Source organism: Rhodobacter sp. P2_H5 (assembly GCF_056403335.1).
Genome location: NZ_JBFUFS010000024.1, coordinates 1 through 55820, shown reverse-complemented (window position 1 = coordinate 55820; position 55820 = coordinate 1). Strand labels below are relative to the sequence as shown.

The following is a 55820-nucleotide window of genomic DNA, read 5'->3' as shown; positions in this document are numbered from 1 at the left end:
CCTGATCGAAAGCCGGGACGCCCTGGCCAGCGCCAGCCGCCGTTTGCGATCGGCCCCCGGGATCGGACCTGTACTGGCCGCCGTGATCCTCGCCCGCCTGCCAGAGCTTGGACAGCTCGATCACCGGCGCATCGCGGCCCTGGCCGGGATGGCACCCCACGCCCGCGATTCAGGCACCCTGCGCGGCAAACGCCGCATCTGGGGCGGGCGACCCGCCATCAGACGCAGCCTCTATCTGGCCGGCCTCATCGCCTCRCGCCACGATCCGAACATCAAAGCCTTCRGAGCACGACTCGCCGCCGCCGGAAAACCGACAAAAGTCGCCATCATCGCCTGCGCAAGAAAACTCCTGACAATTCTCAACGCAATGGTCAAAACAGGCAAAGACTACAACCAAACCAAAGCCTGAAAGACAGTTGCTACCGGACAGCGGTGCGCGCAGGGCCGGGGGCGCGGCCCGAGGGTCAGATCGCGGTGAGGTGGGGCTGGGCGGGTTGCGGGGGCGCCGGTCTGACCTTGTTGAAGCTGGAATAGGGCCAAAGCTCGGCTGCGGTGACGAGGCCGTGTTTGACGGGATTGGTCCGGCAATGGTCCAGCGCGCGGCGGAAATCGGCTTCGTCCCGGATCGCGTGTTCATAGAAGCGGCGCTGCCAGATGCCCTTTTCGCGTTTGGCCAGAAGGCTGGGGCGGGGGCTCTCTCCCTGCGGGATGGCATGCGAGAAGAGCGCCTTGATCCGGCGCCAGCGTTCGGAATACCAGACGCCGCCCTCGGGTTCGGTCCAGACCGCGTGGAGGTGATCGGGCAGCACCACCATGGCGTGGCAGGTCACCGGATATTCGCGTGAGCTGCGCGCATAGGCGTAGCGCAGGCTTTCGATATGGTCGGTCAAGAGGGTGCTGCCCCGCGTCTCCAGCCGGACGGTGAAGAAATAGGTGGCACCGGGGATGAGGAGGCGGCGGTATTGGGTCATGCCCGCAGTCTCGGGCAGATTGGTTAAGAATGGGTTGATGGCGCCCATCGTGGCGGACCCCGGTGGGATATTTCGGTCAAGGTGAACCCGGCGGCCCTGTCAGCTGCGGCGGATGAAGTCGTATTTCAGGAGCCACATCAGCACGCGTTCGACGAAGATGTCGCGCAGGCCGGTGGCGGTGCAGATCAGCGCGACGGTGGCCTTGCCGGATTGCACGGCGGCATAGACCTGGGCGATCTGCGCCGGCTCGGCGAAGATCCGGTTCAGGCCCTGGTAATTGCGCAGGGCCAGGACCTCGTCCAGGGGCGCGAGACCCTTGCGGTCGGGGGCGTGGAAGCTTTGGGTCAGGGGGCTGGTCGTCTCGGTCGGATAGCCGCCGAACAGGAGCGTGGGCGAAGGCGCCACGGGCAGCGAGAAGCCGCGGATCCGGAAGGCCCGGGCGCTGGCAGCCTTCTTGCGGGCGGCCTGTTCGGCCCAGAGCGCCTGCATCTGCGGGATGACCGCCTTCCAGTCGTAGAGGTTTTTCACCCTGTGCAGGGCCGCAGCCCCCATCCGGGCCCTGAGGTCGGGGTTTGTGGCCAGGGCGAGGATCTTGGCCTTCATGTCGCCCATGTCGAGCTCGGTCATCGCCGAGACCGCGGCGCAATACTGGGTGTAGTCGTCGATCCCGCCCTGCAGGCGCAGGCTTTCGTTGGCCAGATGCACCGGGCCCAGCATCCGCGAGGTCACCCGCAGGCCGACATCCGGGGTGATCGTGTCTTTCATCCCGTCCCAATCTGACGCCAGCACCGGCAGGCCGGCCGCCATCCCCTCCAGCGGCGCCAGGCCGAAGGTTTCCTGGATGTTGTCGATCATGAAGAGGAAGACATCGGCGCCCGACAACGTCTCGCGCCGGTCCTCGGCCTTCGCACCATCGAGCAGGAGGAAGCCGACATCGGGCATCAGGCGGGCGGCGCCCTCAGTGAAGACCTTCTTGGCATAGGGCTGGCGGAAGATGCCGCACATCACGACATGCAGCTTGACCCCGGGCGGCAGCTCGGCGGCGGCGGCTTGCATCGCAAGGTAGATCGGGATCGGGTCGAACTTCTCATGCGGCGAGAGGCGGGCGATGGTGGCGAAGACCACATCCTCGGGCCCCGCGCCAAGCCGCGCCCGCAGGGCGGCGCGGGCGGCGTCGTTGCGGGCGAAATCCTCGGTATGGATGCCAAGCGGGATCACCGGGAACATCGGCCGCGCCGGGGGCTGGGTGCCGAAGCGGTGGCGGATGTGGTTGTCGATCAGGTCCATCTGGGTCAGCACCGCGCCCTGCACCGCGCGCGAGGTGCAGATCAGCGCGTCCCATTCCATCACCGGGGCCATGCGCAGATCGAACAGCCCCTGCATGATCCCCGGGGTCGAGGTCGTATGGGTGATGCCGCAGATCCCCCAGGCGCCGGTGCCGTGATCCGCCCGCCGCCAGGCCTCGCCCGAGATATTGGCCGCCGGGTAATACATCACCTCGACGGGCGCCATCATCTGCGGCCGCACCAGGCCCACGGCGCGCAGGGGCTTGTCGGGGCGTATCTCGCGGAGCAGGGCGCCGACTTCGTCCGCCTCGGTCGAGGTTTTGGCGAGGATGACGAATTCCTCCACCGCGCCATGGCGCAGGAAGCCCTTGAGGAAGCTCTCCCCGGCGACGCGGCGGCCGTTGATGCCCTTGTCGCCGGGGCGGTAGCCGTCCGAGGCGTAGAACAGGGCGGCATTGGCCAGGGGCGCGGCGGAAGGCGGGTTGGCGGAAGGCGGGGGGAGGTCTGTCATAGGTGTCGCATCCAGAGCCAGGGCGTGGGAGAGGTCCGCCACTCCCAAAGGGCGATCAGGCGGTCAAGGTCGGAGAGTTCCTCCATCCAGTCGGGCAGGGCGGAGGGGTCCAGCTTGCGGTCGATCCGCCGGATCTGGTGGCTGGCGGCGAAGCGGTCGGTCAGGGTCCGGGTGATGCCGGGCACCAGCCCCTCGTGGCATTCGACGAGGATATCGGCCTGCAACAGGCCGGGGGCGGCCACCGGGTCGAGAAGGGCGGCCTCGGCACCCTCGATGTCGCAGAGGACGAGCGTAGGCTGGGTCAGGGCCAGGTCGAAATCGGCATGGGTGAAGAGGCCGCCGACCGTGACCCTTTCGGCCACTCCATTGCGGGCGGCCAGCGCCTTGCACAGGTCTTGCGCCCGGGCATCGGCATCGCGGGCCAGAACCCGCGTCTGGGGCATCCGCAGGGCGAGGCCCACGGCGTAATAGCCCTCTGCCGCGCCGATATCGATGACCAGCGGATAGGCGCGCGCCACGATCTCTTCGATCACCGGGATCAGCGAGGCCTCATAGCAGCCCAGTAGCCGGGCGCTGCGCGACCCTTCCGACGCGCCGCCGCCGTAATCCATCCCCCGAAACGGCCCCGACAGCACCCGCGTGCCGGAACGTTTGACCAGCGTATTGGCCACCACCTCGGCCCGCCATTTCGCCAGCGTGCGCAGCGCCGAGTTTAGCACCGCCGCATCGGCGGGCATGGCCGCAAGACGGCGCAGCGCTTCGGTGGCCAAGAGGGTGAGACGCGTGGCGGGCAAAGGGTCCATCAATTCCTGCTTTGCCCTATCGTTAGCGACAGGCCCGGCAGCTGTAAATCGACCGTTTGGCTGGGGAAGGATTTCCCCCGCGCGCTTGCTTTTGCGGAAAATCCGCCCGCCGGGCGGGTCGGGGGCGCAAAGAACCGCCTCGGGACCAAAGCACCGCCTTTGCGACCCTTCTGCGACCCCTCGCCCTCTTGCAGCCCCGCGCCTTATGGTTCACAGATGACGAGCAACTTATTTGGGCCGAAAACGATGCTGGATACCGCTGTGAAACCCACCGAAGAAATCTCTGTCCGCGAGGTCTTCGGCATTGACACCGACATGAAGGTCAAGGGCTTTGCCGACCGCACCGACCGCGTGCCGGAAATTGACCCGACCTACAAGTTCGACCCGGACACTACCTTGGCCATTCTGGCGGGCTTTGCCTATAACCGCCGGGTGATGATCCAGGGCTATCACGGCACGGGCAAATCGACCCATATCGAACAAGTTGCGGCGCGGCTGAACTGGCCTTGCGTCCGCATCAACCTCGACAGCCACATCAGCCGGATCGACCTGATCGGCAAGGATGCGATCAAGCTGCGCGACGGCAAGCAGGTGACCGAGTTCCACGAGGGCATCCTGCCCTGGGCCTTGCGCAACAATGTGGCCATCGTGTTCGACGAATACGACGCCGGCCGGGCCGACGTGATGTTCGTCATCCAGCGCGTGCTGGAACATGACGGCAAGCTGACCCTGCTGGACCAGAACGAGATCATCACGCCCAGCCCCTATTTCCGCCTGTTTGCCACCGCCAACACGGTCGGCCTCGGCGACACCACCGGCCTCTACCATGGCACCCAGCAGATCAACCAGGCCCAGATGGACCGCTGGAGCCTTGTGGCCACGCTGAACTATCTGTCCCACGACGCCGAAGCCGCCATCGTCCTGGCGAAAAGCCCGCATTACAATTCCGAAAAGGGCCGCAAGACGATCTCGCAGATGGTGACCGTGGCTGACCTGACCCGGACCGCCTTCATGAACGGCGACCTCTCCACCGTGATGAGCCCGCGCACCGTGCTGAACTGGGCGCAAAACGCCGAGATCTTCCGCAACGTGGGCTATGCCTTCCGCCTGAGCTTCCTGAACAAGTGCGACGAGCTGGAGCGCCAGACCGTGGCCGAATTCTACCAGCGCTGCTTTGGCGAGGAACTGCCGGAGAGCGCCGTCTCGATGGCCATGAAGTGAGATGCCGGCCCGATCGCTGCATATCGGGCTGATCGGCGGCATCGGGCCTGCGGCGACGGTGGTCTATTACCAGCGCCTCTGCGCCGCAATGCGGGCGCGCGGGGCGCGGCTTGAGTTGACCATCGTGCAGGCCGACATTCAGGAATTGATCGCCAACAACCTGGCGGATCGGCGGGACGCGCAGGCGCAGGTCTACGCCGGCCTGATCGACCGGCTGAAGGCCGCAGGCTGCGATTGCGCCGCGATCACCTCGCTCGGCGGCCATTTCTGCTTTGCCGAGACTGCGGCGCTGTCGTCGCTGCCCCTGGTCAGCGCGGTAACCCCGCTCGACGCCCATTTCGCGGCCGAGGGCATCGGTTGCGTCGGATTGCTCGGCACCCGGGTCGTGATGCGGACCCGGCTTTACGGCCAACTGGCGCGGACCCGCGCCCTCGCGCTCGATGACGAGATCGAAGAGCTCGGCCAAACCTACCAGGACATGGCCGTGAGCGGGACCTGCACGGAGGCCACCCGCGAGGCGTTTTTCGCTGCGGGCCGCCGGATGGTCGCGCGCGGGGCCGAGGCGATCGTCCTGGCCGGCACTGACCTCAACCTCGCCTTCGACGGCCATGACCCCGGCTATCGGGTGATCGACGCGCTGGATGTCCATGTCGCGGTCCTGGCCGACCTCGCCTCCGGCGCGACCGCTCCGCCCCAGGCCTGACCGCGCTCTGCGGGCGGGCCCGCGATGCAAGAGAGATGCAGCAGAGCTCGGTTCTTACCCGGCAAAGGCGACCCCAGATTCTGGACCCCAGACTCTGGACCCCAGACTTTGGACCCCAGACTTTGGACCCCAGACTTTGGACCGCAGAGCCTTTGCCCCAGAACCAGGACAGGGCACGCTCCTAGCCGCCATTCGGCCCATGCCGCGCTCCTGCCATCAAGAAAGCTCGCACCGCCCCGGGACCGCCGCATCCGCATGGCGCTTTGCCCTGATTTTCTCCTCACCCAAGCCCTTTGCGCTTTGCGCAAATACTCCACGGGTGGTCCGGAGGGTGTGAAACCCTCCGGGGCCCGCCAAGGGCGGTCGCGCCGGCTATTCCTTGAAGAACCGGCTGTCCTTGATCTGATCCCAGGCCCAGACCACCTGCTGCAACCGCTCCTCGTCAGACCGGTCGCCGCCGTTCATGTCGGGGTGGAGGTCCTTGACCAGGCTCTTGTACTGCTTGCGGATCTCCGTCTTGGTCCAGGTGTCGCGTGCGTCCATGATCTCCAGCGCCTTGCGCTCGGTCGGCGGCAGCTTGCGCGTGGCGTTCGAGGTCGGGGCCGCCTTGTTCTGCGTGCCCTTCTCGCCCAGGATATCCATCGGGTCATTGACGCCCAGCCGCGCCCAGGAGCGGCCATCGTCCTTGCGGCTGAAGGGGGTGGTCTCGCGCTCCCACAGACGGTCCTTTTCGAGGAGTTTCTGGAACTCCTCGTCGGTGGCCGCGCCGAAGAAGTTCCACTTCAGATTATACTCGCGCACATGGTCGCGGCAGAACCAGAAGAACTCGTTCAGATGGTCCGGCGACTTCGGCGCGCGGTAGGCGCCCTTCTCCTTGCAGTCGGGATAATCGCAGGCCCGATTGGCCGCTTCCGAGGCGCCGGTCATGCCGCGACGGCCCGTTTTGCGCTTCGCCTTGTCAGAGGAAACGCGGATATCAAATTCAAACGGGGGACGACTGGACATTCGAGGGCCTTTCCGACTCGGGGCGTCAAGGATAGGGCATCTGTCAGCAGATTGAAGGGGGTACGGTGAAAATGACGATAAAGGATGACATCGAGGCACGGCTGCGCGCGACTTTCCGCGTGACGACGCTGGAGGTGGTGAACGAAAGCCACCGCCACGCCGGGCATTCGGGCGACGATGGCAGCGGCGAAAGCCATTTCGCGGTGATGCTGCGCGCGCCCGAACTGGCCGCGATGCCCCGCGTCGCGCGCCACCGCGCGGTGCAGGCGGCGCTCGGCGATATCCACCAGCGCCTGCATGCCCTGGCGCTCGATCTGGGCTGAGGCCCGATTTTTCGGCGAAAAATCGAAGCCCGGTGTCAGCCCGGCGCGACCTTGGCCGCAGGCGCGATTTTTCGCCGAAAAATCGTGGCCCCTTGGCCTCAGCCGCGCTTCTTCAGCAACCGCCGGGCATGCAGGATCGGTTCGGTATAGCCCGAGGGCTGGACGCGGCCCTGGAAGATCAGGTCATGCGCCGCCATGAAGGCGAGGCCGTCGCAAGCGGGCGCCATCGGCGTATAGGCGGGGTCGCCGGCGTTCTGGCGGTCCACGACCTCGGCCATCTTGCGCAGGGCGCCTTCGACCTGCGCGGCGCTCACCACGCCATGATGCAGCCAGTTCGCGATATGCTGGGCAGAGATGCGGCAGGTGGCGCGGTCCTCCATCAGGCCCACGTCGTTGATGTCGGGCACCTTGGAGCAGCCCACCCCCTGGTCGATCCAGCGTACGACATAGCCGAGGATGCCCTGCGCGTTGTTCTCGACCTCGCGCAGGATCTGGCCGCCGCCCCAACGCCGGTAGCTGGCCAGCGGGATCTCGAGCAGCGTCTCGACATAGGCGCGCCGCCCGCCCGCCGCGAGCCGCTTCTGCACGGCAAAGACATCGACCTTGTGGTAATGCAGCGCATGGAGGATCGCCGCGGTGGGCGAGGGGACCCAGGCGCAGTTCGCCCCGGCCTTGGGATGTTCGATCTTCTGTTCCAGCATCGCGGCCATCAGGTCGGGCGCCGCCCACATGCCCTTGCCGATCTGCGCCCGGCCCGACAACCCGCATTCCAGCCCGATATCGACATTCTGGTTCTCGTAAGCCCCGATCCAGGACTTGCGCTTGATGAAATCCTTGCGGCTGAAGGGCCCGGCCTCCATCGAGGTGTGGATCTCGTCCCCGGTGCGGTCGAGAAAGCCGGTGTTGATGAAGGCCAGCCGGTGGCGCGCCGCCCGGATGCATTCCTTGAGGTTGGCCGAGGTCCGCCGCTCCTCGTCCATCACGCCGAGCTTCACCGTGTTGGGCGGCAGGCCGAGGAATTCCTCGACCTGCGAGAAGGTCGCGTCGGCAAAAGCTACTTCCTGCGGCCCGTGCATCTTGGGTTTGACGATATAGACCGAACCGTGATGCGAATTGCGCGGGCCGGCCACGCGGGCAAGGTCGTGCTTGGCGATCAGCACCGTGATGGCGGCATCCATCAGGCCCTCGAACACCTCGTTGCCCTCGCGGTCGAGGATGGCCGGGTTGGTCATCAGATGGCCGACATTGCGGATCCACATCAGGGCCCGGCCCTTCAGCGTCAGGGTGCCGCCATCCGGCGCCGTGAAGTTGCGGTCCTCGTTCAGGTGGCGGTGGACGGTCTGGCCGCCCTTGCTGAAATCGGCCGAAAGATTGCCTTTCATTAGGCCCAGCCAATTGGCATAGGCCTGCACCTTGTCCTCGGCATCCACACAGGCGACCGAATCCTCGCAATCCATGATGGCCGAGACGGCGGCCTCCAGCACGATATCGGCCAGAAGCGCCTGATCATGCGATCCAATCATATGGGCGCGGTCGAAGACCAATTCGACATGCAACCCGTTGTTGCAGAGCAGTACCGAGTCGGGCGCCTTGGGATTGCCCTTGTAGCCCACGAATTTCTCAGGGGTGATCAGCGGCGCGTCATCGACCAGCAAAGCGCCTTCCTTGACGTAATAGCGCCGCACGTCGGCGTGGCTGGTGCCGACCAGGGGGAAAGCCTCGTCCAGAAACACCCGCGCACGGGCCACGACCCGCGCGCCACGGCCGCGGTCATAGCCGCCCTTGGGCGCGGGGCTGCCCATCGCATCGGTGCCGTAGAAGGCGTCATAGAGGCTGCCCCAGCGCGCATTGGCGGCGTTCAGCGCATAGCGGGCATTGGTGATCGGCACCACCAGCTGCGGCCCGGGCACCGAGGAAATCTCGGGGTCGATGCCTGAGGTCTTGATCTGGAAAGACGGGCCCTCGGGCTGCAGGTAGTCGATCCGGCGCAGGAACTCGACATATTCTTCGGGGTCATGCGGGCCGTTGCGGTTCTGCACATGCCAGGCGTCGATCTTGGCCTGCAGATCCTCGCGCCTGGCCAGAAGGGCGCGGTTCTTCGGCCCCATCTCATGGATCAGCGAGGACAGTCCGGACCAGAAGGCCGCGGCGGTCACGCCGCTGCCCGGCAGGGCCTGATCTTCGACAAACCGGACGAGGCATTCCTCGACCTTGAGCTCGGCGCGGGCGATACGGGCCATGGCAGTCCTCCCCAGGTGATCCTGATATCAGACAGGAAAGCCGGAGGTTTCGCAAGCAAAGCCCCCGCCGTGGGGCGGGGGGACGGCGCAGAAGCCCAATCAGGAGGCAGGGGCACTCCAGAAGACTGGCCCGATCAGCCGCGTGGCCCAACTCAGACGGCGCACCCCTTCAGCAGGCAGAGGGCCCCGCCGCCACCGTCACAGATCAAGGCCGGAGAGATAGTCCATCAGCGCGCCCCGCACGCTTTCCTGGCCCTCGCCTCTGGCCTGGTCGATCACCTCGCGCGCCGCCGAAAGATCGGCGGCCCTGAGCAGTGCCTTGACCGGGCCGATCGAGGCCGGGCGCATCGACAGCGCGCGCAGACCCATGGCGGCCAGGGCCAGCGCCTCGACCGGGCGACCGGCATCCTCGCCGCAGAAGGACAGCTTGGTGCCATGGGGCGCACAGCGCCGCACCACATGTTCGAGGAAGCCAAGGAAGGAGACGTTCAGCACGTCATAGCGCTTGCGCACACGTTCATTCTCGCGGTCGGCGGCGAAGAAGAACTGCTTGAGGTCATTGCCGCCGATCGAGATGAAATCGACCAGACGGAAGAAGTCATCCGGCGCGTAGGCCAGCGAGGGCGTCTCCAGCATGGCGCCGATTTTCACGTCGCGCGGCACGACATGGCCGAGGCTTTTCTCGCGGTGGATCTCACGCAGGACATGGCTGCGGGCCGACTTGAACTCGCCGAACTCGCTGACGAAGGGGAACATGATCTGCAGATCGCGGCCATTGGCGGCGCGCAGCAGGGCCTGCACCTGCATGCGCAACACGCCCGGCTTGTCCAGACCGACCCGGATGGCGCGCCAGCCCATCGCGGGGTTCGGTTCGTCATTGGGCTTCATATAGGGCAGCACCTTGTCCGACCCGATATCCAGCGTGCGGAAGGCCACGGGCTTGCCATGTGCCGCATCCATCACGCGGGCGTAGAGCGAGGCCAGTTCGGCGCGCTGGGGCATCTTGTTGCGGACGAGGAACTGCAACTCGGTGCGGAAGAGGCCGACGCCCTCGGCCCCCGATCCCACCAGCGAGGGCAGGTCGGCCATCAGCCCGGCATTCATCAAAAGGTCGACCTTCACCCCATCGGCCGAGGTGGCGGGCAGGTCGCGCAGGGAGGCATAGCGCAGCTGCGCCTCGGCCTGCATGGCGATCTTGTCGCGGAACGACCGCGCGATGGTTTCCTCGGCGCGCAGATGCACCAGGCCCTGATCGCCATCGACCAGGATCGCATTGCCGTTCAACGCGTCCGAGGTGATGCCCTTGGCGTGGATCACCATCGGGATCGCCAGCGCCCGCGCCACCACGGCGGCGTGCGATCCGACCGAGCCTTCCTCCAGCACGACGCCCTTGAGCTTGCGGCCGTACTCCAGCAGTTCCGCCGGGCCGATGTTGCGCGCGACCAGCACCGGATTGTCGGGCATCGCAGCCCCGGTGTCGCGGCCCTGTCCGGTCAGGATGCGCAGAAGGCGGTTGGAGAGGTCGTCCAGATCGTGCAGGCGTTCGCGCAGGTAGGCGTCCTCGACCTGTTCCAGCCGGTTGCGGGCGGTGGATTGTTCTTTCTCGACAGCGGCTTCGGCGGAAAGGCCGCGCTGGATATCCTCCTCCATCCGGCGCAGCCAGCCGCGCGAATGGGCAAACATCCGGTAAGCCTCCAGCACGGCTTTCTGGTCCTTGTCGAGGCTTTCGGCCGCCAGAAGGTCATCGACCGAGACGCGCAGGACGCCCACCGCCTCGCGGATGCGGTCGATCTCGGTCAGGGGGTCGTCGGCGACCGGGTTGGTCACGACAACACGGGGTTCATGCAGCCAGACCTTGCCCTCGGCGGCACCCTCTTGTCCGGTGGTGCCACGGTAGAGCATCGGCTGGCGGTGCAGCGCCAGACCATTGTCGCCACCAAAGGCGCCCAGTTCGGCCATTTCGGCCAGAACCATCGCCACGACCTCGATCGCGTCGATCTCGTCCTCGGCATAGATGCGGGCGGCCTTGGATTGCAGCACCAGAACCCCCAGCCTTTCGCCGACGCGCTGGATCGGCACGCCGAGGAAGGAGGAGTAGATCTCCTCCCCCGTCTCGGGCATGAAGCGGAAGCCCTTTTCGGCAGGGGCATTGGCGGTGTTGACCGGCTGGCCCAGACGGGCGACCCGGCCCACCAGCCCCTCGCCCAGCTTCATCCGCGTCTTGTGGACGGCATCCTTGCGCAGGCCTTCGGTGGCGCACAGCTCCAGCGTTTCGGCATCGCGGAACAGGTAGATCGAGCAAACCTCGGTCCCCATCGAATCCGCGATGATATGGGTGATGCGGTCCAGCCGGTCCTGCCCGACATTGGGCATGCCCAGCACATCGCGCAAACGGCGCAAGAGCTTGCGGCTGTCGCTTTCCTTCCGTTCGCCCATGGTGATCCCCTGTGGCCCGCGCCGTGGACGGCCCTGTGGTCGACCCCGAGGCCAACCTGCCGCCTTTGGGTACTTATCACCCGCTTCCGCCGGTTGCGGAAGGGGCCGGGCGGTTAAATTCGCGGTCAAAGCTGCAAAATCGCCGGGCGGGGCCGGGAATGGCCGGCGCTGCCCAGGCTTTGGGCGCGGCCGGGCGCAAGGGTCGGGGCAGGGGCACGGGGCGAGCGGACCAGGGCCCCTATTGCGCGGTTGACCTGCGGTGGAACAAGCTTAAAATCGGCAGGATGCGCTGGCCGTATTGGGTGCCGGTGGCAAGGGCCCCGAGGGGCCGGCGGTCATTGTTTAAGGAGGGCGCGGGTCATGCGACATATTTTGGGAATGGTGATGATGCTGACCGGGGCCGCTTCGCTGCCCGCGGCGGCGACGGTCAACGGCATGGCCAGCTTTCCCGTGCCGGAGGGGCAAGGCCTGCCCCTGGCGCCGGATCTGCCGCTGATCTTCGTGCAGTCCACCGAAGGGCAGGCGCCCGAACGGACCGACCGGCCCGACCCCTACGCCGCCCCGGTCCCGCCCGGCACGCCGAAGGATGCCGTGGGGGTGACGCCCGCGGCGACGGCGGCGCTGGTCGCCATGCTCGCCGATGGCACAAAGCAGTGCCAGCGGCTGAAGGACCCGACGCTGAACCTCGACTGTCTGAGCTATGAATACTGGCTCGCCGCCCAGAACCTGTCGTGGAAAAGCGGCTATGGCTCGGCCCGGGTGGCACTTTTGCGCGCGGCGGACCAGTTGCACGCTCTGGCGCAGGACAATGCCGCGCCGGGGATGCCGCCGGTCCGTGCGACGCTGGGCGGCAAGCCGACCCAGCGCAAGCTGACCCATGTCAAGATGACGCCGCAGGTCGCGGCCAAGGCCGCCGCCATCGTGGAGGAGACCAAGCTGGTGCTTTTGCGCTCCTCCGAAGGGTCCGAACAGCGCCGCACGGCCTATGTCCAGGTCGCGGCCATCGTCGGGTCGACCAAGGTCCTGCTGCGCTCCTCCTGAGCGCGCAAACCCTGCCAAGCAAAAAGGGCGGACCGCAAGTCCCGCCCTTCTTTCCGTCTGACAAGGCCGGATCAGCTGGCCTTGTCGAGCTCGAACGTGTCGTGCAGCGCCTGCACGGCGAGTTCCATGTACTTGCGGTCGATCAGGACCGAGATCTTGATTTCCGAGGTGGTGATGACCTTGATGTTCACATTCTCGGCCGCCAGTGCCGCGAACATCTTGGCGGCCACGCCCGCATGCGACCGCATCCCGATGCCCACGACCGAGATCTTGGCCACGTCGGTGTCGGTGATCAGCTGGGCATAGGCGAACTTTCCTGCCGCCTGCGCCTCTTCGATCGCCTTCCGCGCCCGGATCACCTGATTGGTCGGGCAGGAGAAGGTCATGTCGGTATAGGCGCGCTTGTCGGTCGGGTCGTCATGTTCGGAGATGTTCTGCACGATCATGTCAACGTTCACGCCCGCATCGGCAAGAGGGCCGAAGATGGCGGCGGCGATGCCGGGGCGGTCCTCGACGCGGACCAGGGTCATTTTCGCTTCATCGCGGCTGAAGGCCACGCCAGAGACGACTTTCGATTCCATGATTTCATCCTCGTCGCAGACCAGAGTTCCAGAAGTCTCGTCGGTGTCCTCGAAGGAGGACAGAACGCGCAGCCGCACCTTGTAGCGCATCGCAAGTTCAACCGAACGGGTTTGCAGGACCTTAGCACCCAAGGATGCCAGTTCCAGCATCTCTTCAAAGGCGATCTTGTCCAGCTTGCGCGCCTTTTCCGAGACGCGCGGATCGGTGGTATAGACGCCATCGACGTCGGTGTAGATGTCGCACCGCTCGGCGGCAAAGGCCGCGGCAAAGGCGACGGCGGTGGTATCGGAACCGCCCCGGCCCAGCGTGGTGATCCGGCCTTCGTGGCTGACGCCCTGAAAGCCTGCCACCACGGCAACCTTGAAACCTTCGGCAAACTTGGCGTCGATATTCTCGCGCGGGATGCTGACGAAACGGGCCGAGGAATGCGCCGAGGTCGTGTTGATCGGCACTTGCCAACCCTGCCACGACCGCGCCGGAACGCCCATTTCCTGCAGGCGCAAAGCCATCAGCCCGGCGGTGACATTCTCGCCGCTCGCCACCACCGCGTCATACTCGCGGGCGTCGTAAAGTTTGGAGGTGCCTTCGACCCAGCCGACCAGCTCGTTGGTCTTGCCCGACATGGCCGAGACGATGACGATCACGTCATAGCCACGTTCGACCTCGGCCTGGACCTTCTTCGCGGCATTCTCGATGCGCGCGAGGTCGGCAACCGAAGTCCCTCCGAATTTCATCACCAGAACTGGCATGGTCTTGTCCTGCGCCCCCTTTGCAGAGACTGGCCCCCCCTTTTGCGGGGCAGACCATCTCAAAATCGGCTGCTTCATAGCAGAAGCCGGGCCGGGGGCAAGCGCTGGTCCCCGGAGTGCTGCGGCTTTGTGAAGTTTGCGTGACATTGCAGGCCCGCTTGATCTGGCGCAAACCGCCGCGCCCGGTCGGCGGCATAGACAGGGCCAAACCCCTGACCGGAGCATCCCCATGGAAGCCGCACCCGAAATGACCGCAGACCTGGTCCCGATGACTGCGCCCCCCGCAGATACTGCCCCCGTAATCTTGGCCCCCGAAAACCTGGCCGCCGAAACCTTGGCGCGCGACCTGCTGGGCCGACTGACCACGCTGGACCGCTTTGTCGCCGCCCATGCCGACGAGCGGATGCAGGTCTGGGCGCCGCAGATCGGGCGGGCCGAATTCCGGGCCTCGGCGCGCAACATGGCGGAATGGCTGGCGCTGCGGCAGGGCGACCTTTCGGCCCTGCAGGCGCCGCTGTCGGCGCTGGGCCTCTCGACGCTCGGCCGGCTGGACGGCCATGTCGCGGCCTCGGTCGCGACGGTCCTGGCCGCGCTGTCTCGCATCGCAGGGGGCACGCCCTTGCCCTTTCCGCCCCGCGCCGCCTTTGCGGCGGGCGAGGCGCTGCTGGAAGCCCGGCGCGATGCGCTTTTTGGCGCGCAGGAGCCGGGCGATCCGCGCACCCGCGTCATGGTCACCCTGCCGACCGAGGCGGGCACCGATGGTGGCGCCCTGATCGCCGCTCTTGTTGCGGCGGGGATGGACTGCGTGCGGATCAACTGCGCCCATGACGGAACCGAGGTCTGGGGCGCCATGATCCAGTCGCTGCGCGCCCGGGCCAGCACCCCGCGCATTCCGGTGTCGATGGACCTCGGCGGGCCGAAATTCCGCGTGACGGCAATTGCGGCGGGCAAGAAGGCCGGCGGCGAAAAGCACCTTTTCCTGCCGGGCGACCAGTTCGCTCTGGTGCAGGATCTGGCGGCCGCGCCCAAGGCCCTGTTCAGCGCCACGCTCAGCCATCCGGCTTTGGTGGCCGCGCTCGCGCCGGGGGCGGAGGTCTCGCTTGACGACGGCAAGATCTGGGCCCGGGTGGACAGCGTGGACGAGGGCCGCGCCGTGCTGACGGTGACCCGTGCGCCCGCCAAGGGCGGCAAGATCAAGCCCGAGAAGGGCGTCAACCTGCCCGGCTCGAACCTGCGGGTCGAGGCGCTGACGCCCGAGGACCTCGCCGCGCTGGATTTCGTCGTGGGCCATGCCGATGTCGTCTCCTTCTCTTTCGTGCAGACGGTGGCGGATGTGCAGCAGCTGATCGCCGCCATGCGGGCCCGGCTGAAACCCGGCCAGACGCTGCCCGCCATCGTCCTGAAGATCGAAACCCCGCTGGCCCTGCGCAACCTGCCCGATCTGATCGTGGCGGCGGGTGGCACGGTGCCGGTCGGCGTGATGATCGCCCGCGGCGATCTGGCGGTGGAGATCGGCTTCGACCGCCTGTCCGAGATCCAGGAAGAGATCCTCTGGCTGTGCGAGGCGGCGCAGGTTCCGGTGATCTGGGCGACGCAGGTGCTGGAGGGCATGGTGCGCGACGGTCAGGCCAGCCGCGCCGAGGTGACCGATGCCGCTATGAGCCAGCGCGCCGAATGCGTCATGCTGAACAAGGGCCCCCATGTGGCCGAGGCGGTGCGCTTCCTGCGCGGCGTTCTGGCCCGGATGGACCGCCACCAGTCCAAGAAATCGCCCCGGCTTGGCCCCCTGGCCCTGTGGCGGGCCTTTTGACCGGCGGCGGGCGGCTCAGCTGAGGATGAAATCGCGCGGCATCAGACGCTCGGGCGGTGCGATGTCCAGATGCGGGGCAAGGCTGATCTCCATCCCCCGGCAGATCGCATCCAGCGGCAGCGCGTTCGACGAGACGCCATAGGGATGGGCCAGATCCTCGGTCACTTCGGCGAGGCCGAGGAAGACATAGGCGATCAGGCCGCTGAACAGCGGCGTCATCCAGCCCTCTGGCCCGATCAGCGCGAGGGGGATCAAGAGGCAGTAAAGATAGACGGTGCGGAAGATCAGCAGCGAATAGACATAGGGCAGGGGGGTGGCCGCAATCCGCTCTCCCCCGGCCGAGTTCAGCTCCATCGTGGCCAGACGCTGCGACAGGGTGCGCGCGCCAAAGCCGTCGAGGTGGCCTGCCTGCCGCGCCTCGGCGAGGATGGCGTTCATCTGGTCGAGGGCCGCCGCCGCGCTGGGCGCATCGCCCCAGGCCCGCGCCGCCGCATCGGGGGCCAGCCCGCGCAGCTGGCAGCGGTGCAGATGGGCGAAGGCAAGGCTCAGCCGCAACAGGCGCTTGGTTTCGGGCTTGGGCAGGAAAAGGTCCGCCTCGCGCGACAGGGCGCGCAGATCGACCAGAAGGGCGCCCCAAAGCTTGCGCGCCTCCCACCAGCGGTCATAGGCCGCGTTGTTGCGAAACCCCAGGAACAGCGACAGCGCCACCCCCATGATCGAGAACGGCGTCGCCGGGGATTCGGGCAAGGCCCAGACGTAATGGTCAAAGGCCACCAGCCCCGCCGAGATCGCCATCAAGGTCAGCAGCGTCGGCCCGATATGGGGCAGAACCGAACCCTTCACCGCGAAAAGGATCTCGGTCAGGCCGGGTTTGTCGCGGATGATCATGGTCTTGCCGTTCCTTGCGCCGCCCGGAGCGCCCTGCCTGGTGCCACCCCTTTGCCAAGGGGCCAGATCCCGTTTCTAGGCAGCGCGCCGCAGCGTCAGGGGAGGGAAAGCGCCGCGTCGCAGCATTTCCCGCCGCCATCCCGCACCTTAAAGTGCGCGCCAGCCGATGTCGGAGCGGCAGAAGCCTTCCGGCCAGTTCAGGTGGTCGATCATCCCGTAGGCCCGGTTGCGCGCCTCTTCCAGGCTCGCCCCGCGCGCGGTGATATTGAGCACCCGCCCGCCATTGGCGAGGATCTGGCCGTCACGCTCCACTGTTCCGGCGTGAAAGCACATGTGGCGGCTGTCTTCCGGCAGGCGCTTCAGCCCATGGATGATCGAGCCCTTCTCGTAGGCGCCGGGATAGCCCTTGGTCGCCATGACCACGGTCAGGGCATGGTCATCGGCCCAGTTGACATGAGCTTGGTCCAGCCGCCCCTCGGCACAGGCGAGCAACAGGTCCAGCGCCTGCGCGCCCAGCCGCATCATCAGGACCTGGCATTCCGGGTCGCCGAAACGGGCGTTGTATTCGACCAGCCGGCTGCGGCCGTTCTCGATCATCAGCCCGGCGTAGAGAACGCCCTGATAGGGCGTGCCGCGCCGCGCCATCTCGGCAATCGTCGGCAGGACGATCTCTTCCATCGCCTGCTTCTGGATCGCGTCCGTCAGCACCGGGGCGGGGGAATAGGCGCCCATGCCGCCGGTGTTGGGCCCGGTGTCGCCATCGCCCACCCGCTTGTGGTCCTGCGCCGTGCCGATCGGCAAGGCGTTGACGCCATCGGTCAGGATGAAGAAGCTGGCCTCTTCGCCCGTCATGAACTCTTCAATCACCACCTCGGCGCCCGCAGAGCCGAACTCGCCGCCGAACATGTCGTCGATGGCCGCCAGCGCCTCGGCCTCGGTCATGGCCACGATGACGCCCTTGCCGGCCGCCAACCCGTCAGCCTTCACGACAATCGGTGCGCCCTGGGCGCGGATGTAGTCCTTGGCAGATGCGCTTTCGGTGAAGCGGGAGTAAGCGGCGGTCGGCGCGCCACAGGCGTCGCAGATCTCCTTGGTGAAGGCCTTGGAGGCCTCAAGCTTTGCCGCCTCGGCGCTGGGCCCGAAGGTCAGGATGCCCGCCGCGCGGGCCGCATCAGCCACGCCCGCCGCCAGAGGCGCCTCTGGCCCGACGATCAGGAAATCAATCGCATTCTCGGCGCAGAAGGCCACGACGGCAGCCCCGTCCAGGATGTCGATTGCCGCGACCTCGGCCAATTGGGCGATCCCGGCATTGCCCGGGGCCACGATCAGCCGGTCGGCCTTGGGGTTCTGCTTGACCGCCCATGCCAAGGCATGTTCGCGCCCGCCACTGCCGAGGATGAGGATGTTCATGGGGCGCACTCCTGTCTTGGCAAAGGGATGGGGGCGTCTTAGGCTCTGGGCCTGATTTGGGCAAGAGGCGAGGGGGAGGAACATGCCGCAAGACCTCACCCCGGCCCGCAAACTGTTGCGGATCTATGCGGTGATCGCCGGCATGTTGGCCGCGCTGTTGATCCTTGCGACCATCGCCCATTTCGCCGGATCGACAAGTGCTGGCCTGGCAGCGGCGCTCTGCCTTGCGGCGCTCCGGCGCGGCAGGGGCAGCTTGGCCTCTTCCTATTTCCCCTTCGACTTTGGCACAGTCTTTGGCTCTTCGCAGCGCGCCGCGTGGGATGGATCGGACAGCCATGCCCCGGGCGGTCATGCCCATAGCCTCGGCGGATCGCTTGCCGACGGTTTCGGCGATGGTGGAGGGGGCGGCGATGGAGGTGGCGGCGGCGATGGTGGCGGCGGTGACTGACCCCGCCCTGTCCCCCGAGGTGACCCTGACCCACTTGCAGCACATCGACCTGACATTCTTCGATGGCCGCAGTCTCGAGGACTGGCTCGCCAAGGACACCAGCCTTGGCCCGGACCGCGCCGCCGAGGGCATCACGCAGTACCGCCGCTTTCTGGCCTTGGCCCTGACGGCCACGCCCGAGGCCCCAGTCATGGCCTCGCCCCTCATCGCCCAGATCTGGCGCGCACACCGTGCCGATGGCGCGGCCTGGAGCGGTTTTCTGGATTCCGTGGCGCAGGCGGGCTGCGACCCTACCGCGCTGACCTGGCGCCCCTCGCGCCATAGGGTCATCGCCGCGCCGTCCTATCCCAGGACCCGCGCTCGCCTCCGCGCGGCCTTTGGCCGCGCCCCGGCCCTCTGGTGGCCCTCCCGCACGCTGATCACCTTCGCCGCGCTGGCCCGTGGCCTGTCCGAGCCGTTTACCCTTGCCGTCTTCTGGCTTGCGCTTGTTGGCCTGCGCATATGGCCGGAACCGGGGCGGGCCATCTTCTGGATCCCGATGGCCTCCCTGACCCTTTCTTTCCTCTTTGCGCAGGTCGAAACCTTCTGGCCGCAGCGCTTCACCGTCCCGTCCGAGGCGCAGGGCAGTCTCGCCGGCCCGGCCTGAGCGCGGCTTCGGCAATTGCGCCGGGGCCGGAACTTTGGCATCAAAGCCCGATGAACCTTTTCGAAGACGACGACCCCGCCCCAAGCCCCGGCAACTCGCCGGAATATACCGTGTCGGAGCTTTCGACCGCGGTCAAACGCGTGATTGAGGGCGAGTTCGGCCTGATCCGCGTGCGGGGCGAGGTGGGCCGGGTGTCGCGCCCGGCCTCGGGGCACCTCTATTTCGACCTCAAGGACGACCGCAACGTCATCGCGGCGATCTCCTGGAAGGGCCAGGTCTCGCGCATGCAGGTCCGCCCCGAGGAGGGGATGGAGGTCGTGGCCACCGGGCGGATGACCACCTTCCCCGGCCAGTCGAAATACCAGATGATCGTCGAGGATGTCGCCCCCGCCGGCGCCGGTGCCCTGATGGCCATGCTGGAAAAGCGCAAGGCGGCGCTTCAGGCCGAGGGCCTGTTCGATCCCGCCCGCAAGAAGCCGATCCCTTATTTGCCCAAGGTGATCGGCGTCGTGACCTCGCCCTCCGGCGCCGTGATCCGCGACATCCTGCACCGCTTGCGCGACCGCTTCCCGCGCCATGTGCTGATCTGGCCGGTGGCGGTGCAGGGCCAGTCGAGCGCCGCCGAGGTTGCCGCCGCCATCCGCGGCTTCAACGCCCTGCCGCCGGACGGGGCGATCCCGCGGCCCGACCTTCTGATCGTGGCGCGCGGTGGTGGCTCGCTCGAAGACCTCTGGGGCTTCAACGAGGAAATCGTGGTCCGCGCCGCAGCGGCCTCTCAGATCCCGCTGATCTCGGCCGTCGGGCACGAGACCGACACGACGCTGATCGACTTCGCCGCCGACCTGCGCGCCCCCACGCCCACGGCGGCGGCCGAAATGGCGGTGCCGGTGCGCGCCGATCTGCTGGCGACGCTGGCCGACCTTGCCGCGCGTCAGGCGCGGGCGGGCCGCGCCGGGCTCGACCGCCGGGACCAGCGCTTGCGCGACCTCGCCCGTGCCCTGCCGCGGCTCGATGCGCTCCTCTCCGCCCCGCGCCAGCGCTTCGACGCCGCGACCCAGCGCCTGGGCGGCGCGCTGTCGCTGGCCACAGCGCGCAAGCGCAGCCGGTTCGAGGCTTTGTCCTCGCCCCTGCGCGCCACGCTTCTCACCGGGCTGATCCAGCGCCATGGCGTGAAGCTGACCCAGACCGCCGCCACCCTCGACGCCCGCGCCGACCTGCGGCTGGAACGCGCGCATGGCGCGCTCGACAAATGGGCCTCGCGCCTGGCCCCGGCGCTGGCGCGGCTGATCGCCTCCTCGGCCCGCGACATCGCCCGCGACCGCGAACGTCTCGCCGCCGCCAGCCAGCGCCTGAACGCCGCCCCCGCCAAACGCCTGGCCGACCTCGCCGCAAGGCTCGAGGCGCTCGACCGCACCCGCCAGACCCTCGGCTATGCCGAAACCCTGCGGCGCGGCTATGCCGTGGTCTGGGGCGACGGCGCCGTGGTCACCACCAAGGCCCAGGCCGATAAGGCCGCCACCCTTGAGATCGAGTTCCAGGACGGCCGCATGACCCCGCGCGGCAGCACCAGGAAATCAAAGGCTTCCGACACCAAACCCACCCAGGGCAGCCTCTTCTAAAGACCTTCGCCCTTCATCCAGATGCAAATATCCCCGGGGGGTGCGGGGGGCAGGCAGCCCCCCGCGGGTCGGGACGACAGCGCGGCCCGCCCTTCTGACGCGCCCTCAGACCCCGACCTTGGGCCCCGGGCATTGCATCGGTTCGCTGGTCTGGCCCACTTCGGAAAAGGCGGTGTTGCCGCCGCCGAGGAACAGCGCCACGAGGCCAGTCTTGCCCAGATAGAACTGCCAGCAATTCGTGTCGGGGTTGTCGTCATAGACGAAACACATCATCGGCGTGTCGTCATAGGCCTTTTCCTCGGTCCAGCTGCCATATTCGCAGGGCTCGCCCGAGAATTCCCAGACCACCTGGCGGTTCGGCAGATATTGCTCCTGGCCCCAGACCTTGCCGTCCTGGGCATAGGTCAGGGTCTTGCCGAGGGCATAGGCCTCGAACTGGGCGGCGGTCAGGGGCGCGCCAAGGTCGGTGGGCGGCGGCGGTGCTGCGGGAAGGGTGGGGGCGGTCTCGGCCTGGGGCGTCTCGGCCAGCGCGGCAAGGGGAGCGCCGAGCGGCAGGCAGGACAGGGCGAGGGCGATCAGCTTGTATCTCATCCCCGCATCCTGCCAAAGCCGGGTGGCAAAATCCAGTCACGCCTTGGCGAGGCCCAGCCGGGCCAGCGGCTCCGCCATCGCCCGGCGCCAGCGCCTTGGGGAAAGCGCCACGAGGCAGGCCAGCGGCAGGGGCCAGGGCAGCATCGGCGCCCCGGCCTCCAGCCGCAGCGCGGGATAGGGGCGCGACGGATGGGCGTGGTGGTCGGAATGGCGCGGCGCGTTCAGCATCAGCGCCGAGGAGAACCAGTGCGGCGCGTTCCAGCTGTGCTGCGGGCCGACCGGCTCCAGCCGCGGGCCGCTCTGGCCGCGCTGCAAGCCGTAATGCTGGACATAATCCGACAAGAGCACCTGGGCGCCAAAATGCAGGCCAAGGCCGAGCCAGACCAGAAGCCCCGCCCAACCCGCCAAGCCATAGCCACAAGCCAGGGCCAGCCCCGCGCCGCCGGCATAGAACAGATAGGGCGTCAGTCGCCCGCCGCGCAGGGCCCGCTCCGCCGCCAGCCCTGCGCGCAGGCTGCCGGGCCAGGCGCGCAGCAGAAAGCGGTAGAACCCTTCCCCCGCCCGTGCCGAATTGGGGTCCTGGGCCGAAGCCACAAAGCGGTGATGCACCAGCCGGTGGGCGGAGGTGTGGTGCCCGAACAGCAGGGCCGTATAGACCGCAGCCCCCAGAATGGACAGAAACCGCCCCGACCGGTGGATCATCTCATGCGCCGCCGGATGGGCGACCTGACCGAACCAGAAGCCCCCCGCCAGAAACAGCCCGACGCGCGCGGTCAGCCCCAGCCCGGAAGGCCCGGCGATCTGGCGCACCAGCACGGGCAGCACCACCAGCGCGCCCAGGCCCAGAACCGCCAGCAGGGCATCCGCCGCCGGAAACTCCTCCCCCTCGGCGCTGCCCGCAACCCATGGCACCAGACTGTCCAGCACCAGCGCCGCCAGCGCCATATAGGCCAGCGCCACCCAGACCCAGAGCCCGCCCCAAAGACAGGCCAGGGCCAGCAGCGCCAAGGGGCTCGCCGCCGCCAGGGCGAAGATCAGAACGGGCAGGGGGCGGGTCAGGCTGCGCATGGCGCAAATCTAGCCCGGGCCTTGGGCAAGGCGAAAGGGCCCAGGCGGCAAAACCGCCTCCGAACTTGCATCCTTCCCCTTTGCAGCCTAGGTGAGGGCAAACCAGAGGTCCGGCCCGATGTCTCTTTTCAAGAAGCTGCGCGACAAACTCTTCCGCTCCTCCGACAAGATCGGCGAGGGGCTGGAGGCTTTGGTCTCGGAAAGCGCACTTCCTGAGGCCACCCAGCCCGAGCCTGAAAAGCCCGGCCTGATCGGGCGTCTTCTGGGCCGCGACGAAACCCGGCGCGTGCTCGACGATGCTATGCTCGAAAGCCTCGAGGAATTGCTGATCCGCTCCGACATGGGGGTGGATACAGCCCTCCGCGTCACCGCCAATATTGCCGAGGGCCGCTTTGGTCGCAAGATTTCCACCGCCGAGCTGAAAGAGGCCCTGTCGGACGAGATCGCCCGCATCATGGAACCCGTCGCCCGCCCGATGCCGCTTTACCCGCAAAAGCCGCAGGTCGTGCTGGTGGTCGGCGTCAATGGCTCGGGCAAGACCACGACGATCGGCAAGCTCGCCAGCCAGTTCAAGGCGGCGGGCAAGTCGGTGGTGATTGCGGCGGGCGATACCTTCCGCGCGGCGGCGGTCGAACAGCTGCAGGTCTGGGGCCAGCGCGCCGGGGTGCCGGTCCTGACCGCGCCCGAAGGATCGGACCCCGCCAGCCTCGCCTTCGACGCGCTGACCACGGCACAGGAGATTGGCGCCGACCTTCTGATGATCGACACCGCAGGCCGCCTGCAGAATCGCGCCGACCTGATGGAGGAACTGGCCAAGATCGTCCGCGTCCTGCGCAAGAAAGACCCGACGGCGCCGCACAATACGCTGTTGGTGCTGGATGCGACGACCGGGCAGAACGCGCTGTTGCAGGTCGAGATCTTCCGCAAGATCGCCGATGTCTCGGGCCTCGTGATGACCAAGCTGGATGGCACGGCGCGCGGCGGGGTGTTGGTGGCGCTCGCCGACAAGTTCGGCCTGCCGATCCATGCGATTGGCGTGGGCGAGCAAATCGACGACCTCGCCCCCTTCGATCCGCAGGATTTCGCCAATGCGCTGGTCGGGCGGGACGCCTGACACGCCATGACCGCATGGCTCCTTTCCCTCGTCGGCACGCCGGCCGGACATCATCTGGCCATGGCGCTGGCGCTTTTGGCCGCGGTGCTGCATGCGCTGTTTGGCGCGCTGCAAAAGGGGCGCGACGACCCCTGGATCACGCGCGCCGCGATTGATGCGAGCTATGGCCTGATCGCCGCCCCCTTCGCGCTGTTCGTTGTGCCCTGGCCCGAGCCGCATATGTGGCCGATCTTCGCCGGGGCCTTCCTGATCCATGCCGGCTACAAGATCGCCCAGGCGATGACCTATGACCGCGCGCCCTATACCGTGGTCTACCCGGTGGTGCGCGGCACGGGCCCCTTCTTCACCGTGCTTTTCGCGGGCGTCGTCTTCGGCGAACACCTGCGCCCCTTGCAATGGCTCGGCCTTGGCATCCTTCTGTCCGGCATCTTCGGGCTGGCGGGCCATTCGCTCTGGCAACTGGGGCGCAACGCGGCGAGCCTGCTGCCCGCGCTGGGCCTTGCGCTGGTCACCGGCGGGTTCGTGGCGGCCTATACGACCTTTGACGCCTGGGGGATCCGGTCCACGGCGGACCCTTTCACCTTCCTCGCCTGGTTCTTCATGATCGACGCGGTCTTCATCCCGGCGGTGACCTGGCGGCGCTGGATCCGGCTTTCGCCCGACCGCATCCCGCCCTTGCTGAAGCGTGGCGTCTTCGGCGCCCTGGTGGCCCTGGCCTCTTTCGGCTCGGTGATGATGGCGACGCGGCTGGATCATGTCGGGCCCGCCGCCGCACTTCGTGAAACCTCGACGGTATTTGCGGCCTTGATCGGCTGGCTGGTTCTGGGCGAGAAGGTGGGGCCGGTGCGCAGCCTTCTGATGGCCGTGATCGCAATCGGCGCCGTGGTGATGGAGATGACCGGATGAGTGAGACGAAAGCCTATGACCAAAGGCTGAAACTGGCGCTGGAATACGGGCCGCTGATCCTGTTCATGCTGGGTTACTGGTTTCTCAAGGACAAGAGCCTGACCCTCGCCGGACAGACCTATTCGGGCTTCATCGTCTCGACCGGGGTTTTCGTCGTGGTCTTCGTCGCCTCGATCCTGGCTCTGTGGCGGCTCACCGGGCGGGTCTCGCCGATGCAGATCATCACGCTGGTGGTGGTGCTGTTCATGGGCGGGCTGACGCTGTGGTTCAACGACCCGCGCTTCATCAAGATGAAGCCGACCATCGTCTATGTCTTCTTCGCCGCAGCACTGGGCGTCGGCCTGTTGCAGGGCAAATCCTATCTGCGGCTGGTGATGGAAGACGCCCTGCCGATGCAGGAGGAGGGCTGGATGATCCTGACCCGCCGCATCACCATCTTTTTCGCCGGCCTCGCCGTGCTGAACGAGATCGTCTGGCGCAATGTCTCGGATGGCACCTGGGTCACCTTCAAGGCGGTCGGCCTGACGCTGGCGATGTTCGCCTTCCTGCTGACCCAGGCCAAGCTTCTCGACAAATACGGCATCTTCCCCGACGCCGGAAAGCCGCGCGACAAAGACGGCCAATAGCCGCCGAACCGCCATAACCTTGCCCGAATTGCCTGCCAGTTTCGCGACATGGGCACGCCGGGGGCGCAGAGATGTTGGACGAGTTCTACCAAACCTTGCAGGGCTTTTTCGCCCTGTTCCGCCGCGGCCCGCGCCTGCCTTACAGCATCGTGCTGCCCCTCGCGGTGATGGCCATTGTCTGGCCGGCGCTCCGCGTCTATCTGCCCGGCGAGCGCGAGGCCTTCATGGTGGCCTTCCTTCTGGCCATGGGCCTGCGGCTCATCCTGCGCGCCGATGGCTCGATCCGGACGCTGCAAAGCCATCTGTCCAACCGCACGACAGTGATCGTCTCGCTGCTCTTCGGCCCGGGGATCCTTGCCCTGCTGATCTGGAAGGGCGATCCCTTGTGGTGCCAGCGCTTCCTCAGCGTCTATTTCCTTGGCATGGCCGGTCTTTACATCCTCGACGTGATCGACGGGCGCCATGCGATGGTGCGCTTTATCCTGCCGGAAGAGCGTCCGCGCGGTGCCGATCCCCTGATGACGCGCGTCATGGCGATCTGTTATCTCGCCCTCCTGCTCCTGAACGAGACGATGATCCATCAGGCGCCGCTGGGGCTTTGGCTCTTGTATTTCGGTCTCCTGCCATTCCTGCTGCACCGCCTGATCCTCGCGGTGACCCGGACGGTCGATCAGGCCTATGCCAAGGGTCTCGGCCGCTTCTGACCGTTCGGCGGGGGCGCAACCGGATTTTTCGTAGAAAAATCGGGTCCTGCCTGGCGCTGCTTGACCTTGCGGCGCGCAGGCGCTACTCAGCCTTCCGTGGCGATTTGTAACCGGATTGCGGGCCACGTTAAACAAACCGCTAAAAAGGTCAGGGCGTCTCGCGCACCTCCCATCCTTTCCGGTTTCGCGGATCGTTTGTGCGCCTGGAGACCCGGCTATGAGCAAAGACTGGAACACCCGCACGAAGCTCGTGCACGAAGGCACCCGCCGCAGCCAATATGGCGAGATGGCCGAGGCGATCTTCCTGACCCAGGGCTTTGCCTATCCCGACGCCGAAAGCGCCGAGCAACGCTTCATCAAGGCCGGCGACGACGAATTCATCTATGCCCGCTACGGCAACCCCACGACCCGGATGTTCGAGGAACGCATCGCGGCGCTTGAAGGCACCGAAGACGCCTTCGCCACCGCCTCCGGCATGGCTGCGGTCAACGGCGCCCTGACCGCGCTTCTGCGGGCCGGCGATCATGTCGTCTCCTCCCGCGCGCTCTTCGGCTCCTGCCTCTATATCCTGGAGGAGGTGCTGACCCGCTACGGCGTCAAGGTCACCTTCGTCGATGGCGCCGATCTCGACCAATGGCGCGCGGCAGTCACGCCGGGCACCAAGGCGGTCTTCTTCGAGTCGATGTCGAACCCCACGCTGGAACTGGTTGATATCAAATCGGTTTCCGAGATTGCCCATGCCCAGGGCGCGCTTGTGATCGTCGACAACGTCTTCGCCACGCCGATCTTCTCCAAAGCGGTGGAGCAGGGCGCCGATGTGATCATCTACTCCTCGACCAAGCATATCGACGGGCAGGGCAAGGCCTTGGGCGGCGTCATCTGCGGCACGAAAGACTTCATCCGCAAGGTGGCCGAGCCTTACCTGAAGCACACCGGCGCCGCGATCTCGCCCTTTAACGCCTGGTTGCATCTGCAAGGCATGACCACGCTGGACCTGCGCTGTCGCGCCATGGCCGCCGCCGCGCTGGAGATTGCCCAAGTGCTGGAGGCCGATCCCCGCGTCTCCCGCGTGATCTATCCGGGCCTCGCCTCGCATCCCCAGCACGCGCTGGCCACGGCGCAGATGGGCTCGGGCGGCACGCTGGTGACGTTTGAGGTCAAGGGCGGCAAGGAGGCCGCCTTCCGCTTCTGCAACGCGCTGGAGATCGTCAAGATCTCCAACAACCTCGGTGATGCCAAGTCGATCGCGACCCATCCGGCCACGACAACGCACCAGCGCCTGCCGCAAGAGCAGAAGGACAAGCTCGGGATCACCCCCGGCCTGATCCGCTTCTCGGTCGGGCTGGAAGATGTGGGCGACCTGATCGCCGACCTGCGCGCCGGGTTGGACGCCAGCGTGGCCGGCTGACCCCCGGTCGCTTTCGGGTCAGATTCGGTCCCTGCCGGGCCTTCCCAAAAGGGCCCGCACTCCCTAAATATGAAGCCTTGGCGCCAAAACGCGGCGCCAGGGTGATCCGGGCGTCCGCGCCCTGCGTATTCCTGATGACATTGAAGGCAAGTGCGCTTGCCGGAACCGAAAGGACAGGGCCATGAACGTCCACGATCCCGTGCTTGACCGCAAACCCGACCGCGCCGCGGCCGAGGCCGCTTTGGCAACGCTGCGCCATTGGGCCGACCGCGCCACCGCCGCCGATATCGTGGCGCTCGATCCGCAGATCGGCGCGCTGCTGGGCACGGGTCAGCCGGTGCTGAGCCGCAGCTACCCCGAAAGCTTCCGCGTCGATGCCGCCTACAAGGACAGCCTGCCCGACCTGCAAAACGGCCCCTCCAGCCTGATCGTCGGCGCCAAGCAGGTCATCCAGCACGTCGGCATCTCCAACTTCCGCCTGCCGATCCGCTACCGCACCCGTGATGCGGGCGAGGTGATGCTGGAAACCTCGGTCACCGGCACCGTCAGCCTCGAGGCGGAAAAGAAGGGCATCAACATGAGCCGCATCATGCGGTCCTTCTACGAACATGCCGAGCGCGACTTTTCTTTCCATGTGATCGAACATGCGCTGGAGGATTACAAACGCGATCTGGGCAGCTTCGATGCTCGCATCCAGATGCGGTTTTCCTTCCCGGTCAAGGTGGGCTCCCTGCGCTCGGGCCTGTCGGGCTGGCAGTATTATGACATCGCCCTGGAGCTGGTGGATATCGCCGGGGTGCGCAAGCGGATCGTGCATCTCGATTTCGTCTATTCCTCGACCTGCCCCTGCTCGCTGGAACTGTCCGAACACGCCCGTCGCACCCGTGGCCAGCTGGCCACGCCGCATTCGCAGCGTTCAGTCGCGCGGATCTCGGTCGAGGTGGTGGGCGATCAGGTCCTGTGGTTCGAGGACCTGATCGACCTGGCGCGTGATGCCGTGCCGACCGAGACGCAAGTCATGGTCAAACGCGAGGATGAACAGGCCTTTGCCGAGCTGAACGCCGCCAACCCGATCTTCGTCGAGGATGCCGCCCGCAGCTTCTGCGCCGCCCTGCAGGGCGACGAGCGGATCCGCGATTTCCGCATCGTGGCCAGCCATCAGGAAAGCCTGCACAGCCATGACGCGGTGTCGGTCCTGACCGAGGGGCCGACCTTTGCCGCCGAAAGCCTGGACCCGCGCTTGTTCGCAAGCCTGTACCACGTCGGCTGAACCACGAGGGGCTCGGCCGGGGAAATGCGCCCTCTGCCAGGCCGTTCCGTGAGCTGAATGACCAAGGAGCGGGGGCTTTCAGCCCCTGCGATGGTGGAGCGGAACCTGCGCCGGAATGGTCCGCAATGTGGCAAGTGCCAGAAGCCCTGACCTGTGACTGGCGCCTGAGCCGTCAAGCTGCGATCCGGCCCGAGGTCGGGTTGCGCTGCCCGATGTCGAACGTGCTGACGGTCTGGCTCAGCTCTTTCGCGCGCTCTGCCAGGGAATCGCTGACGGTTCGGGTCTGGGTCACCATCTCGTTGTTCTTCTGGCGCACCTTGTCCATCGTGATCATCGAGGAGTTCACTTTGGTCAGGGCGTCGGATTGTTCCTGGGCGGAGGTCGCGACCTTGCTCACGATCTCGTCCACATCGACGATCTGATCGAAGATCTGCTTGAGCGCCGCACCCGCCCTGCCGACCAGCCGGACGCCGTCATCCACCTGGCGTGAACTGCTGTCGATCAAAAGCTTGATCTCTTTCGCCGCATTGGACGAGCGCGCCGCCAATTCGCGGACCTCTGCCGCGACGACTGCAAAGCCGCGGCCGGAATCACCCGCCCGCGCCGCCTCGACCCCGGCGTTGAGCGCCAGGAGGTTGGTTTGAAACGCGATGTCATCGATCAGCGAGATGATCTGGCCGATCCGCTTTGAGCCTTCCGAAATGCGGTCCATGGTGGAAATTGCGTCGCTGACCACATGGCTGCTGGCGCTCGCGCTGCTGCGCGATTGTTCGACAATCTGCCGCGCGGCCTTCAGGTCTTGCGAGCTTTCGGCGACCGTGGCGGAGAGCTCTTCCACGGCCGCCGCGGTGGATTGCAGTGTCTCGTTCTGCAGATCGTTGCGTTCGGCCAGCTGGCTGGCCGAGACGCGCATCTGCATCGCGCCCTGGTCGATGTCCTGAACCGCCAGGATGATGTCGGTCAGCGCGTCGCGCAGGCGTTCGGTCGCGGTGTTGAAATCCACCCGGATGCCGTCGTGATCTTCATCCAGCGCCTCCTGGAACTGCAGCGTCAGATTGGAACTGGCCAGGGCGGAAAGCCCCTCGGTCACCAGATCGACGACGCGGTTTTGCGAGGCTCTGGCCCTTTGCAGGATGTTGGCGGCATCCTCATTCGTTCGTCGTGCCGCCCTGAGTTCCTGTTTCAGAATGTAAAGCGCCGCAGCCATCTTGTGCAGTTCCGAGCGCCCCTTGGTATTGGGCACAAAAGCCTCCAGGTTGCCCCCGGCGAAGGCGCCCATCAGGGTGATCATCGTCTTGATCTTGCGGATCATCAGCGCACCGACCCCGGTGGCCATCAGGAACGAACAGGCCGAAGCCGCCAGGATGCCGAGGATGTTGAGCTGGATCGCCTGACGCGCCGCGGTGGTCGCGGCCCGGGTTTGCGACAGGCTGCGGTTCAGGAGGTCCTGTTTCTGCGCCTCCAGCACCTCGATCCAGGCAGAGGCCGCAACGAACCAGTCGCGCGCCGCGAAGCTGACGGGCTTGCCCTGCGACAGAAGTGCCAGAAGGTCGTCGCGCATCTTCGCCAGCGCCGTAAATTCCGCGGTGGCAAGCAGCGCCTCGACATATCCTTGCGTCTTGACCTTCATGTCGAGGTCGCGGAGCTGGGCCTGCTCGGCGGCGGAAAGCGCGATCAATCTGGCGTGAAATCCGGCATCGGCCGTCCCGAGGCCGATCGCGGCGACGCCCGTCGCGCGGTCAAGACCTGCGTATTCCTTGGCGCGCGTCAGATCGACGATGGCATCGGACAACAGCGGATCCGCCTGGTTCGCCGCTGCCGCGTGATGCTCGATCGCGATTTCAGTTTCGATCGCGCCGGTGTAGAATTTTGCCATGGTCGGCACATCGACCTGCAGCGCCGTCACCTTGCCGCGCATCGCTGTCAGTTTGGCCAGGCTTTGCCGCAGATGCGACAGGCCCGCCGGAACGAGCCCTTCGATTTGCGGCAGGGCGGCTTGGGCCTCGGCGGCGGCCAGATCGGTCTGAATGCGCTGCGCGGTCAGGTCCGCGGCGAGGTTCTTGCCGCCGGAGGCGAGAAAGCCGCTCGAAAAACCCCGCTCGCGCTGCAATTGATGGGTCAGGTTGGACAGGGTCAGAATTTCCTGCACCGTCGCGGATTGCCGTTCGGAGTCGCGCACAAGATCAAGCCCGGACGAGATGGCCGTCCAGCCGAAATAGATGATCAAGGCGAATGGCGCCGCGACAATCAGCAGGAATTGCAGGCGAAGGGACATGTTGCACCCGATAAAACCACAGGGGCGCAGTGTTACAGGCCATATCTTAACGGCGGGTTGAAACCGGCGGGAAATCCCCGCCGGATGGCGCAGCCTTCTGTCTTCAGACCGTGGCCGCGCCCTGCACAGCGAAGACGATCTCATCGACCACCTCGGCCAGCAGGCCCTGATCCTCGCATTCCGCCATGACGCGAATCAGCGGCTCGGTGCCGGATTTGCGGATCAGGATGCGGCCCTTGCCGGCGATCCGCGCTTCGTTCGCGGCAATCGTGGCCTGAACGGTGGCGGAATCCAGCGGCTTCATCCCCGAAGCGAAGCGGACATTCTTCAAAAGCTGCGGGACGGTTTCAAACTGGGTCACAAGGCGGCTGGCCGGCTGACCGGTGCGCGCCATCTCGGCCAGGAATTGCAGGCCCGCGATCAGGCCGTCGCCGGTCGTGGCATAATCGGTCATCACGATATGGCCCGATTGCTCGCCGCCAAGATTCCAGCCACCGCGCCGCATCGCCTCGACCACGTAGCGGTCGCCAACGGCGGTGCGTTCCAGATGCAGGCCGCGCGCGTCCAGAAAGCGTTCAAGGCCGAGGTTCGACATTACGGTGGCCACCAGCGTGCCGCCGTTCAGCCGGCCATCCTCGGCCCAGCGGGAGGCGAGCAGCGCCATGATCTGGTCGCCATCTGCCACGCGGCCGGTTTCGTCGATGATCATCACCCGGTCGGCATCGCCGTCGAGCGAGATCCCCATATGCGCGCCATGCGCCACCACGGCCTCGGCTGCGGTCTGGGTATAGGTCGAGCCGACCCGGTCGTTGATATTGGTGCCGTTGGGGGTGACGCCAACCGGGATCACCTCGGCGCCAAGTTCCCACAGGACCTCAGGCGCGGCGCGGTAGGCGGCGCCGTTGGCGCAGTCGATCACGACCTTCAGGCCCTCCAGCGTCAGGCCGGCGGGGAAGGTGGTTTTCACGAATTCCTGATAGCGGCCGCGGCCATCCTCGATCCTTTTGGCGCGGCCGATGTTTTCGGGCAGGGCGGGGGCGATCTCGCCCGCCACGATGGATTCAATCTCGGCTTCTGCCTCGTCCGACAGCTTGAACCCGTCAGGGCCGAAGAACTTGATGCCGTTGTCCTGATGCGGGTTGTGGCTGGCCGAGATCATCACGCCGACATCGGCCCGCATCGAGCGGGTGAGGAACCCCACCGCAGGTGTCGGCACCGGACCGAGCAGCAGCACGTTCATGCCGGTCGAGGTCAGCCCCGCCGTCAGCGCGTTTTCCAGCATGTAGCCCGACAGCCGCGTGTCCTTGCCGATCACCACCCGGTGCGCCGAGCCGCCATCGCGGCGGAAGTAACGCCCCGCTGCGGCGCCGAGTTTCAGGGCCATCTCGGCCGTCATCGGATAGGTGTTGGCGCGACCGCGCACCCCGTCGGTGCCGAAAAGCTTGCGGGTCATGCCGCACCTCCTGTGCTTGCGGCCTGCCAGAGCGACAGGGCCTGTCGTGTTTCGCTGACGTCATGGACGCGGATCATCTGGATGCCTTGCGCCACGCCCCACAAAGCCACGGCGAGCGAGCCGGGCATCCGGCGTGCGGCCTCGGCCTCGGCGCCGATGGTGCCGATGAAACGCTTGCGCGAGGCGCCGAGCAGGACCGGCAAGCCGAGGTTGTGGAACAGGCTCAAACGCTGGAGCAGAGCGAGGTTGTGGGTCAGGGTCTTGCCAAAGCCGATGCCGGGATCGACGGCGATGTTCTTGCGGGCGATGCCGGCGGCCTCGGCCTCGGCCACGCGGGCCTCCAAAGCGTCGTAGACGTCGAGGAGGACATCATCATAGCGCGGGTCCTGCTGCATCGTCTCCGGCGTGGCGATCGAATGCATCAGGATCACCGGCGCGCCGGCTTCGGCGACGACGGCGGCCATGTCGGGGTCGAATTTCAACGCGGTCACGTCATTGACCCAGGAGGCGCCGGCCTGAAGGGCGGCGCGGGCCACGGCGGCCTTGCGGGTGTCGATCGAGATGGGCAGGTCAAGCCCGCCTTCGCGCAGGGCTGCGATGACTGGCGCGGTGCGGGTGATTTCTTCCGCCACCGACACTTCGGCGGCACCGGGGCGGGTGCTTTCGCCGCCGATGTCGAGGATTTCCGCCCCCGCGGCCATCAGGCGGGCCTGCATCACCGCGGCCTCGGGGCGCAGAAACAGGCCGCCGTCCGAGAAGCTGTCGGGCGTCACGTTGAGGATGCCCATGATGCGCGGTTGGCCGAGGTTCAGGTTGCCGAAATCCGGGCGCAGCGTCGTCAGGCGGGCCAGCGCTTCGGCGGGAAGGGCGGAGGCGGCGAGGATGTGCGGCGCGGCCTTGCGGTCCAGCACCTCGACCCGGTCGAACCAGCAGGGGCCGCCGGCCAGCGTCAGGGCTTCCGGCGGGCGGGCGGGGTCACTCATCGCGATGGGGCGCAGGTATTTCATGGCGTTTGACTAGGCGCGAAGCGGGCAGGGGGCAAGGGCGCGCCTCAGGCCTGTTCGACCTTCACGCGGCTTCCTGCCGGGAGTGCAACAGATCCGTGAACGATCAGCCGCTCCGCCGCCATGGTTTCGGCGAGCCAGAGCGCCAGAACCATCGGATCGCGCGATTGCGGTCCGTCGGTCGCGTCCAGCACCATCTTGGAGGGCGCCCAGACCATCATCTGGCCGCGCTTGATCGCCCAGTCGATTTCGGTCCGGGTCTCCATCACCACGCAGCGCGGGTCGCGGGCGGCGAGGACCCAGGCGTTCTGCTCGATCGCCAGCAAATCGACCCTGCGCTGGGTCGGGCGGTGGCCGGTCTGCGGCTGCGCCACATCGGGCAGGCCCACGGTCAGGATCACCGGCAGGCCGGTGGCCGTCCAGCCGTCCAGCCGATGGGCAAGATCGGGGGCGGCAATCGTCGCATTGTCGAGAAAGACCACCAGCGGATGCAGTGCGGCTTCCTGGCCATCCTGGTTCATCACCTTCAAGGCGGCTTCGGCGCGCGAGCGGACGATCTCGACCCCAAGCTTGTAGGGGCCGATGTCGAGCTTTTCGATGCGGATGAAGACGCGCATCGCCTGCGGCTCGGCCAGAATGCGCTCGGCGACGCGTTCGGCCAGGGTCTCGAGCAGGTTCAGGCGTTCGGCGGCGAGCTCCTCGGCAATCGCCTCGGTCAGGCGGTCGTAGGACAGGATGCGGTCAACGTCGTCGTTCAGGGGCTGCGGCGCGGGGCGCACCTCGACCACGATGTTGAACAAGATGCGCTGGCGGTGGCCGCGTTCCTTCTGGAAGGCGCCGATGTCCACCTCGACCACATGGTCGCGCAGGGAGATGCGATCGCGCGGGTCGGCGCTGGCGCTGGCAAGACTGCGCTCTTCAGGATGGGCGAAGGCGAGGCGGATGTCTGAGGTCATGGTGCCCCCCCAAAAGTGAACAGGGCCAGACTAGCGCCTGACCCTGCCAATGCCTTGCCCGAAGCCGACCGCTTGTGCAAGCGGCGCGACGCGGGGTTACGAGGCCATCTTGTAGAAGAGGTGCCCGCCGATGGCCGCGGTTTCCACCACATTGCCCCAACCGGGGCGCGACCAGCGGGCGTGGAAGAAGGTGGCCCCCTGGGTCAGGGCGCGCGGGGCGCCGTCCATCATGGCGCGGGCGATGCGGCCGGCGCGGTCGGTGGCAACCGGATCGCGCAAGGTGTCGGCGATGCCGTCGCAGATGTAGGAGAAGGCGCAGGCCCCGCCGCCCGAGGAATGGACGACGCCACAGATGCTTTTCGGAAAGGCTGGCGCGTCAACCCGGTTCAGGATGACTTCGGCCACGGCGAACTGACCTGGCAGCGTCTCGCCGCGGGCTTCGAAATAGATGGCGCGACGCAGGCAATCCCATTCGCCATCGCCTTGCGGGGCGGGCAGGGTGGCAAGCCAGGCGTCGGTATAGTCGATGAGCACGGGCTTGGCGCCCTTGCCCCGTGGTGCGGCAACTTCAGGCCCTTTTGCCAAGGCGGCAAGGCGGGCTTCGGGCAAAGCATTGACGGTGTCATGCTCGGCCCCGAACAGCGAGGCGAATTGTGCCCCCATGAGCGTGGTCGGATCGTTGGACTGGCTCACCGTCACATCGGCGAAGGCCGCGCCCGTCAGGACGGTCATGGCCACGGTGGCCAGCGTCCGGCAGAGGTGCAAGCGCATTGTCTGGTGTTCCCGGTTGTTTCCCCAAAAGCCGCCTCCCGCTCCCTTTTCCGGGATGCAACAGACGACGGCTGACCGGGCTAAAGCGGAAAAAACCAGCGGTCTACCCGCGTGACAGAAATACAACGGAATCTGGGGGAATTTGCGCGGATTTCCGCCGAAACTCTTAAAGTTACACTTTAGCAACCTTTGCCAAATTCATGATATTGTGTCGAAATTCGAGTTATCCACACGATCGGCCAAGGCGAGATGTGCCGCCGCGAGGCGTGCCAGAGGCACCCGATAGGGCGAACAAGAGACATAATCGAAGCCCGCCTTGCGACAAAAGTCGATCGATTCGGGGTTGCCGCCATGCTCGCCGCAGATCGAAAGGACGAGGTTGGCGCGGGTGGCGCGACCGCGTTCCGCCCCGATCAAAAGCAGCTCTCCGACCCCGTCGACGTCGAGCGAATGGAACGGATCCTCGGGGAAAACGCCCTGGGCCACATAGGTCGACATGAAGCGCCCCGCGTCGTCGCGGCTCAGGCCATAGGTCATCTGGGTCAGGTCATTGGTGCCGAAAGACAGGAAGGTCGCGTGCTGGGCGATCTCGCCAGCGCGCAGGGCGGCACGTGGGGTTTCGACCATGACGCCGAGTTTGTACTGGAAATTCACCCCGGTTTTTACCCGCACCGCAGCGGCAATCGAGTCGATATGGGTCTTCACGAGCTCGACCTCGCGCCGGGCCGAGACGAGGGGGATCATGATTTCCGGCACCACGGTGGCGCCCTGTTTGCCGATCTCGACCGTCGCTTCAAAGATGGCGCGGGCCTGCATGTCGTAGATCTCGGGCAGGACGACGCCAAGGCGGACACCGCGCATCCCGAGCATCGGGTTGGCCTCGGACAGCGCCTCGGCGCGGCGGATCACCTCGGACAGCGGGCGGTCGAGCGCCTCGGCCAGTTCGCGCAAGCCCTCGCGGCTTTGCGGCAGGAATTCATGCAGCGGCGGGTCAAACAGGCGGATGCAGACCGGCAGGCCCTGCATGATCGAGAAGAGCTGCACGAAATCGGCGCGCTGCATCGGCAACAGGCGGGCGAGGGCGGCGGCGCGGTCCTGCGGTGTGTTGGCGAAGATCATCTCGCGCATGACGACCAGGCGGTCTTCGTCGAAGAACATGTGTTCGGTGCGGCAGAGGCCGATGCCCTGCGCCTCGAACCGGCGGGCGGTGGCGGCATCGGCGGGCGTGTCGGCATTGGCGCGCACGCCGATGTCGCGCACCGCATCGGCCCAGGACAGAAGCTTGCGGAAGGCCTCGTCCAGCGCTGCGGCCAGCATGACGGCGGAGCCTGCCAGAACCTCGCCCGTGGTGCCGTCCACCGTGATCTGATCGCCTTCGCCGAAGACGCGGCCATCGGGGGCGATGATCTTTTTCTCTTTTGAATCAAGCCTGAGGCCCGAGGCACCCACCACGCAAGGCACCCCGATGCCGCGCGCGATGACGGCGGCATGGCTGGTGGTGCCGCCGCGTTCGGTCAGGACCCCCACCGCTGAATGCATGCCGCGGATATCCTCGGGCTGGGTTTCGCGGCGACACAGGATGCAGGGCTCGCCGCGCGACTGGCTGGCTTGTGCTGCGGCGGAGGAAAACACGATCCGCCCGGTGGCAGCCCCCGGCGAGGCCGCAATCCCCTTGGCCACCACGTCGCGCGGGGCGCGCGGGTCGACCTGGGGGTGAAGAAGCTCGGTCAGGCTGCGCGGCTCGACCCGCAGGATCGCCTCGTCCCGCGTGATGATGCCGTCCTCGGCCATGGACACCGCAATGCGCAGGCCCGCGCGGGCCGAGCGGTGGACGCGCACCGCGTCGATGACCGACAGCCGGCCATCCTCGATGGTGAATTCGATCTGCATCTCCTCGCGCAGCTTGCTCCGGCAGGCGGTGCCATAGGCGAGGAGGCTGGCGAAAACCTTGGGCGACAGCTCCTCCAGCGAGGGGCCGCGCTTGTCGCGGGTCAGGTACAGCGCATCGGTTTCCTTCAGGGCGGCGCGGCCCTGGGCCTGGCCGAGGTAGCGCCCGGTGACCTGCGGCTGGCCGGTGACCGGATCGACGAACTGGATCACACCGGCGCCCGACAGACCCTGGCCGATGCCTTGCGCCATCTGCTGGACGACAAGGCCCAAGGCGGCCTCGGCCGGGGCGCCTTTCGCCTGGCGCAGCAGGCGGGCCGAGGTGCCTTCCCAGGCGCGCGACATCGAGCGCAGGACTTCGGTCAGCTGGCGGGCGGGGTCTTCGGGGAAGGGTTCGTCCATCTCGCGCTCATAGGTGCGCAAGGCCTCGCGGAGCGCCTCGGCGGTGTTGAGCCCGGCCTCGAACAGGTCAGGGTCGAGGCGCGCGACATGGGTGGCATAGGACTGGACAAAGCGCAGATAGATCGCGTCGGCGGCGGATTGGCCATGGGTGTCGCGCAGCAGGCGGTGGCGCGCGGCATTGAGGCCGACGTTGAGGATGGTGCCCGGCCCGCCCCAGTTCGGGTCCATCGGCGAGGGCCGCACCGAGACCAGCGGCATCGGCCCGAAATGCGCGAGGATGGCGGCGGTATCGACCGGCGTGCCCTGCGCTATGGCGCGGACGGTGCCCGAGGGCAGGGCGACCGTCTTGGGCACCGGCATCTCCAGCCGGACCAGACGCTGCAAACATTTCGCCCGCCAGCCATGCTGCGCGGTGCGGATCGCGGCGGTGGGCGTGATCTCGGCATATTCGATCGGGAAATTCTGCACTGCGGCGCCTTTCGTTTGCGCGTGCAGGATATACGTTGCGGGCCGTGGCGCAAGCGGAGAGGCCGGGGGAACTGCGCGTTCCCCCGGACCCCCTGCGGGATATTTGGGTCTGAATGAAGGAGGTCAGCCTTCGATCTTGGTCAGGTCGGCCACGCCGGAGCAGATGGTGCGGATCCGGTGCAAGAGGTTCAGCCGGTTGCGGCGGACGACCTGATTGTCGGTGTTAATCTGGGTCGCGTTGAGGAAAGCGTCGATGGGTGCGCGCAACGTGGCCATGGCGGCCATGGCCACGGCAAAGTCTTCTGCAGCCATAGCGGTGTTAATCAGGAGTTCGGCCTCGTCCAATGCAGCGAAAAGGACCCGCTCTTCCTCAGTCACAGCGTACTTCACATCTGCTCCGAAGGAATACTCGACGCCGTCTTCAGCTTCGGCCTCGTTCACTATTGCGATCGCCTTCTGGAAGGCGTCGCTGTCGCTATATCCCGATTTTGACATTGCTTGAATCCATAGGTTATTGGCGCGCTTGAAGCCTTGCAGGAGGTTCGGGCCGTCCTCGGTCTTGAGGAACGCCGCCAACGCCTCGGCCCGTTTGACGAGGAGGGTGAGGTCGTCATTGCCCGGCATGGCAAGGCAGGCGTCGATCAGGTCGTGGCGGATGCCCTGGTCTTTGAGGAAGACCTTGAGGCGGTCGTGGAAGAAGGAGAGGAGGTCGATAGTTCCATCCAACATTCTACGGAGGTTGTCAGACGTTTGCGTTTCCTTAGAAAGTTTAGATCGCTGATCTTCTAGCAATGCGTTTAGAGCGAAGCGCGCTGTCTCGAGTGAGAAGTGACCCTTGTCGTATGCGTTCATAACTTTTCTAGCTTCGGAAATTTCGTCTTTCTTCGCTTGAGACTCCAATCTTGCTTCGTCGAAGTCCTCTTCTTCCATGGAAAGAGAGTTTGCAAATGACCCTGCAATTATGTTTCCCAGAAGTACCCGCTTGCCAGAACTTACCACCAGCCGGATAACCCCGAGCGCAGCCCTGCGCAGGGCGAAGGGGTCCTTCGACCCCGTGGGTTTCTCGTCAATCGCCCAGAAGCCGGTCAGGGTGTCGATCTTGTCGGCCAAGGCCACGGCGACGCTCACCGGGTCGGAGGGGACGGTGTCGGTCGGGCCGAGGGGGGAATAGTGGTCGCGGGCGGCGTTGGCCACGGCATCGGGCAGGCCTGCGGCTTTGGCGTAGTACATGCCCATCAGACCTTGCAGCTCGGGGAACTCACCGACCATGGCGGAGCGGAGGTCGGCTTTGGCAACTTTCGCAGCTTGTTCTGCGAGGTCGGCGTCAGCGCCGACGAGGGGGGCGATTTCACGGGCCAGGGTCGCGATCCGCGCGATGCGGTCGGCCTGGGAGCCGAGCTTGTTGTGGAAAGTCACGGATTTGAGGCCGTCGAGCCATTCCTTCATCGGAGGAATCGTCGGCTCTTTCGCCACGCGCAAATCGTTTTCCCAGAAGAAGCGGGCATCGGAGAGGCGGGCGCTCAGCACCTTCTGGTTGCCTTTGAGGATGGTGGCGCCATGGTCCGCCGTCTCGGTATTGGCGACGGTGATGAAGCCCTCGATGCGGGCGGTTTTCGGGTTGCGCACCGAGAAGAACTTCTGGTGTTCCTTCATGGAAGTCTGCAGAACCTCGGGCGGCAGGTGCAGGAATTCCGCGCCGATCTTGCCCATCAGGGGCACCGGCCATTCGACGAGGCCGGCGATTTCGGACAGAAGGGCTTTGTCTTCAACCACTTCCCAGCCGGCGGCGAAGGCGAGGTTCTTGGCGTCTTGCCAGATATGGGCCTCGCGCTCGGCCGAGTCGAGCACGACATGGGCGCGTTTCAGCTTGACGACGTAATCGTCAAAGGAGGTGACGGCGAAGCGGCCGGGGGAGAGGAAGCGGTGGCCTGCGGTGGTGTTGGAGGCTTCGATGCCATCGACCGAGAGGGGGACCACGGCGGCGCCGGCCTCGTCGATCAGGAGGCAGAGGATCGAATGCAGCGGGCGGACCCAGCGCAATTGGCCGGCACCCCAGCGCATCGACTTCGGCCAGGGGAAAGCGCGGATCGTGGCTTCCAGCACTTCGGCCACGATGGCGGCGGCCTTGCGGCCGGGTTTTTCGATCACGGCGAAAAGGGTGATGCCGCCCTTTTTATCTTCGCGGCGTTCCAACTCATCCAGCGTCAGGCCGGTGGAGCGCAGGAAGCCTTCCAGCGCGGCAGGGGGCGCCTCGGCGCGCGGGCCCTTGCGTTCTTCGCGCACCGGGCGGCTTTCGGCGGTCAGCTCGTGCAGCGACAGGGTCAGGCGGCGCGGCGTCGAGAAGACGCCGGCGGAGGCATAGGTCAGGCCAGCCTCGACCAGGCCGTCGGTCACGAGTTTCTTGAAATCCTCACGGGCCTTCGCCTGCATGCGGGCCGGGATTTCCTCGGAGAAGAGTTCGATCAGAAGGTCAGGCATCTATGGCTCCACGCCGGGGGCGAGCTGGTTCCAGGCATAGGCCCGGCCATCGGGGAAAACGGCAACGACGCGGTCAACTTCGACATCGTTGGTGTTGGGGACGACATTGGTCTGGCTCAGGAAGGCCACAGCCTCACCCGTGACCAGAGCATCGGTGATCTTGCCGGCATCAAAGCAGGAAAACCACGCGGGCGCATTGAGCGGGGTCGGCGCTTCGTAGACCTTGTAGGTCTCGGTCAGGGTCGCAAGGCTGACTTCGGTGGTGAAGCAGGCGCGGAAGCGCAGGGGCGAAGAGGTGGCGTCGATGCCCTGCAGGTCATGCACCGGGATCGCCTCGGGCTGGGCCGAGGTGATGGGGGTCAGCACGATTTCGGAGCCGGGGGTGAAGGTGACCTTCTGGTAAAAGGCATATTCCTGCAGCCAGTAGCCGCCAATGCCTGCGATGGCCGCGATCAGCACGATGGAACCTGCGACGAGTTTGCCATTCACGCTGTAACCTCTGCGTCCTTGCCCGCCTCGGTCAGGCGGAAGGCGTCGGCGCATTTCTTGGCCAGCGCCCGGACGCGGCCGATATAGGCCTGGCGTTCGGTGACCGAGATCACGCCGCGCGCATCCAGCAGGTTGAAGAGGTGGCTGGCCTTGATGGTCTGGTCATAGGCCGGGTGGGCCATGATGATCCGCTTGCCGGTTTTCGGATCTTCGGGCGGGAAGTCCAGCAGGCGCTGGCATTCCGCCTCGGCATCCTCGAAATGGCGGAGCAGCATCTCGGTATTGGCGCCGTCGAAATTGTGACGGGAGTATTCTTCCTCGGTCTGGCGGAAGATGTCGCCATAGGTCAGCGCGATGGGCGCATCGGGGTCGTTGAAGGGCATGGTCATCACATGGTCGATGCCGAGGACATACATGGCCAGACGCTCCAACCCATAGGTCAGCTCGCCCGAGACCGGCTTGCAGTCGTGGCCGCCGACCTGCTGGAAATAGGTGAACTGCGACACTTCCATGCCGTCGCACCAGATCTCCCACCCCAGGCCCCAGGCGCCGAGGGTCGGGCTTTCCCAGTCATCCTCGACAAAGCGGATGTCGTGCAGGGCAGGGTCAAGGCCGATGGCGCGCAGCGAGCCGAGGTAAAGCTCCTGCAGGTTCGGGGGCGAGGGTTTGATGATGACCTGATACTGGTAGTAATGCTGCAAGCGGTTCGGGTTCTCGCCATAGCGGCCATCGGTCGGGCGGCGCGAGGGTTGCACATAGGCGGCAGCCCAGGGCTTGGTGCCCAAAGAACGCAGCGTGGTCGCCGGGTGGAAGGTGCCGGCGCCCACCTCCATGTCATAGGGCTGCAGAATGGCGCAACCCTGCATGGCCCAATAGGATTGCAGCCGCAGGATGATTTCCTGAAAGCTGCGCGGCGGGGTGGGGGCGGTTGCGGTCATTTCAGCCTCGGATCAATGCGCCTTCTCCATAGGCAAGGGCGGCGAAAGGGTCAATGCGAGGCTGGGGGTTTCGCGGCATTTGGGGGGTGCATCCGCGTCCGGCCATGCTAGAGTTCGGCAAAAAGCCGCCCCCGAGCCAAAGGGCCGTTCGAGGGGGCATGGAAAAAGGGTAGTTGCGACGATGCGGATTTGGCGGTTGGTCTTGGGCTTTTTGGCCATGATGATGGTGTCCCCTGCGATGGCGCAGGATCAGGCCTGGGTGCAGATCGAGGCGCAGCCGGATCTGGCGACGGCGATGACACGGGCGCGGGCCTATGCGGCGGTCTTCCCGCAGGTGCACGGCTTCAAGCTGGATTCGGGCTGGTATGGCATCGCGCTCGGGCCCTTCGGCTCGGATCAGGCGGTGGAACAGCTGCAGGGTCTGATGGCGCAGAACATGATCCCGGCGGACAGCTATATCTCGGACGGGGCCAGCTACCGGGAGCCGTTCTGGCCAGCCGCCGGCGACCAGACCGGGCTGATGGGGGAGAATTCCGACACAGCCCCGGTGACGACCCCGCCGGTGACGAGTGAGGCCATCCCGGACGCCACTTTGCCGGAAACGACCGCGCCCGAAGCAACTGTGCCCGAAGCAACTGTGCCCGATGCGACCGCGGCCGTCACGCCCGACGCTCCGGCCATGGGCCAGCCCGAGGAAACCCCGGCCGAGGCGCGTGCCGCGGAGGCCGCCCTGACCAATGGCGACAAGCAGGATCTGCAGACCGCGCTGAAATGGTACGGGTTCTATGCCGGCAAGGTCGACGGCAATATCGGCTCTGGCTCGCGTGCCTCGATGGCCAGCTGGCAAGAGGCCGAAGGGTTCGAGCCGACCGGCGTGCTGACCACCGCGCAGCGCAAACAACTGGTCGAAGGCTATCGCGGCGAGGAAGCCGGTTTCGGCTTCGAGACCCTGACCGATGCGGAATCCGGCATCGAGATCACCCTGCCGATGGCGATGCTGGCCTTCGACCGCTACACCCCGCCCTTCGCGCGCTATGCGGCCAAGAACGGCTCCGGCCTGACCGCGATGCTGATCTCCGAACCCGGCACCAAGGCGAGCCTCGCCGGGCTTTATAATGTGTTGCAAACGCTGGACATCATGCCGGCCGAGGGCGAGCGAAGCTTGGGCGACCGCTCCTTCACCATCCGTGGCCGCAATGACAAGATCGAGACGCTCGCCTATGCCGAGGTTTCGGGGGCCAATGTGAAGGGCTATGTGCTGTCGTGGAATCTGGCGCTGGCCGGCCAGATGCAGCGCGTCCTGCCGATGGTGCAGGGCGGCTTCCGCTCCAGCGGGGACAAGGCGCTGGACCCCGGGCTGGTGCCGCTGGAGGCTGCGGCCAAGCGCGGTCTGCTCGACGGGCTTTCGGTGAAGAAGGCCAAGCTCGCGCAGACCGGCTTCTTCGTCGACGGCAAGGGCTCGGTCCTGACGGCGGCGGCGGGGCTGGCGCAGTGCAAGACGATAACGCTCGACCACGGGGTCGAAGCCAAGGTCAGCTTCACCGACAAGGCCAGCGGTCTTGCGGTGCTGACGCCGCTGGTGCCGCTGGCGCCGGCGAGCTTCGCGGCCTTTGTCGCGGAGGCGCCCAAGGTCGGCGCACCTATATCGGTCTCGGGCTATTCCTACGGCGGGCGCCTGCCGGCCCCGGTGATGACGCGCGGCACCTTGGAAGAGGGTTCGGGCCTGAACGGCGAGGCGGGTCTGGTGCGGCTTTCGGTGCAGGCGCTGCCGGGCGATGCCGGCGGGCCGGTGCTGGACGCGAGCGGCGCGGTGGTGGGCATGCTTCTGCCCGCGGATGCGAGCGCGGCCAAGCAGTTGCCGGCAGGCGTGGCCTTTGCCGCAACGGCCTCGGCACTGGCGCGGGTGCTGGGCAACCCGGCCGGCCCGGCGCTGGCGCTGAACTCCGCCTATGTCGCGGGCAAAGCCTCGCCCGACGCCTTGAACGCCGGGGCGCGGGCGATGACCGTGCTGGTGTCCTGCTGGGAGTGACCGCCTGGGGCGGCCCCCCGTCCGAGATTGAAAAAGGGCGCCGGGCTGCGGCGCCCTTTTTTATGCGATATCATCGCTTTGCGGCGCGGACTTGCGCCCGGTGATCATGGCCCGCACCAGATTTTCATGGTGCCGGACCGAGGCCAGGGCCACACCGCAGAGATGGAGGCCGATCAGCCCCAGCATGGCATGGGCAATCCACCCATGCAGATTGGTCACCCAATCCTCGCCATACCAGGTGTCGGTGAACTGCATCCAGCCTGTGACAACCAACCCCAGCACGCCCGCCATCAGGGTCAGGACCATGGCCCCGCCTGCCGGGTTATGCCCGATGTAGCGCGCCTCATCGCCGCGCAAGATCGCGGCCAGATAGCGCAAGACCCCGCGCGGACCGCGCACGAAGCTGGCAAACCTGGCATACCGCGACCCGGCAAAGCCCCAGACCAGCCGCAGCAGGATCAAGCCGCCCGCTGCATAGCCCGTCCAGCTGTGCAGATCCTCGGCCCGGTTGGCGCTGAACCAGGCCAGGGCAAAGCCCGCGACCAGACTCCAGTGAAAAAGCCGCACGATCGGGTCCCAGACCCGCACCAGAGCTTTCGGGCGCGGGTCCGGGGCGTGGGGCGGCGCCAGCTCAGCCCTCGCCGGCTTCGGCATTTGCGACCGGCTCCAGCGTTTCGGCGTTGAAGCCGAGCGTGGTCTTCTTGCCCTTGGCATCCTTGGTATAGGCCTCGTAGCAGCCGTTCTCGGTCTTGATCTTCACCACCGACAGGCCCTTGGCCTTGAGCAGGGCCGTCAGATCGCTTTGCGGTTTGAAGGTCGCGGCGGCATGTTTGGAACAGGTGACGGCAGGCGTCGCCGCCGTATCTGCAAAGGCCGTATCTGCAAGGGCGGGAACGGCGAGGGTCAGGGCGAGGGCTGCGCGGGAAAGCTTGGTGAACATGGAGGTCTCCGGGTGTTCAGGGTCAGGGTCTCGCAAGGCAAGGGCAGAAGCTGTGCCGCTTGCCTGGCCCGTCCTGAGCCGCGAAACTGACACCCGCCTGAATGACGCATGCGCGCTGAACACGATGCGGTGATCGGGCCGGCAGGCGGCACCATGCCCTGCGTCCGAAGTGCAAGCGGGCAAGGTTCTGTGGAGGGCGGAGGAGTATCTGCCGCGGGCGTCGGGCGGGGGTGACGCGGGCGCGATCCTCACGGTGTTGCCCATCGGCGAAATGGCGCTTCCCCATCGGCGCGTTTGGGCAAATGCCTGACCGCGCCGGATTTTCTCGCTTGTCGGAAGCGGCAGCCAAGGGCTACGATTGCGCCAATCCATTTTGAGAGGAGTTTCCCAATGTCCCTTGTGAAGGCCGCGCTTGCCCTTGCAACCGCCTTTTCCCTTGCCACGCCGGCTTTGGCCGATCCGACCATCGGGGTTGGCCTGTCCTATTCCTTTGGCGCGGGCAAACCGCAGACCGGCTTTGGCGTCCGCCTGTTCTCGGACAACCAGCGCAACAAGTTCGCCGGCAGCCTTGGCGCAGATTATGTGATGGAAAGCCGGATGTGGCGCGGCACGGTGGGCGCCGCCTATCTGGCGCATGGCGCCTATGTCGGGCTGGACCTCGGCTATGGCCTCGGCGGCGGCGGGATCGACTGGGGTGTCAGCGGCGGTGCCGTCAACAGCCGGAAACACGAGACCGCCAGCGGTGGCGGCGGTGGTGGTGGCGGCGGCTGCGAGGGCGAAGGCTGCGGCGAGCAGTGACCGGGCCCGCGCGCCTTACGGCAGCACAAGCAGGATGAACACGGCCTGACGCCCGCCATCGGCGGGCGTTTTGGTGTGCCCTCCTCAGGTAAAGCCACCAGACCGCATGAGAAAAGGCCGGATCGCAAGATCCGGCCTTGAAGTGCAACCTGTCCGGTAGGATGGGCAATGCTGCCCATCTTCCGGATCGCGGCCTCAGTTGCGGGCGCGGTCGACCATCTTGCCCTTGGAGATCCAGGGCATCATCGCGCGCAGCTTTTCACCGACCTTTTCGATCTGGTGTTCGTCATTGCGGCGACGGGTGGCCTTGAAGAAGGGCTGACCCACGGTGTTTTCCTGCATGAAGTCCGAAACGAACTTGCCGGTCTGGATGTCCGTCAGGACCTCTTTCATCCGGGCCTTGGTCTCGGCATAGGGCAGGATCCGCGGGCCGGAGACATATTCGCCATACTCGGCCGTGTTCGAGATCGAGTAGTTCATGTTGGCGATGCCGCCTTCGTAGATCAGGTCCACGATCAGCTTCACTTCGTGCAGGCATTCGAAATAGGCCATTTCCGGCTCGTAGCCCGCTTCGACCAGGGTTTCAAAGCCCATGCGGATCAGTTCGACCAGACCGCCGCAGAGCACGGCTTGCTCGCCAAACAGGTCGGTTTCGCATTCCTGACGGAAGTTGGTCTCGATGATGCCCGAACGGCCGCCACCGATGCCCGAGCAATAGGACAGGCCCAGCTCCATCGCCTTGCCCGAGGCGTCCTGGTGGACGGCCACGAGGCAGGGCACGCCGCCGCCCTTGACATATTCGCCGCGCACGGTGTGGCCCGGGCCCTTGGGCGCCATCATGATGACGTCGACGCCGGGCTTCGGCTCGATCAGGCCGAAGTGGATGTTCAGACCGTGAGCGAAAGCGATCGCCGCGCCGTCACGGATGTTGTCATGGACGTATTTCTTGTAGGTGTCGGCCTGCAGTTCGTCGGGCATGGTGAACATGATCAGGTCGGCCCAGGCGGCCGCCGCTGCGATATCCATGACCTTCAGACCCTCGCCTTCGGCCTTCTTGGCCGAGGCCGAGCCGGGACGCAGCGCGATGACCAGGTTCTTGGCGCCTGAGTCGCGCAGGTTCAGCGCATGGGCGTGGCCTTGGGACCCGTAGCCGAGGATGGCGACCTTCTTATCCTTGATCAGGTTGATGTCGCAGTCACGATCATAATAGACGCGCATTTGGCGTTCTCCTTCTTTGATGGGCGCAGCATAGGGAGATTCTCGCGGTTTCCCGTGCATTGTTTGACGCCAGACGATTTTTCTGCGAAAAATCATGCGCCATTTCCTGATATGTCGGAAAAACCATGCCGCTTGACGAAACCGACCGCCGGATCTTGCGGCACTATCTGTCCGAGCCGGACCTGGCCCGGGCCGAGCTTGCCGCCCGCGCCGGGGTGACGCAGGCCACGCTGTGGCGCCGGCTGGAGCGGCTGGCGGAGGGCGGGGTGATCAAGGGTCTTCATGCGGTGATCGACTGGCGGCATCTGGGCTATGAGGTTGAGGTCTCCCTCCGCTTCACCCTCGACAAGACCAATCCGCGCGCCTTTGACGAGTTCATCGCCGCTGCGAGGAACGTGCCGGAAGTCATTGGAATCGAAACCTTTCTGGGCCGGGTCGATGTGCGTCTGAACGTCATTGCCCGCGACATGGGCCATTATCAGGAGGTCTACCGGACCCGCATCCTCGCCCTGCCGCATATCGCGGAGCTGGAGGCTTTGATGCTGATCTCGACCATCAAGGATGGCGAAGGGGTGCCGCTGTGAGCGCACCGCAGATCGACCTCGATGACTTGGACCGTGCCATGTTGCGGGCTCTGGCGCTGGACGGTGCGCTTTCGGCGGGCGAGTTGGGCCGCAGGCTCGGCCTGTCGCAGCCAGCCGCCTGGCGCCGGCAGAAGCGGCTGGAGGAGGCGGGGATTCTGAAAGGCACGCGGGTCGCGGTGGACAGGGCGGCGCTTGGCTTTGGCGTGACCGTCTTCCTTGGGGTGAAGCTGGCCACCAAGGGTCTGGTGTCGCTGGATGATTTCGAACGCGCGGTCACCGCCATCCCCGAGGTGCAGGTGGTCCAGCACGTCCTTGGCCTGTTTGACTACCGCCTGCGCGTGGTCGCCCGCGACATCGCCGATTTCGAACGCGTCTTGCGGCGGCGGATCATGACCCTGCCGGGGGTGGGTGGGGTCGAAGCCAATGTGCTTCTGACCGAAGAGCGCCGTTCTGGCCCGATCGGGTGAAATCTGCGGCAAGCGGTACACAAGGCGAAAATCCTGCGCTAGTCTGCCGGCAGCACAAGGGAGACTCCGATGAAACTGCCGCATGATACCGTCGATCCGAATGGCCTGCAGGAATTCTCGGTGGTCTTCACCGACCGGTCGCTCAACCATATGTCGCAGCGGTTCCAGACGGTGATGCGCGATGTCTCGGCCCTCCTGAAAGAGGTCTACAAGGGCACGGCGGTGGCTTTGGTCCCCGGCGGCGGCACCTATGCGATGGAATCGGTCGCCCGGCAGTTCGGCCAGGGCAAGGTGCTGATCGTGCGCAACGGCTTCTTCTCCTTCCGCTGGTCGCAGATCTTCGAGGCGGGCGGCTTTGCCGCCGAGACCCATGTCGTCATGGCCCGCCGTTCCGGCAACGAGCCCCGCGCCCCCTTCGCCCCGCCGCCGATCGAGGAGGTGGTGGCCAAGATCCGTGAGACCCGCCCCGAAGCGGTCTTCGCCCCGCATGTCGAGACCTCCTCGGGCATCATCCTGCCGGATGGCTATGTGACGGCGCTGGCGGCTGCGGCACATGAGGTGGGCGCGCTGATGGTGCTCGACTGCATCGCCAGCGGCTGCGTCTGGGTCGATATGGAGGCGACCGGGGTCGATGTGCTGATCTCGGCCCCGCAGAAGGGCTGGTCGGCCTCGCCTGCCGCCGGCATCGTGGTGATGGGTCCGCGGGCAGAAGCGCGGCTGGCTGAAACCAATACCAACTCCTTCGCGCTGGATCTGAAGAAATGGCGCAGCATCATGCAGGCCTATGAGGGCGGCGGTCACGCCTATCACGCCACGATGCCCACCGATGCCATCCTCGGCATGCGCGATGCGATGCTGGAGACGAAAGCCATGGGGTTCGACGCCGCCAAGGCCAAGCAATGGGAGCTCGGCGGCGAGGTACGCTGCCTGCTCGCCGGCCTTGGGCTCGCCTCGGTGGCGGCGCCGGGCTTCGAGGCGCCGGGCGTGGTGGTCAGCTACACCGAAGACCCCGAGATCCAGAACGGCGCCAAATTCCGCAACGCCGGCTACCAGATCGCCGCCGGCGTGCCGCTGCAAGTGGGCGAGGGGGCAGAGTTCCGCACCTTCCGGCTTGGCCTCTTCGGCCTAGACAAGCTCAAGGATGTGCCCGCCACGCTCGCCCGCCTGACTGCTGGGCTGGAGGCCGCGCTGCCGCCGAAATAGGCCAGACGGGCAGCGTCGCGCCTGTGCCAAGCCGCGAACGCTCCGCGGGGAGTATTTGAACAGAGGGCAAATAGCCCCCGCACCCCCTTTTGCGATTTGCCCAAATACTCCCGCCGGAGGCCCCGGCCGATCGGGGGCGCAAAGACGAAAGGATCAGCGCAGCCCCAGGCCCGCCCGCATCAGCCCGCGGCGGACCGGGGCAAAGCCGTGCAGCGCGTTTAGCCCCAGGGCGCGCAGGTTGCGCAAGAGCGGCGCTTCGGCCATCGAGGCGCGGTTGAGGGCGTCGATGCCGAGGACCCGGGCCGTCACTTCGCCGTGGCGGCGGTGGTGGTAGGCCTGCAGCATCGCGGCATCGCCGAGCCTTTCGGGCGATGCGCGTGCCAGGTCGAGGAGGGTGGCAAGGTCGGAGAGGCTCATGTTCAGCCCCTGCGCGCCGATGGGCGGGACAACATGGGCGGCCTCGGCCATCAGGGCCAGCCTTTCGCCGGCCATCCGCCCGGCCAGTTGCGAGATGATCGGCCAGACCATGCGCGGCGAAGCCAGGGTCAAGGGCCCGAGGATCTGGCAGGAGCGGGCGTCGATCTCGGCCTCGAAAGCCGCAACCGGCAGGGTGGCCAGGCGCTGCGCCTCGGCGCCATGCTCCATCCAGACCACGGCGGAGGCGGGCATGCCGTTCAGGTCGGGCAAGGGCACCAGGGTGAAGGGGCCGCCGGAACGGTGCACCTCGGTCGAGATGTTCTGATGCGGGATCTTGTGGGTGACGGCGAAGGTCACGGCCTTTTGGCCATAACGGAAGGTGCGCACCGGGATGCCGGCCGCCGTCCGCATCGTGGAATTGCGCCCATCGGCAGCGATGACGAGCCGCGCCTCGACCTGGGTCTGGTCCGACAGGGTGACGATGGCGCTGTCCTGCCGGGTCAGAAGCGTGGTGGTGGCCACGCCGGGCCGGAAGGTCACATGGGGCAATTCGGCCAGCCGGGCCAGCATCTCGCGCCGCAACAGCCAGTTGGGCAGGTTCCAGCCAAAGGGCTGGTCGGAAAGCTCGCTCGCGTCGAAGTCCTTGATCTGGCGCGGTTCCGCCTCGGACCCGCCGGCATCGACGATGCGCATGATCTGCAGGGCCGCCGCCTGCGGTCGCAGCCGGTCCCAAAGCCCTGCCGCCCCCAGCACCGCCAGCGAGGGGGTCAGGAAGGCCGTGGTGCGCAGATCTGCGCCGGGGGCGGCGGCCTCGGTCACCGGGGCGGTCGGCTCGACGCAGAGCACGGAAAACCCGGCGCTGCCGAAGGCCGCCGCGGCGGTCAGCCCGGCGACCCCGCCGCCAGAGATCAGGATATCGGTCGAAATGCGCATGTCAGCCTCCGTTGCCGCCAAATGTAGGCCGGTCGGCGGCGAAAGCGAAGGGGCTTAGTGCCCCGCCACCGCGACGATCATCACCAGCATCCCCGCCGCCAGCACAAGGCCGGTCAGACCCAGGACCACCGGGCCGAAGGTCACGATGGCCGCCACCAGCGCCACCAGCGCCACGAGGATCAGCGCCACGAGCGGGAAATACCGGCTCGTCACCAGGCGGGCGATCGGGGTGACCAGGGGAAACTGCTGATAGGCAACGGAAGAGTTTGACATGGGATGCTCCTTTTCCCTGCTCTTAGCGCAGGCCCTGAACAAAAGCAGCGGGGCGCGGTGTCGCAGTCAGATGATTTGCGCGAGGAAGCCCGCAAGGTCATCGGTATGGTGGTGGATGTGGCGCGAATTGAGCGGTTTGGGTGCCACATGGACCGTGCGCATCCCCATCTCATGCGGGGCGGCGAGGTTGCGGGCGTCATCCTCGAACATGGCGGCGCGGGTGGCATCGACCCCGTCGGCGGCAAAGATCGCCTCGAAGGCGCCGCGCTCGGGCTTGGGCAGGAAGCCTGCGTTTTCAATGCCATAGACCGCGTCGAACAAGCCCGAAAGTCCGCGTGCCGCCAGCACCTTTTCGGCATAGGGCACGCAGGCGTTGGTATAGATGATCCGGCGGCCCGGCAGGTTCCCAATCGCTTCGGCCAGAGCGGGGTCCTTGGGCAGAAGGGTGAAGTCGATGTCGTGGACCTCGCTCAGATAGGGGGCGGGGTCGGCGCCGTGTTCGCGCATCAGGCCCGCGAGCGTGGTGCCATAGGTCTCCCAATAATGCTGGCGCAGGCGGTTGGCCTCGGTCTGGCCGACGCCCAGTTCGCGCATCACCCAGGCGGTCATCCGGACCTCGATCTGGTCGAAGAGCCGGTACTGCGGCGGGTAGAGCGTGTTGTCGAGGTCGAAGACCCAGGTCGAGACATGTGAGAAATGGTGGCGCATGACTTAACTTAGCGGCGCCGGGGCCCGGCGTCCATGGGGTTGGGCATGGGTTGATAGGGCAGGCTTGCGGCGTTAGGGTTCGCGGCGACAGAGGGGAATACCATGGCCAAGGACGCCTACACGCTGATCCTGGAAGCGATCGAGAGCGCGGTTTACAAACCCGGCGACCGGCTGGTGGAATCGGAGCTGGCCGAACGCTTCGGCGTCAGCCGCACCCCGGTGCGCGAGGCTTTGCAGCGGCTGGAAACCCAGGCCATGCTGACCCGCGACGGGCGCAGCCTGATCGTGGCCTCGCTCGACCACAACCAGCTGTCGGAGCTTTACGCGGTCCGCACCGAGCTTGAGGGCCTGGCCGCCCGCCTTGCCGCCCGTCATGCCACCGAGGAAGAGATCCGCGTCCTGCGCTCGATGGTGGAGGAGGACAAGACGCTGCTCGGCGGTGACCCCGGCGCCTTGTCGCGTGCCAACAAGCGGTTTCACAAGCAGATCCACCTGGCGAGCCACAACCGCTTTCTGGTCCAGCAGCTGGATCTCGTCCACCGTTCGATGGCGCTGATGACCAACACCTCCTTTGCCGCCGAGGGCCGCGACGGGCCGGCCCTGGCCGAACATGAAAAGATCGTCGCCGCCATCGCCGCCCGCGATGGCGACGCGGCTTATGCGGCGCTGAAGGCCCATATCTCCAAGGCCTACGAGACCCGCCTGCGCGTCGAGGCCGGAGAGTTGCGCATCCGCTGAGGCCTAGTGAAAGGCGCCGTGGGTGGTCTTGTCCCAGTAAAACGGCTTGTGCAGCATCTCCCAGGCGGCCTTGTAGGCGGCAAAGACCAGAAGCGGGAAGTAGAGCGTCATGGTCGGCACCCAGAGCAGGCTGAGACTTTGGCCCGAGCGTTTCAATCCGAGGCTGCCGACCGCCAGGTTCAGAACCTCGCAGAACATGAAGGCCGCGGTCAGCGCGATCAGCAGGTGCGGTGCGATCATCGCGGACAGCGGATGGCCGAGGCCGAGGAAGAAGGCCCAGAATGACCAGAGCAGCGGCGCGAACAAAGCCTGGCTCAGGCTCGCCAGAAACAGGATCTGAAAGCCCGCGAAAGCCTTGAACCCCAGATCGCGGTACAGCTGGCCCGGGTCGCGCATATGGGTGAGATAGGTCATCATATAGCCCTTGATCCAGCGCGAGCGCTGCTTGACCCAGGGCACGCCGTAGCAATTGGCCTCTTCCAGCGTGGTCGAGGGTAGCATCTCGGTCCGATAGCCGTGGCGGGCGAGGCGCATCCCCAGATCGGCGTCTTCGGTGACGTTATAGGCGTCCCAGCCGCCAAGCTCCTCCAGCACGTCGCGGCGGAAGAACAGGGTGGTGCCGCCCAAGGGCAGGGGGATGCCCATCCGCTCCAGCCCCGGCATGACGACGCGGAACCAGCCAGCGTATTCGATGGTGAAACAGCGGGCGAGCCAGGTCTTGGTCGGGTTGTAGAAGTCGAGAACACCCTGCAGGCAGGCGACCTCGCGGCCGCGTTGGGCAAAGCGGGCCACGACCTTGCGGATCTGCTGCGGGTCGGGGGCATCCTCGGCGTCATAGACCCCGACGATGCTGCCCCGGCATTGCGTCAGGCCGAAGTTCAGGGCGCGCGGCTTGGTCTTGACCCGTCCGGCCGGCACCACGACCAGCCGCATCCATTCCGGCAGATCGGCCGCAGCCAAGGCCTTGCGGGTCAGGTGATCCTCCTCCTCGACCACCAGAACCACGTCCAGCAGCGTGCGCGGATAGTCGAGCTTGCCCAACCGCTTGACCAGCCGCGCCGCGATATCGCTTTCGCGGTACAGCGCCACCATGACCGACACCACCGGCAGCCGCGCCAGCAGCGCCGGGTTGGCAGGTTCGGGCAGAGGCCGGCGGAGCGAGGCCACGAAGGCTGTGGTCTTCATCGCCGTTGAACAGACGAGCGTGAAGACCGCCCAGATGGTCAGGACCGCGAGGATCGGGCGCAGCGCCAAAAGGCTGAGGCAACCGGCGAAGATCATCAGCCGCAGCGTGGTCAGGCTGGCCTTGCGGTAGGTCCGGCAACTTTCCGGCTCGGCCACCATGGTCTCTGCCGTGCGCGCCATCGCAAAGCCGCGCGCGGCGAGGATCGCGCGCTCGATCGCGGCCGGGGGGGCGAGGGCGGGGAGCACCGGCCCAAGCCGCGCCTCCAGCCGGGTCTTGTGGCGCAGGAAGGCCTTTGGGTCCGCGGCGGCCACCAGCGTCGCGTGACCAAGGTGGCGCAGTGGCAGGATCCGTTCGGCCAGACAGAAGGCGGGATCAAGCAGGTCGATCAGCCTGGGGTCGGCGCTGGCCGACAGATCCGCCGGGCTGATCCCGGTCTGGCGGTGCAGGGCGGCATAGAGTGCGGTTTCCCCAACCAGGCCATGATCGAGCAGCAGGTCGGCCAAAGGGCTAGCCGGCCGCGCAGAATGGCGGGCAAGGGCTTGCAGCAGCAGATGCGGGGCGATCACCCCCTCTTGCAGCAGGCGGATGGCCAGGCGCTGGTCCTCCGGCGGCAGGGCGGGCTTTGGCAGCGCCTGCGGTCCGGGCCGGAAGGGCCGCAGCACGCGTTCGCCGGGGGCCGCAGCCTCGGCCATCCGGCGATCCCGCCAAAGCTCGACGTTGTTCGAGACAGCCGTCATCCTGCCACTGGGCCCCTGCCAAGCCGGCCCGGTTTGGGCCATTCCGGCAGGATCGGCAGCAAAGAGTTAATTCGGGATTAACGCAGCCAGTAAAATGCGGCTCGATTTGGGCATTTCGACTTTTGACCCACGAAACCGGGGCAGGGCGGCACCAGGCCCGCCGTGCCCCGGGTGCCTCTCAGGCGGCGCGGCGCGCGCGCATGGCGGCGGCGAATCGCTCGAAGAGGTAGTAGCTGTCCTGCGGGCCCGGCGAGGCCTCGGGGTGGTATTGCACCGAGAAGACCGGCTTGCCGTCCACGGCGATGCCGCAGTTGGAGCCGTCAAACAGGCTGACATGGGTTTCCGACACACCCTTGGGCAGGGTCTGGCTGTCGACCGTGAAGCCGTGGTTCATCGAGGTGATCTCGACCTTGCCGGTGGTCAGGTCCTTGACCGGATGGTTGGCGCCGTGGTGGCCGTGGTTCATCTTGACGGTGGTGGCGCCCAGAGCCAGCGCCAGCATCTGGTGACCGAGGCAGATGCCGAAGAGCGGCAGGTCGGCTTGCAGCACGCCCTGGATCATCGGCACGGCATAGGTGCCGGTCGCGGCCGGATCCCCGGGGCCGTTCGACAGGAAGACGCCCTCGGGGTTCAGGGCCAGCACATCCTCGGCGGTGGCCGAGGCGGGCAGCACGGTGACCTCGCAGCCGGCCGAGGCGAGGCAGCGCAGGATGTTGCGCTTGGCGCCGTAGTCGATGGCGACGACGCGCAGGCCCGCGCCCTCGCGCTTGGTGTAACCCTCGGGCCAGGCCCAGGTTTTCTCGTCCCAGCGGTAGGATTGCGCGCAGGAGACATCCTTGGCGAGGTCAAGCCCGACGAGGCCCTTCCAGGCCCGCGCCTTGGCGACCAAAGCGCCGATGTCAAAGACGCCGTCCGGGTTGTGGGCCAGCGCCACATGCGGCGCGCCCTGCTGGCGGATCGCACGGGTCAGACGACGGGTGTCGAGCCCGCCGATGCCGATGCGGCCCTTGGCCTTCATCCAGTCGAAGAGGTCTCCGGTGGCGCGCCAGTTCGACGGCTCGGTCGGGTCCCATTTCACCACCATGCCGGCGGCAACCGGCTCGCCCGTTTCGTCATCCTCGGTGGTGGTGCCGGTGTTGCCGATATGGGGGAAGGTGAAGGTGACGACCTGGCCGGCATAGGAGGGATCGGTCATGATTTCCTGATAGCCGGTCATCGCGGTGTTGAAGACCAGCTCGGCCACCGTCTCGCCCGTGGCGCCGAAACCGCGCCCGAAGAACAGCGTTCCGTCGGCCAGTGCGATGCAGGCGGTGGGCTTTTCTTGTGCTGTGGACATGGGGCGACTCTCTCGGCTTTGGGGCGGCGTCAAACGGGCGGAACCTAAGGGTTGGGGGGGGCGGGGTCAAGGTGGTGGCCCAATAACAATATCTTGGGATATCAATCGCTTGATTTTTGGCCGCAGAGTTGCATGGCGGGCAGGGCCCCTCTATGCTGGACTTCACACAAAAACAGGGGGCAGGCGATGACGCTGCGCGAGCAATTGATGGCGGAAATCAAGGAGGCGATGAAGGCCAAGGCGGCCGATCGCCTCTCGGCCCTGCGCCTGATGCTGAACGGTTTCAAGGAGCGCGAGATCGCCCTGCGCGCCGATGGGGTCGAGATCAGCGCCGCCGACGAGCTGGCGATCCTGGCCAAGATGGTCAAGCAGCGCCAGGAGTCGGTGAAGGTCTATCTGGAAGGCGCGCGCCAGGATCTGGCCGACAAGGAATTGGCCGAGATCCGCGTGATCGAGGAATTCCTGCCCAAGCAATTGACTGCGGCCGAGGTCGAAGCTGCCGTCGCCGCCGCCGTGGCCGAGGTCGGCGCCACCTCGGTCAAGGACATGGGCAAGGTCATGGGGCTGCTCAAGACCAAATACACCGGCAGCATGGATTTCGGCGCGGTCGGCGCCCTGATCAAGGCCCGCCTCGCCTGAGAGAGCAGGCCGAGGTTGCGGACGCGGCCCAAAGCGCCGCGGGCCCTGCTCCCGCCCACCCACCCCGCAGGACCCGCGGCGCCCCCAGCGTGGCGCCCCTTTTTCCCTTCATCC

Annotated in this window: 50 protein-coding genes and 1 riboswitch; of the genes, 22 read left to right on the top strand and 28 right to left on the bottom strand. The window is 66.4% G+C overall.

Annotated elements, in window-relative coordinates; genetic code table 11:
- On the top strand, positions 1–409 hold a 409-nt coding region (locus AC1DVR_RS21195; protein WP_478002608.1), incomplete at its 5' end, for a transposase.
- A 55-nt stretch (positions 410–464) separates the two neighbouring features.
- On the opposite strand, the gene AC1DVR_RS21190 is transcribed toward AC1DVR_RS21195, so the two are convergent.
- From AC1DVR_RS21190 to AC1DVR_RS21180, 3 genes are all read right to left on the bottom strand, one after another.
- Positions 465–971, bottom strand: coding sequence for an REP-associated tyrosine transposase (locus tag AC1DVR_RS21190; RefSeq protein ID WP_478002607.1), 507 nt, complete (start codon positions 969–971; stop codon positions 465–467).
- A gap of 99 nt (positions 972–1070) precedes the next feature.
- Positions 1071–2768, bottom strand: a complete 1698-nt coding sequence (locus AC1DVR_RS21185; RefSeq protein WP_478002606.1) for a glycosyltransferase family 4 protein — start codon at positions 2766–2768, stop codon at positions 1071–1073.
- Entirely contained in the window at positions 2765–3571 is an 807-nt protein-coding gene (locus tag AC1DVR_RS21180; protein WP_478002605.1) for a class I SAM-dependent methyltransferase, read from the bottom strand. The genes AC1DVR_RS21185 and AC1DVR_RS21180 overlap by 4 nt, the downstream gene beginning before the upstream one ends.
- A gap of 246 nt (positions 3572–3817) precedes the next feature.
- On the opposite strand from AC1DVR_RS21180, the gene cobS reads away from it, so the two are divergent.
- Both cobS and AC1DVR_RS21170 read left to right on the top strand, forming a co-directional pair.
- The gene (gene cobS, locus AC1DVR_RS21175; RefSeq protein WP_478002604.1) at positions 3818–4792 is read left to right on the top strand and encodes a cobaltochelatase subunit CobS; all 975 of its coding nucleotides are present in this window, start codon (positions 3818–3820) and stop codon (positions 4790–4792) included.
- Between the two features lie 16 nt (positions 4793–4808).
- Positions 4809–5495: an aspartate/glutamate racemase family protein gene (locus AC1DVR_RS21170; RefSeq protein ID WP_478002610.1), complete on the top strand. Its 687-nt coding sequence runs from the start codon at positions 4809–4811 to the stop codon at positions 5493–5495.
- 372 nt (positions 5496–5867) lie between these two features.
- Here the strand turns inward: AC1DVR_RS21170 and AC1DVR_RS21165 are convergent, their stop codons facing one another.
- Positions 5868–6500, bottom strand: a complete 633-nt coding sequence (locus AC1DVR_RS21165; protein ID WP_478002603.1) for a DnaJ domain-containing protein — start codon at positions 6498–6500, stop codon at positions 5868–5870.
- A 71-nt stretch (positions 6501–6571) separates the two neighbouring features.
- Here AC1DVR_RS21165 and AC1DVR_RS21160 point away from each other — a divergent pair, with 71 nt between their 5' ends.
- Positions 6572–6823 (top strand): BolA family protein, encoded by a 252-nt coding sequence (locus AC1DVR_RS21160; protein WP_478002609.1) that lies wholly within the window; start codon positions 6572–6574, stop codon positions 6821–6823.
- Between the two features lie 98 nt (positions 6824–6921).
- Here the strand turns inward: AC1DVR_RS21160 and AC1DVR_RS21155 are convergent, their stop codons facing one another.
- Positions 6922–9063 (bottom strand): malate synthase G, encoded by a 2142-nt coding sequence (locus AC1DVR_RS21155; protein WP_478002602.1) that lies wholly within the window; start codon positions 9061–9063, stop codon positions 6922–6924.
- Between the two features lie 198 nt (positions 9064–9261).
- Complete coding sequence (gene ptsP, locus AC1DVR_RS21150; RefSeq protein ID WP_478002601.1) at positions 9262–11499, bottom strand: phosphoenolpyruvate--protein phosphotransferase; 2238 nt, start codon at positions 11497–11499, stop codon at positions 9262–9264.
- Positions 11500–11859: 360 nt separating this feature from the next.
- Here ptsP and AC1DVR_RS21145 point away from each other — a divergent pair, with 360 nt between their 5' ends.
- Entirely contained in the window at positions 11860–12540 is a 681-nt protein-coding gene (locus AC1DVR_RS21145; protein ID WP_478002600.1) for a hypothetical protein, read from the top strand.
- 71 nt (positions 12541–12611) lie between these two features.
- Here AC1DVR_RS21145 and AC1DVR_RS21140 read toward each other — a convergent pair whose 3' ends face one another.
- Positions 12612–13871, bottom strand: coding sequence for an aspartate kinase (locus tag AC1DVR_RS21140; RefSeq protein ID WP_478002599.1), 1260 nt, complete (start codon positions 13869–13871; stop codon positions 12612–12614).
- A gap of 304 nt (positions 13872–14175) precedes the next feature.
- On the opposite strand from AC1DVR_RS21140, the gene AC1DVR_RS21135 reads away from it, so the two are divergent.
- Complete coding sequence (locus AC1DVR_RS21135; RefSeq protein ID WP_478002598.1) at positions 14176–15681, top strand: pyruvate kinase; 1506 nt, start codon at positions 14176–14178, stop codon at positions 15679–15681.
- Between the two features lie 15 nt (positions 15682–15696).
- Here the strand turns inward: AC1DVR_RS21135 and AC1DVR_RS21130 are convergent, their stop codons facing one another.
- Positions 15697–16569, bottom strand: coding sequence for a bestrophin family protein (locus AC1DVR_RS21130; protein WP_478002597.1), 873 nt, complete (start codon positions 16567–16569; stop codon positions 15697–15699).
- Positions 16570–16716: 147 nt separating this feature from the next.
- On the bottom strand, positions 16717–17979 hold the full coding sequence (purD, locus tag AC1DVR_RS21125) for a phosphoribosylamine--glycine ligase (protein ID WP_478002596.1): 1263 nt from the start codon (positions 17977–17979) through the stop codon (positions 16717–16719).
- Positions 17980–18061: 82 nt separating this feature from the next.
- On the opposite strand from purD, the gene AC1DVR_RS21120 reads away from it, so the two are divergent.
- Genes AC1DVR_RS21120 through xseA form a run of 3 tightly spaced genes read left to right on the top strand, consistent with a single transcriptional unit; the run spans position 18062 to position 20692 of the window.
- A complete protein-coding gene (locus tag AC1DVR_RS21120; RefSeq protein ID WP_478002595.1) occupies positions 18062–18427 on the top strand; it encodes a hypothetical protein in 366 nt (121 codons plus the stop codon).
- A complete protein-coding gene (locus AC1DVR_RS21115) occupies positions 18354–19073 on the top strand; it encodes a hypothetical protein (protein WP_478002594.1) in 720 nt (239 codons plus the stop codon). Before AC1DVR_RS21120 ends, AC1DVR_RS21115 begins: the two co-directional genes overlap by 74 nt.
- Before the next feature lie 50 nt (positions 19074–19123).
- Positions 19124–20692, top strand: a complete 1569-nt coding sequence (xseA, locus tag AC1DVR_RS21110) for an exodeoxyribonuclease VII large subunit (RefSeq protein WP_478002593.1) — start codon at positions 19124–19126, stop codon at positions 20690–20692.
- A 105-nt stretch (positions 20693–20797) separates the two neighbouring features.
- Here the strand turns inward: xseA and AC1DVR_RS21105 are convergent, their stop codons facing one another.
- Together AC1DVR_RS21105 and AC1DVR_RS21100 are read right to left on the bottom strand one after the other, a co-directional pair.
- Positions 20798–21283, bottom strand: a complete 486-nt coding sequence (locus AC1DVR_RS21105; RefSeq protein WP_478002592.1) for a hypothetical protein — start codon at positions 21281–21283, stop codon at positions 20798–20800.
- Between the two features lie 36 nt (positions 21284–21319).
- Positions 21320–22351, bottom strand: coding sequence for an alkane 1-monooxygenase (locus AC1DVR_RS21100; RefSeq protein ID WP_478002591.1), 1032 nt, complete (start codon positions 22349–22351; stop codon positions 21320–21322).
- Positions 22352–22469: 118 nt separating this feature from the next.
- Here AC1DVR_RS21100 and ftsY point away from each other — a divergent pair, with 118 nt between their 5' ends.
- From ftsY to folE2, 6 genes are all read left to right on the top strand, one after another.
- Positions 22470–23465, top strand: a complete 996-nt coding sequence (gene ftsY, locus AC1DVR_RS21095) for a signal recognition particle-docking protein FtsY (RefSeq protein ID WP_478002590.1) — start codon at positions 22470–22472, stop codon at positions 23463–23465.
- A gap of 6 nt (positions 23466–23471) precedes the next feature.
- Positions 23472–24371: an EamA family transporter gene (locus AC1DVR_RS21090; protein ID WP_478002589.1), complete on the top strand. Its 900-nt coding sequence runs from the start codon at positions 23472–23474 to the stop codon at positions 24369–24371.
- Positions 24368–24997, top strand: coding sequence for an inner membrane-spanning protein YciB (locus tag AC1DVR_RS21085; RefSeq protein ID WP_478002588.1), 630 nt, complete (start codon positions 24368–24370; stop codon positions 24995–24997). Before AC1DVR_RS21090 ends, AC1DVR_RS21085 begins: the two co-directional genes overlap by 4 nt.
- A gap of 71 nt (positions 24998–25068) precedes the next feature.
- Positions 25069–25701 carry a hypothetical protein gene (locus tag AC1DVR_RS21080; RefSeq protein WP_478002587.1) on the top strand — a complete coding sequence of 211 codons (633 nt, stop codon included), beginning with the start codon at positions 25069–25071 and terminating at the stop codon, positions 25699–25701.
- An 86-nt stretch (positions 25702–25787) separates the two neighbouring features.
- Positions 25788–25865: riboswitch (SAM riboswitch) on the top strand.
- 53 nt (positions 25866–25918) lie between these two features.
- Positions 25919–27109 carry an O-succinylhomoserine sulfhydrylase gene (gene metZ, locus AC1DVR_RS21075; protein ID WP_478002586.1) on the top strand — a complete coding sequence of 397 codons (1191 nt, stop codon included), beginning with the start codon at positions 25919–25921 and terminating at the stop codon, positions 27107–27109.
- Between the two features lie 181 nt (positions 27110–27290).
- Positions 27291–28379 carry a GTP cyclohydrolase FolE2 gene (gene folE2 / locus AC1DVR_RS21070; protein ID WP_478002585.1) on the top strand — a complete coding sequence of 363 codons (1089 nt, stop codon included), beginning with the start codon at positions 27291–27293 and terminating at the stop codon, positions 28377–28379.
- 172 nt (positions 28380–28551) lie between these two features.
- Here the strand turns inward: folE2 and AC1DVR_RS21065 are convergent, their stop codons facing one another.
- From AC1DVR_RS21065 to AC1DVR_RS21025, 9 genes are all read right to left on the bottom strand, one after another.
- On the bottom strand, positions 28552–30654 hold the full coding sequence (locus AC1DVR_RS21065) for a methyl-accepting chemotaxis protein (protein ID WP_478002584.1): 2103 nt from the start codon (positions 30652–30654) through the stop codon (positions 28552–28554).
- Between the two features lie 103 nt (positions 30655–30757).
- Positions 30758–32107 carry a phosphoglucosamine mutase gene (gene glmM, locus AC1DVR_RS21060; protein ID WP_478002583.1) on the bottom strand — a complete coding sequence of 450 codons (1350 nt, stop codon included), beginning with the start codon at positions 32105–32107 and terminating at the stop codon, positions 30758–30760.
- The gene (gene folP / locus AC1DVR_RS21055) at positions 32104–33114 is read right to left on the bottom strand and encodes a dihydropteroate synthase (RefSeq protein WP_478002582.1); all 1011 of its coding nucleotides are present in this window, start codon (positions 33112–33114) and stop codon (positions 32104–32106) included. Before folP ends, glmM begins: the two co-directional genes overlap by 4 nt.
- A 44-nt stretch (positions 33115–33158) precedes the next feature.
- On the bottom strand, positions 33159–34067 hold the full coding sequence (locus AC1DVR_RS21050) for a dihydroneopterin aldolase (RefSeq protein ID WP_478002581.1): 909 nt from the start codon (positions 34065–34067) through the stop codon (positions 33159–33161).
- Positions 34068–34163: 96 nt separating this feature from the next.
- Entirely contained in the window at positions 34164–34838 is a 675-nt protein-coding gene (locus AC1DVR_RS21045; RefSeq protein ID WP_478002580.1) for a cell wall hydrolase, read from the bottom strand.
- A gap of 198 nt (positions 34839–35036) precedes the next feature.
- Complete coding sequence (locus AC1DVR_RS21040) at positions 35037–37595, bottom strand: putative PEP-binding protein (RefSeq protein WP_478002579.1); 2559 nt, start codon at positions 37593–37595, stop codon at positions 35037–35039.
- A gap of 123 nt (positions 37596–37718) precedes the next feature.
- Positions 37719–40073 carry a glycine--tRNA ligase subunit beta gene (gene glyS / locus AC1DVR_RS21035; RefSeq protein WP_478002578.1) on the bottom strand — a complete coding sequence of 785 codons (2355 nt, stop codon included), beginning with the start codon at positions 40071–40073 and terminating at the stop codon, positions 37719–37721.
- Positions 40074–40562 carry a DUF6446 family protein gene (locus tag AC1DVR_RS21030; RefSeq protein ID WP_478002577.1) on the bottom strand — a complete coding sequence of 163 codons (489 nt, stop codon included), beginning with the start codon at positions 40560–40562 and terminating at the stop codon, positions 40074–40076.
- A complete protein-coding gene (locus AC1DVR_RS21025; protein ID WP_478002576.1) occupies positions 40559–41500 on the bottom strand; it encodes a glycine--tRNA ligase subunit alpha in 942 nt (313 codons plus the stop codon). Before AC1DVR_RS21025 ends, AC1DVR_RS21030 begins: the two co-directional genes overlap by 4 nt.
- A 217-nt stretch (positions 41501–41717) precedes the next feature.
- Here AC1DVR_RS21025 and AC1DVR_RS21020 point away from each other — a divergent pair, with 217 nt between their 5' ends.
- Positions 41718–43529 (top strand): serine protease, encoded by a 1812-nt coding sequence (locus tag AC1DVR_RS21020; protein ID WP_478002575.1) that lies wholly within the window; start codon positions 41718–41720, stop codon positions 43527–43529.
- A gap of 60 nt (positions 43530–43589) precedes the next feature.
- On the opposite strand, the gene AC1DVR_RS21015 is transcribed toward AC1DVR_RS21020, so the two are convergent.
- Both AC1DVR_RS21015 and AC1DVR_RS21010 read right to left on the bottom strand, forming a co-directional pair.
- Entirely contained in the window at positions 43590–44183 is a 594-nt protein-coding gene (locus AC1DVR_RS21015; RefSeq protein WP_478002574.1) for a cytochrome b/b6 domain-containing protein, read from the bottom strand.
- Positions 44161–44469, bottom strand: a complete 309-nt coding sequence (locus AC1DVR_RS21010) for a PepSY domain-containing protein (RefSeq protein WP_478002573.1) — start codon at positions 44467–44469, stop codon at positions 44161–44163. Before AC1DVR_RS21010 ends, AC1DVR_RS21015 begins: the two co-directional genes overlap by 23 nt.
- Before the next feature lie 390 nt (positions 44470–44859).
- Between AC1DVR_RS21010 and AC1DVR_RS21005 the strand changes: the two genes are divergently transcribed.
- Positions 44860–45267, top strand: a complete 408-nt coding sequence (locus tag AC1DVR_RS21005; RefSeq protein ID WP_478002572.1) for a hypothetical protein — start codon at positions 44860–44862, stop codon at positions 45265–45267.
- Between the two features lie 195 nt (positions 45268–45462).
- Here AC1DVR_RS21005 and ilvC read toward each other — a convergent pair whose 3' ends face one another.
- The gene (ilvC, locus tag AC1DVR_RS21000; protein WP_478002571.1) at positions 45463–46485 is read right to left on the bottom strand and encodes a ketol-acid reductoisomerase; all 1023 of its coding nucleotides are present in this window, start codon (positions 46483–46485) and stop codon (positions 45463–45465) included.
- 125 nt (positions 46486–46610) lie between these two features.
- Here ilvC and AC1DVR_RS20995 point away from each other — a divergent pair, with 125 nt between their 5' ends.
- The 3 genes from AC1DVR_RS20995 to AC1DVR_RS20985 all read left to right on the top strand — a co-directional run bounded on the left by AC1DVR_RS20995 (position 46611) and on the right by AC1DVR_RS20985 (position 48739).
- A complete protein-coding gene (locus tag AC1DVR_RS20995; RefSeq protein ID WP_478002570.1) occupies positions 46611–47069 on the top strand; it encodes an Lrp/AsnC family transcriptional regulator in 459 nt (152 codons plus the stop codon).
- A complete protein-coding gene (locus AC1DVR_RS20990; RefSeq protein WP_478002569.1) occupies positions 47066–47536 on the top strand; it encodes an Lrp/AsnC family transcriptional regulator in 471 nt (156 codons plus the stop codon). The genes AC1DVR_RS20995 and AC1DVR_RS20990 overlap by 4 nt, the downstream gene beginning before the upstream one ends.
- A gap of 69 nt (positions 47537–47605) precedes the next feature.
- Complete coding sequence (locus AC1DVR_RS20985) at positions 47606–48739, top strand: aminotransferase class V-fold PLP-dependent enzyme (RefSeq protein ID WP_478002568.1); 1134 nt, start codon at positions 47606–47608, stop codon at positions 48737–48739.
- Between the two features lie 153 nt (positions 48740–48892).
- Here AC1DVR_RS20985 and AC1DVR_RS20980 read toward each other — a convergent pair whose 3' ends face one another.
- The 3 genes from AC1DVR_RS20980 to AC1DVR_RS20970 form a co-directional block, all read right to left on the bottom strand.
- Positions 48893–50089, bottom strand: coding sequence for a UbiH/UbiF family hydroxylase (locus AC1DVR_RS20980; protein ID WP_478002567.1), 1197 nt, complete (start codon positions 50087–50089; stop codon positions 48893–48895).
- A 54-nt stretch (positions 50090–50143) separates the two neighbouring features.
- A complete protein-coding gene (locus AC1DVR_RS20975) occupies positions 50144–50362 on the bottom strand; it encodes a hypothetical protein (protein ID WP_478002566.1) in 219 nt (72 codons plus the stop codon).
- A 66-nt stretch (positions 50363–50428) separates the two neighbouring features.
- Positions 50429–51070: a pyrimidine 5'-nucleotidase gene (locus AC1DVR_RS20970; protein ID WP_478002565.1), complete on the bottom strand. Its 642-nt coding sequence runs from the start codon at positions 51068–51070 to the stop codon at positions 50429–50431.
- Between the two features lie 102 nt (positions 51071–51172).
- Between AC1DVR_RS20970 and AC1DVR_RS20965 the strand changes: the two genes are divergently transcribed.
- Positions 51173–51808, top strand: coding sequence for a GntR family transcriptional regulator (locus AC1DVR_RS20965; protein WP_478002564.1), 636 nt, complete (start codon positions 51173–51175; stop codon positions 51806–51808).
- Positions 51809–51811: 3 nt separating this feature from the next.
- Here AC1DVR_RS20965 and AC1DVR_RS20960 read toward each other — a convergent pair whose 3' ends face one another.
- Together AC1DVR_RS20960 and carA are read right to left on the bottom strand one after the other, a co-directional pair.
- The gene (locus AC1DVR_RS20960) at positions 51812–53731 is read right to left on the bottom strand and encodes a glycosyltransferase (protein WP_478002563.1); all 1920 of its coding nucleotides are present in this window, start codon (positions 53729–53731) and stop codon (positions 51812–51814) included.
- A gap of 178 nt (positions 53732–53909) precedes the next feature.
- Complete coding sequence (carA, locus tag AC1DVR_RS20955; RefSeq protein WP_478002562.1) at positions 53910–55067, bottom strand: glutamine-hydrolyzing carbamoyl-phosphate synthase small subunit; 1158 nt, start codon at positions 55065–55067, stop codon at positions 53910–53912.
- Positions 55068–55253: 186 nt separating this feature from the next.
- Here carA and AC1DVR_RS20950 point away from each other — a divergent pair, with 186 nt between their 5' ends.
- Positions 55254–55706 (top strand): GatB/YqeY domain-containing protein, encoded by a 453-nt coding sequence (locus AC1DVR_RS20950; RefSeq protein WP_478002561.1) that lies wholly within the window; start codon positions 55254–55256, stop codon positions 55704–55706.
- Positions 55707–55820 lie beyond the last annotated feature (114 nt).

What these genes read in the sequence shown, in the direction of transcription:
- AC1DVR_RS21050 (WP_478002581.1), bottom strand. Translation starts at nt 34,067, where the DNA reads ATGACCTCAGACATCCGCCTCGCCTTCGCCCATCCTGAAGAGCGCAGT.
- glyS (WP_478002578.1), bottom strand. Translation starts at nt 40,073, where the DNA reads ATGCCTGACCTTCTGATCGAACTCTTCTCCGAGGAAATCCCGGCCCGC.
- AC1DVR_RS21090 (WP_478002589.1), top strand. Translation starts at nt 23,472, where the DNA reads ATGACCGCATGGCTCCTTTCCCTCGTCGGCACGCCGGCCGGACATCAT.
- AC1DVR_RS21015 (WP_478002574.1), bottom strand. Translation starts at nt 44,183, where the DNA reads ATGCCGAAGCCGGCGAGGGCTGAGCTGGCGCCGCCCCACGCCCCGGAC.
- folP (WP_478002582.1), bottom strand. Translation starts at nt 33,114, where the DNA reads ATGAAATACCTGCGCCCCATCGCGATGAGTGACCCCGCCCGCCCGCCG.
- metZ (WP_478002586.1), top strand. Translation starts at nt 25,919, where the DNA reads ATGAGCAAAGACTGGAACACCCGCACGAAGCTCGTGCACGAAGGCACC.
- AC1DVR_RS21105 (WP_478002592.1), bottom strand. Translation starts at nt 21,283, where the DNA reads ATGAGATACAAGCTGATCGCCCTCGCCCTGTCCTGCCTGCCGCTCGGC.
- AC1DVR_RS21155 (WP_478002602.1), bottom strand. Translation starts at nt 9,063, where the DNA reads ATGGCCCGTATCGCCCGCGCCGAGCTCAAGGTCGAGGAATGCCTCGTC.
- AC1DVR_RS20970 (WP_478002565.1), bottom strand. Translation starts at nt 51,070, where the DNA reads ATGCGCCACCATTTCTCACATGTCTCGACCTGGGTCTTCGACCTCGAC.
- AC1DVR_RS20975 (WP_478002566.1), bottom strand. Translation starts at nt 50,362, where the DNA reads ATGTCAAACTCTTCCGTTGCCTATCAGCAGTTTCCCCTGGTCACCCCG.
- ptsP (WP_478002601.1), bottom strand. Translation starts at nt 11,499, where the DNA reads ATGGGCGAACGGAAGGAAAGCGACAGCCGCAAGCTCTTGCGCCGTTTG.
- AC1DVR_RS20950 (WP_478002561.1), top strand. Translation starts at nt 55,254, where the DNA reads ATGACGCTGCGCGAGCAATTGATGGCGGAAATCAAGGAGGCGATGAAG.
- AC1DVR_RS21010 (WP_478002573.1), bottom strand. Translation starts at nt 44,469, where the DNA reads ATGTTCACCAAGCTTTCCCGCGCAGCCCTCGCCCTGACCCTCGCCGTT.
- AC1DVR_RS21165 (WP_478002603.1), bottom strand. Translation starts at nt 6,500, where the DNA reads ATGTCCAGTCGTCCCCCGTTTGAATTTGATATCCGCGTTTCCTCTGAC.
- AC1DVR_RS21020 (WP_478002575.1), top strand. Translation starts at nt 41,718, where the DNA reads ATGATGATGGTGTCCCCTGCGATGGCGCAGGATCAGGCCTGGGTGCAG.
- AC1DVR_RS21145 (WP_478002600.1), top strand. Translation starts at nt 11,860, where the DNA reads ATGCGACATATTTTGGGAATGGTGATGATGCTGACCGGGGCCGCTTCG.
- AC1DVR_RS20965 (WP_478002564.1), top strand. Translation starts at nt 51,173, where the DNA reads ATGGCCAAGGACGCCTACACGCTGATCCTGGAAGCGATCGAGAGCGCG.
- AC1DVR_RS21080 (WP_478002587.1), top strand. Translation starts at nt 25,069, where the DNA reads ATGTTGGACGAGTTCTACCAAACCTTGCAGGGCTTTTTCGCCCTGTTC.
- AC1DVR_RS20995 (WP_478002570.1), top strand. Translation starts at nt 46,611, where the DNA reads ATGCCGCTTGACGAAACCGACCGCCGGATCTTGCGGCACTATCTGTCC.
- glmM (WP_478002583.1), bottom strand. Translation starts at nt 32,107, where the DNA reads ATGACCCGCAAGCTTTTCGGCACCGACGGGGTGCGCGGTCGCGCCAAC.
- AC1DVR_RS21130 (WP_478002597.1), bottom strand. Translation starts at nt 16,569, where the DNA reads ATGATCATCCGCGACAAACCCGGCCTGACCGAGATCCTTTTCGCGGTG.
- folE2 (WP_478002585.1), top strand. Translation starts at nt 27,291, where the DNA reads ATGAACGTCCACGATCCCGTGCTTGACCGCAAACCCGACCGCGCCGCG.
- AC1DVR_RS21065 (WP_478002584.1), bottom strand. Translation starts at nt 30,654, where the DNA reads ATGTCCCTTCGCCTGCAATTCCTGCTGATTGTCGCGGCGCCATTCGCC.
- purD (WP_478002596.1), bottom strand. Translation starts at nt 17,979, where the DNA reads ATGAACATCCTCATCCTCGGCAGTGGCGGGCGCGAACATGCCTTGGCA.
- AC1DVR_RS21185 (WP_478002606.1), bottom strand. Translation starts at nt 2,768, where the DNA reads ATGACAGACCTCCCCCCGCCTTCCGCCAACCCGCCTTCCGCCGCGCCC.
- xseA (WP_478002593.1), top strand. Translation starts at nt 19,124, where the DNA reads ATGAACCTTTTCGAAGACGACGACCCCGCCCCAAGCCCCGGCAACTCG.
- AC1DVR_RS21045 (WP_478002580.1), bottom strand. Translation starts at nt 34,838, where the DNA reads ATGCGCTTGCACCTCTGCCGGACGCTGGCCACCGTGGCCATGACCGTC.
- AC1DVR_RS21100 (WP_478002591.1), bottom strand. Translation starts at nt 22,351, where the DNA reads ATGCGCAGCCTGACCCGCCCCCTGCCCGTTCTGATCTTCGCCCTGGCG.
- AC1DVR_RS21180 (WP_478002605.1), bottom strand. Translation starts at nt 3,571, where the DNA reads ATGGACCCTTTGCCCGCCACGCGTCTCACCCTCTTGGCCACCGAAGCG.
- AC1DVR_RS20985 (WP_478002568.1), top strand. Translation starts at nt 47,606, where the DNA reads ATGAAACTGCCGCATGATACCGTCGATCCGAATGGCCTGCAGGAATTC.
- AC1DVR_RS21120 (WP_478002595.1), top strand. Translation starts at nt 18,062, where the DNA reads ATGCCGCAAGACCTCACCCCGGCCCGCAAACTGTTGCGGATCTATGCG.
- AC1DVR_RS20960 (WP_478002563.1), bottom strand. Translation starts at nt 53,731, where the DNA reads ATGACGGCTGTCTCGAACAACGTCGAGCTTTGGCGGGATCGCCGGATG.
- cobS (WP_478002604.1), top strand. Translation starts at nt 3,818, where the DNA reads ATGCTGGATACCGCTGTGAAACCCACCGAAGAAATCTCTGTCCGCGAG.
- AC1DVR_RS21025 (WP_478002576.1), bottom strand. Translation starts at nt 41,500, where the DNA reads ATGACCGCAACCGCCCCCACCCCGCCGCGCAGCTTTCAGGAAATCATC.
- AC1DVR_RS21190 (WP_478002607.1), bottom strand. Translation starts at nt 971, where the DNA reads ATGACCCAATACCGCCGCCTCCTCATCCCCGGTGCCACCTATTTCTTC.
- ftsY (WP_478002590.1), top strand. Translation starts at nt 22,470, where the DNA reads ATGTCTCTTTTCAAGAAGCTGCGCGACAAACTCTTCCGCTCCTCCGAC.
- ilvC (WP_478002571.1), bottom strand. Translation starts at nt 46,485, where the DNA reads ATGCGCGTCTATTATGATCGTGACTGCGACATCAACCTGATCAAGGAT.
- AC1DVR_RS20980 (WP_478002567.1), bottom strand. Translation starts at nt 50,089, where the DNA reads ATGCGCATTTCGACCGATATCCTGATCTCTGGCGGCGGGGTCGCCGGG.
- AC1DVR_RS21085 (WP_478002588.1), top strand. Translation starts at nt 24,368, where the DNA reads ATGAGTGAGACGAAAGCCTATGACCAAAGGCTGAAACTGGCGCTGGAA.
- AC1DVR_RS21005 (WP_478002572.1), top strand. Translation starts at nt 44,860, where the DNA reads ATGTCCCTTGTGAAGGCCGCGCTTGCCCTTGCAACCGCCTTTTCCCTT.
- AC1DVR_RS21140 (WP_478002599.1), bottom strand. Translation starts at nt 13,871, where the DNA reads ATGCCAGTTCTGGTGATGAAATTCGGAGGGACTTCGGTTGCCGACCTC.
- AC1DVR_RS21160 (WP_478002609.1), top strand. Translation starts at nt 6,572, where the DNA reads ATGACGATAAAGGATGACATCGAGGCACGGCTGCGCGCGACTTTCCGC.
- carA (WP_478002562.1), bottom strand. Translation starts at nt 55,067, where the DNA reads ATGTCCACAGCACAAGAAAAGCCCACCGCCTGCATCGCACTGGCCGAC.